51 protein-coding genes and 3 tRNA genes (1 of these 54 only partly in view) are annotated in these 56,308 nt (G+C 72.5%); 23 read left to right on the top strand and 31 right to left on the bottom strand.

The window, feature by feature from the left end:
• Positions 1–747: 747 nt before the first annotated feature.
• Positions 748–1,182, top strand: coding sequence for a DUF2267 domain-containing protein (locus tag AB0898_RS07650; RefSeq protein ID WP_366801902.1), 435 nt, complete (start codon positions 748–750; stop codon positions 1,180–1,182).
• 21 nt (positions 1,183–1,203) lie between these two features.
• Here AB0898_RS07650 and AB0898_RS07645 read toward each other — a convergent pair whose 3' ends face one another.
• Both AB0898_RS07645 and AB0898_RS07640 read right to left on the bottom strand, forming a co-directional pair.
• Complete coding sequence (locus tag AB0898_RS07645; RefSeq protein WP_407078301.1) at positions 1,204–4,323, bottom strand: DUF3427 domain-containing protein; 3,120 nt, start codon at positions 4,321–4,323, stop codon at positions 1,204–1,206.
• Between the two features lie 93 nt (positions 4,324–4,416).
• The gene (locus tag AB0898_RS07640) at positions 4,417–5,445 is read right to left on the bottom strand and encodes an SEC-C domain-containing protein (RefSeq protein ID WP_366801900.1); all 1,029 of its coding nucleotides are present in this window, start codon (positions 5,443–5,445) and stop codon (positions 4,417–4,419) included.
• A gap of 157 nt (positions 5,446–5,602) precedes the next feature.
• Here AB0898_RS07640 and AB0898_RS07635 point away from each other — a divergent pair, with 157 nt between their 5' ends.
• Complete coding sequence (locus tag AB0898_RS07635) at positions 5,603–5,902, top strand: DUF6412 domain-containing protein (RefSeq protein WP_366801899.1); 300 nt, start codon at positions 5,603–5,605, stop codon at positions 5,900–5,902.
• 182 nt (positions 5,903–6,084) lie between these two features.
• On the top strand, positions 6,085–6,786 hold the full coding sequence (yidC, locus tag AB0898_RS07630; RefSeq protein ID WP_366801897.1) for a membrane protein insertase YidC: 702 nt from the start codon (positions 6,085–6,087) through the stop codon (positions 6,784–6,786).
• A 23-nt stretch (positions 6,787–6,809) separates the two neighbouring features.
• Here the strand turns inward: yidC and AB0898_RS07625 are convergent, their stop codons facing one another.
• The 3 genes from AB0898_RS07625 to AB0898_RS07615 form a co-directional block, all read right to left on the bottom strand.
• The gene (locus AB0898_RS07625; protein WP_366801896.1) at positions 6,810–7,694 is read right to left on the bottom strand and encodes an LLM class F420-dependent oxidoreductase; all 885 of its coding nucleotides are present in this window, start codon (positions 7,692–7,694) and stop codon (positions 6,810–6,812) included.
• Positions 7,695–7,903: 209 nt separating this feature from the next.
• Positions 7,904–8,383 (bottom strand): heme-degrading domain-containing protein, encoded by a 480-nt coding sequence (locus tag AB0898_RS07620; RefSeq protein ID WP_366801895.1) that lies wholly within the window; start codon positions 8,381–8,383, stop codon positions 7,904–7,906.
• Positions 8,383–9,456, bottom strand: coding sequence for a Gfo/Idh/MocA family oxidoreductase (locus AB0898_RS07615; protein ID WP_366801894.1), 1,074 nt, complete (start codon positions 9,454–9,456; stop codon positions 8,383–8,385). Before AB0898_RS07615 ends, AB0898_RS07620 begins: the two co-directional genes overlap by 1 nt.
• Before the next feature lie 48 nt (positions 9,457–9,504).
• Here AB0898_RS07615 and AB0898_RS07610 point away from each other — a divergent pair, with 48 nt between their 5' ends.
• From AB0898_RS07610 to AB0898_RS07585, 6 genes are all read left to right on the top strand, one after another.
• On the top strand, positions 9,505–10,641 hold the full coding sequence (locus AB0898_RS07610; RefSeq protein WP_366801893.1) for an ROK family transcriptional regulator: 1,137 nt from the start codon (positions 9,505–9,507) through the stop codon (positions 10,639–10,641).
• A gap of 385 nt (positions 10,642–11,026) precedes the next feature.
• Complete coding sequence (locus AB0898_RS07605; RefSeq protein ID WP_366801892.1) at positions 11,027–12,304, top strand: hypothetical protein; 1,278 nt, start codon at positions 11,027–11,029, stop codon at positions 12,302–12,304.
• Positions 12,305–12,374: 70 nt separating this feature from the next.
• On the top strand, positions 12,375–13,154 hold the full coding sequence (locus AB0898_RS07600) for an HAD-IIA family hydrolase (RefSeq protein ID WP_366801891.1): 780 nt from the start codon (positions 12,375–12,377) through the stop codon (positions 13,152–13,154).
• Positions 13,155–13,398: 244 nt separating this feature from the next.
• Entirely contained in the window at positions 13,399–13,947 is a 549-nt protein-coding gene (locus AB0898_RS07595; protein ID WP_366801890.1) for a hypothetical protein, read from the top strand.
• Between the two features lie 16 nt (positions 13,948–13,963).
• Positions 13,964–14,641 (top strand): class F sortase, encoded by a 678-nt coding sequence (locus tag AB0898_RS07590; protein WP_366801889.1) that lies wholly within the window; start codon positions 13,964–13,966, stop codon positions 14,639–14,641.
• 107 nt (positions 14,642–14,748) lie between these two features.
• Positions 14,749–15,789: a glycoside hydrolase family 6 protein gene (locus tag AB0898_RS07585; protein WP_407078298.1), complete on the top strand. Its 1,041-nt coding sequence runs from the start codon at positions 14,749–14,751 to the stop codon at positions 15,787–15,789.
• A gap of 66 nt (positions 15,790–15,855) precedes the next feature.
• Here the strand turns inward: AB0898_RS07585 and AB0898_RS07580 are convergent, their stop codons facing one another.
• From AB0898_RS07580 to AB0898_RS07570, 3 genes are all read right to left on the bottom strand, one after another.
• Positions 15,856–17,793, bottom strand: a complete 1,938-nt coding sequence (locus AB0898_RS07580) for a kelch motif-containing protein (RefSeq protein ID WP_366801887.1) — start codon at positions 17,791–17,793, stop codon at positions 15,856–15,858.
• Entirely contained in the window at positions 17,790–19,823 is a 2,034-nt protein-coding gene (locus AB0898_RS07575) for a glycosyltransferase family 2 protein (RefSeq protein WP_366801886.1), read from the bottom strand. The genes AB0898_RS07580 and AB0898_RS07575 overlap by 4 nt, the downstream gene beginning before the upstream one ends.
• 326 nt (positions 19,824–20,149) lie before the next feature.
• Positions 20,150–20,223, bottom strand: a tRNA-Lys gene (locus tag AB0898_RS07570).
• A gap of 196 nt (positions 20,224–20,419) precedes the next feature.
• Here AB0898_RS07570 and AB0898_RS07565 point away from each other — a divergent pair.
• From AB0898_RS07565 to AB0898_RS07550, 4 genes are all read left to right on the top strand, one after another.
• Positions 20,420–21,730 (top strand): peptidoglycan-binding protein, encoded by a 1,311-nt coding sequence (locus AB0898_RS07565; protein WP_366801885.1) that lies wholly within the window; start codon positions 20,420–20,422, stop codon positions 21,728–21,730.
• Positions 21,731–21,838: 108 nt separating this feature from the next.
• Positions 21,839–23,008 (top strand): SPFH domain-containing protein, encoded by a 1,170-nt coding sequence (locus AB0898_RS07560; RefSeq protein WP_366801884.1) that lies wholly within the window; start codon positions 21,839–21,841, stop codon positions 23,006–23,008.
• Between the two features lie 125 nt (positions 23,009–23,133).
• Positions 23,134–23,733 carry a lytic polysaccharide monooxygenase gene (locus tag AB0898_RS07555; RefSeq protein ID WP_366801883.1) on the top strand — a complete coding sequence of 200 codons (600 nt, stop codon included), beginning with the start codon at positions 23,134–23,136 and terminating at the stop codon, positions 23,731–23,733.
• A 105-nt stretch (positions 23,734–23,838) separates the two neighbouring features.
• A complete protein-coding gene (locus tag AB0898_RS07550) occupies positions 23,839–24,261 on the top strand; it encodes a hypothetical protein (RefSeq protein ID WP_366801882.1) in 423 nt (140 codons plus the stop codon).
• Between the two features lie 33 nt (positions 24,262–24,294).
• Here AB0898_RS07550 and AB0898_RS07545 read toward each other — a convergent pair whose 3' ends face one another.
• On the bottom strand, positions 24,295–25,509 hold the full coding sequence (locus AB0898_RS07545) for a helix-turn-helix domain-containing protein (RefSeq protein WP_366801881.1): 1,215 nt from the start codon (positions 25,507–25,509) through the stop codon (positions 24,295–24,297).
• A gap of 46 nt (positions 25,510–25,555) precedes the next feature.
• On the opposite strand from AB0898_RS07545, the gene AB0898_RS07540 reads away from it, so the two are divergent.
• Entirely contained in the window at positions 25,556–25,735 is a 180-nt protein-coding gene (locus AB0898_RS07540) for a hypothetical protein (RefSeq protein WP_366801880.1), read from the top strand.
• Positions 25,736–25,800: 65 nt separating this feature from the next.
• Here the strand turns inward: AB0898_RS07540 and AB0898_RS07535 are convergent.
• From AB0898_RS07535 to AB0898_RS07505, 7 genes are all read right to left on the bottom strand, one after another.
• Positions 25,801–25,874: transfer RNA gene (locus tag AB0898_RS07535), tRNA-Lys, on the bottom strand.
• 87 nt (positions 25,875–25,961) lie between these two features.
• Positions 25,962–26,720 carry an IclR family transcriptional regulator C-terminal domain-containing protein gene (locus AB0898_RS07530; protein WP_366801879.1) on the bottom strand — a complete coding sequence of 253 codons (759 nt, stop codon included), beginning with the start codon at positions 26,718–26,720 and terminating at the stop codon, positions 25,962–25,964.
• 232 nt (positions 26,721–26,952) lie between these two features.
• On the bottom strand, positions 26,953–27,747 hold the full coding sequence (gene ehuA, locus AB0898_RS07525) for an ectoine/hydroxyectoine ABC transporter ATP-binding protein EhuA (RefSeq protein WP_407078297.1): 795 nt from the start codon (positions 27,745–27,747) through the stop codon (positions 26,953–26,955).
• Complete coding sequence (ehuD, locus tag AB0898_RS07520; RefSeq protein ID WP_366801878.1) at positions 27,737–28,387, bottom strand: ectoine/hydroxyectoine ABC transporter permease subunit EhuD; 651 nt, start codon at positions 28,385–28,387, stop codon at positions 27,737–27,739. The genes ehuA and ehuD overlap by 11 nt, the downstream gene beginning before the upstream one ends.
• Positions 28,384–29,112 (bottom strand): ectoine/hydroxyectoine ABC transporter permease subunit EhuC, encoded by a 729-nt coding sequence (gene ehuC, locus AB0898_RS07515; RefSeq protein WP_366801877.1) that lies wholly within the window; start codon positions 29,110–29,112, stop codon positions 28,384–28,386. Before ehuC ends, ehuD begins: the two co-directional genes overlap by 4 nt.
• Entirely contained in the window at positions 29,109–30,020 is a 912-nt protein-coding gene (gene ehuB, locus AB0898_RS07510) for an ectoine/hydroxyectoine ABC transporter substrate-binding protein EhuB (protein WP_366801876.1), read from the bottom strand. Before ehuB ends, ehuC begins: the two co-directional genes overlap by 4 nt.
• Positions 30,021–30,074: 54 nt before the next feature.
• On the bottom strand, positions 30,075–31,031 hold the full coding sequence (locus AB0898_RS07505; RefSeq protein ID WP_366801875.1) for a D-2-hydroxyacid dehydrogenase: 957 nt from the start codon (positions 31,029–31,031) through the stop codon (positions 30,075–30,077).
• A gap of 249 nt (positions 31,032–31,280) precedes the next feature.
• On the opposite strand from AB0898_RS07505, the gene AB0898_RS07500 reads away from it, so the two are divergent.
• Both AB0898_RS07500 and AB0898_RS07495 read left to right on the top strand, forming a co-directional pair.
• Positions 31,281–31,973 (top strand): decarboxylase, encoded by a 693-nt coding sequence (locus AB0898_RS07500; RefSeq protein ID WP_366801874.1) that lies wholly within the window; start codon positions 31,281–31,283, stop codon positions 31,971–31,973.
• A gap of 118 nt (positions 31,974–32,091) precedes the next feature.
• Positions 32,092–33,180 (top strand): LLM class flavin-dependent oxidoreductase, encoded by a 1,089-nt coding sequence (locus AB0898_RS07495; protein WP_366801873.1) that lies wholly within the window; start codon positions 32,092–32,094, stop codon positions 33,178–33,180.
• A gap of 6 nt (positions 33,181–33,186) precedes the next feature.
• Here AB0898_RS07495 and AB0898_RS07490 read toward each other — a convergent pair whose 3' ends face one another.
• Complete coding sequence (locus AB0898_RS07490) at positions 33,187–35,022, bottom strand: bifunctional diguanylate cyclase/phosphodiesterase (protein WP_366801872.1); 1,836 nt, start codon at positions 35,020–35,022, stop codon at positions 33,187–33,189.
• Positions 35,023–35,397: 375 nt separating this feature from the next.
• Between AB0898_RS07490 and AB0898_RS07485 the strand changes: the two genes are divergently transcribed.
• A complete protein-coding gene (locus AB0898_RS07485; protein WP_366801930.1) occupies positions 35,398–36,612 on the top strand; it encodes a M6 family metalloprotease domain-containing protein in 1,215 nt (404 codons plus the stop codon).
• A gap of 73 nt (positions 36,613–36,685) precedes the next feature.
• Here AB0898_RS07485 and AB0898_RS07480 read toward each other — a convergent pair.
• The 7 genes from AB0898_RS07480 to AB0898_RS07450 all read right to left on the bottom strand — a co-directional run bounded on the left by AB0898_RS07480 (position 36,686) and on the right by AB0898_RS07450 (position 42,926).
• Positions 36,686–36,759 (bottom strand) — tRNA-Lys (locus AB0898_RS07480).
• On the bottom strand, positions 36,750–37,322 hold the full coding sequence (locus AB0898_RS07475; RefSeq protein ID WP_366801871.1) for a bifunctional DNA primase/polymerase: 573 nt from the start codon (positions 37,320–37,322) through the stop codon (positions 36,750–36,752). Before AB0898_RS07475 ends, AB0898_RS07480 begins: the two co-directional genes overlap by 10 nt.
• 133 nt (positions 37,323–37,455) lie before the next feature.
• A complete protein-coding gene (locus AB0898_RS07470) occupies positions 37,456–37,827 on the bottom strand; it encodes a hypothetical protein (protein ID WP_362386752.1) in 372 nt (123 codons plus the stop codon).
• Between the two features lie 147 nt (positions 37,828–37,974).
• On the bottom strand, positions 37,975–39,312 hold the full coding sequence (locus AB0898_RS07465) for an AAA domain-containing protein (protein WP_366801870.1): 1,338 nt from the start codon (positions 39,310–39,312) through the stop codon (positions 37,975–37,977).
• Positions 39,309–40,901 carry a hypothetical protein gene (locus AB0898_RS07460; RefSeq protein ID WP_366801869.1) on the bottom strand — a complete coding sequence of 531 codons (1,593 nt, stop codon included), beginning with the start codon at positions 40,899–40,901 and terminating at the stop codon, positions 39,309–39,311. Before AB0898_RS07460 ends, AB0898_RS07465 begins: the two co-directional genes overlap by 4 nt.
• Positions 40,892–42,052 carry a hypothetical protein gene (locus AB0898_RS07455; protein WP_366801929.1) on the bottom strand — a complete coding sequence of 387 codons (1,161 nt, stop codon included), beginning with the start codon at positions 42,050–42,052 and terminating at the stop codon, positions 40,892–40,894. The genes AB0898_RS07460 and AB0898_RS07455 overlap by 10 nt, the downstream gene beginning before the upstream one ends.
• Positions 41,985–42,926 (bottom strand): phosphatase PAP2 family protein, encoded by a 942-nt coding sequence (locus AB0898_RS07450; protein WP_366801868.1) that lies wholly within the window; start codon positions 42,924–42,926, stop codon positions 41,985–41,987. The genes AB0898_RS07455 and AB0898_RS07450 overlap by 68 nt, the downstream gene beginning before the upstream one ends.
• Positions 42,927–43,146: 220 nt before the next feature.
• Between AB0898_RS07450 and AB0898_RS07445 the strand changes: the two genes are divergently transcribed.
• Complete coding sequence (locus AB0898_RS07445; RefSeq protein WP_366801867.1) at positions 43,147–43,743, top strand: histidine phosphatase family protein; 597 nt, start codon at positions 43,147–43,149, stop codon at positions 43,741–43,743.
• Between the two features lie 97 nt (positions 43,744–43,840).
• Here AB0898_RS07445 and AB0898_RS07440 read toward each other — a convergent pair whose 3' ends face one another.
• Positions 43,841–45,316 (bottom strand): hypothetical protein, encoded by a 1,476-nt coding sequence (locus tag AB0898_RS07440; RefSeq protein ID WP_366801866.1) that lies wholly within the window; start codon positions 45,314–45,316, stop codon positions 43,841–43,843.
• A gap of 263 nt (positions 45,317–45,579) precedes the next feature.
• Here AB0898_RS07440 and AB0898_RS07435 point away from each other — a divergent pair, with 263 nt between their 5' ends.
• Positions 45,580–45,987 (top strand): hypothetical protein, encoded by a 408-nt coding sequence (locus AB0898_RS07435; RefSeq protein WP_366801865.1) that lies wholly within the window; start codon positions 45,580–45,582, stop codon positions 45,985–45,987.
• A gap of 219 nt (positions 45,988–46,206) precedes the next feature.
• Positions 46,207–47,079: a fused MFS/spermidine synthase gene (locus AB0898_RS07430; RefSeq protein ID WP_366801864.1), complete on the top strand. Its 873-nt coding sequence runs from the start codon at positions 46,207–46,209 to the stop codon at positions 47,077–47,079.
• Positions 47,080–47,097: 18 nt separating this feature from the next.
• Here AB0898_RS07430 and AB0898_RS07425 read toward each other — a convergent pair whose 3' ends face one another.
• Together AB0898_RS07425 and AB0898_RS07420 are read right to left on the bottom strand one after the other, a co-directional pair.
• Entirely contained in the window at positions 47,098–47,307 is a 210-nt protein-coding gene (locus AB0898_RS07425) for a hypothetical protein (protein ID WP_366801863.1), read from the bottom strand.
• 202 nt (positions 47,308–47,509) lie between these two features.
• Complete coding sequence (locus AB0898_RS07420; RefSeq protein ID WP_366801862.1) at positions 47,510–48,055, bottom strand: hypothetical protein; 546 nt, start codon at positions 48,053–48,055, stop codon at positions 47,510–47,512.
• A 111-nt stretch (positions 48,056–48,166) separates the two neighbouring features.
• Between AB0898_RS07420 and AB0898_RS07415 the strand changes: the two genes are divergently transcribed.
• The 3 genes from AB0898_RS07415 to AB0898_RS07405 all read left to right on the top strand — a co-directional run bounded on the left by AB0898_RS07415 (position 48,167) and on the right by AB0898_RS07405 (position 51,857).
• Positions 48,167–48,874: a response regulator transcription factor gene (locus AB0898_RS07415; protein ID WP_366801861.1), complete on the top strand. Its 708-nt coding sequence runs from the start codon at positions 48,167–48,169 to the stop codon at positions 48,872–48,874.
• Complete coding sequence (locus AB0898_RS07410; protein ID WP_366801860.1) at positions 48,871–50,247, top strand: HAMP domain-containing sensor histidine kinase; 1,377 nt, start codon at positions 48,871–48,873, stop codon at positions 50,245–50,247. Before AB0898_RS07415 ends, AB0898_RS07410 begins: the two co-directional genes overlap by 4 nt.
• 170 nt (positions 50,248–50,417) lie before the next feature.
• On the top strand, positions 50,418–51,857 hold the full coding sequence (locus AB0898_RS07405; protein WP_366801859.1) for a cellulose binding domain-containing protein: 1,440 nt from the start codon (positions 50,418–50,420) through the stop codon (positions 51,855–51,857).
• A 190-nt stretch (positions 51,858–52,047) separates the two neighbouring features.
• Here AB0898_RS07405 and AB0898_RS07400 read toward each other — a convergent pair whose 3' ends face one another.
• From AB0898_RS07400 to AB0898_RS07385, 4 genes are all read right to left on the bottom strand, one after another.
• The gene (locus AB0898_RS07400) at positions 52,048–53,514 is read right to left on the bottom strand and encodes a GH1 family beta-glucosidase (protein ID WP_366801857.1); all 1,467 of its coding nucleotides are present in this window, start codon (positions 53,512–53,514) and stop codon (positions 52,048–52,050) included.
• A gap of 90 nt (positions 53,515–53,604) precedes the next feature.
• Positions 53,605–54,504, bottom strand: a complete 900-nt coding sequence (locus AB0898_RS07395) for a carbohydrate ABC transporter permease (RefSeq protein WP_366801856.1) — start codon at positions 54,502–54,504, stop codon at positions 53,605–53,607.
• Positions 54,501–55,523 carry a sugar ABC transporter permease gene (locus tag AB0898_RS07390; protein ID WP_366801855.1) on the bottom strand — a complete coding sequence of 341 codons (1,023 nt, stop codon included), beginning with the start codon at positions 55,521–55,523 and terminating at the stop codon, positions 54,501–54,503. The genes AB0898_RS07395 and AB0898_RS07390 overlap by 4 nt, the downstream gene beginning before the upstream one ends.
• On the bottom strand, positions 55,520–56,308 hold the 3' portion of the coding sequence (locus tag AB0898_RS07385) for an ABC transporter substrate-binding protein (RefSeq protein ID WP_366801854.1). The gene runs 531 nt beyond the window's last position; 789 of the gene's 1,320 nt are visible here — the last part of the coding sequence; the start codon falls outside the window, past its right edge; its stop codon occupies positions 55,520–55,522. Before AB0898_RS07385 ends, AB0898_RS07390 begins: the two co-directional genes overlap by 4 nt.

Here is a 56,308-nt window from a genome sequence, read left to right as displayed (position 1 = left end):
GGACGAGGGGCGGCCTCTGGCTGGGCGGTGGCAGACGGGCGTGCGGCGGAGGATCAGCCTTCCACTGGGTGGTGGCAGGCGGGGCGTCCGGTGGGGGATCGGCTCCGACTGGGTGGTGGCAGGCGGGACGGGGGACGAGGGGCGGCCTCTGGCTGGGCGGTGGCAGACGGGCGTGCGGCGGAGGATCAGCCTTCCACTGGGTGGTGGCAGGCGGGGCGTCCGGTGGGGGATCGCCTACGGCTGGGTGGTGGCAGGCAGGCGTGCGGTGGGGATCGCCTCCGACTCGGTGGTGGCAGACGGGCGCGTGGCGGGGGATCGCCTCCGGCTGGGGGGTTGCAGGCGGACGGGGGACGAGGAACGGCCTCCGACTGGGCGGTGGCAGACGGGCGCGCGGCGGAGGATCGGCCTCCCACTGGGTGGCGGCAGGTGGACGTGCGCCAGGGGATGGCCTCCGATCGCGCGGCAGCCGGCGGACGCGCGGCGGCGGACTGGCCTTGATCGGTGGCAATGGGCGGGCGTGGGACAGGGGGAGCGCCCCCGACCAGGTGGCAGCAGGCGGCAACAGGCGGACGCGCGCCGGAGGACGGCCCCCACGGGACGGCAGCGGACGCACGCGCACCGACGGACCGCCCTCAACCGGGCGTCCGCAACCGGACATTGGCCGAAACCGCTCCCCATACGACCGCAAGGACGGGGTACCGGGAGCTTCGCCACCCAAGCCACGCCCGCCACGCAGGAGGAGCCCCGATGACCGTGACGACGCAGCCCCCCAGAACCACCATCCCGGCGCCCCTGTCCCTGACCGACGCGGTACGCGAATCGGGTCAGTACGGCACCAGGACGGAGGCGGCAGCCGTCACCCACACCGTCCTCACGGCCCTGGCCGCCCACCTGTCCCCCGAGGACCGCGCCCCCCTGGCCGCCGCCCTCCCCCCGGAAACGGCCACCCTCCTCCAAGCCCAGCCCCCGGCCCCCCACCCCCTCACGGCCCGCGAGTTCGTCGACACGATCGCGACCGAGATGCACGTACCGCCGGCTACAGCCCGCTGGCACGTCACATCAGTCCTGACAGCACTGTCCCACCAGTCGGCCACCGCCACGACACGCCTTATCAAGTGCCTTCCGCCGGGGTATGCGTTGCTGTTCGGGCGGGCGGAGCTGGCCATGGCGACGGCAGGCTAGGCAGCGAGTCCTGGGGCCTTCTCAGCTCGCCATGATGGCCGAGTACGTCCACACATCGGCCGGCAGCTGATGCTCCAGGCGCCACTGGATAGCCATCGGTTTGCTGCCGGTGTGTTCCACATACGTGGCGGGACCGAGAAGCATCCACGGCTGGGACTTGCCTATGTCGGTGTTCTTGTAGCGCCGCATGAACAGAAGGACTTCGCTGCCCAGCTGCTTGTGCTGTTGATAGCGCCTGCCGGTCTCGGAATCTTCAGACGTCGCGTTCTGCGATTCCCAGTGGAAGAGCGTCGGGCTGAGCGCGTAGTCCTTGTACCTGACCGTGGGCGAGAAGTCCTTTTCGTTCTTTTCCAAAGTGATGAGAAGGGCGTCGGTCTGGAGCTCTTCCGCCCACTGCACGCCCTTCGCGAAGGTGCGCGGCATCTGGCCGCCGAAGCGAGCCACGCTGAGGGCTGCAAGGAGCTCCGAGCGGTTGTAGGAGCTGTGTACCTTCAGCGGTATCCCGCTGAGGCGGCCAGACAGTGGGATGGGGAAGTGGTCGGCCCGCTCGATGACGTATGAGAGCAACTGCGTCAGTTCGTCACGGAAGGCATTTTGTGAGCGCAGGGATTCCAGCCCTTCCTGGTAGCTGGCGAATCCACCTGCGTTGTCCCAGATGTTGAAGAACAGCATCCGCGCGTACGCCTGGTCGAGGGAGCTCAACTCGTCGTAGGAGGGGGCATCGTCCCGAAGAAGGCGAAGGTAGGCATCCGCACGCTCCGGGTCGTCCACATGAAGGAAGGCGTGGACCCGCTTCAGGAGTGCCCCTTCCTCGGTGGGTCCTGTCTTCTCCAGCAACCCGGCGCGGCGCAGGATCGCAGTCCAGGAGTTGTCGCTCTTGTACAGCTCCTTGATCTCCCGGCGGCTCTCGCGGAGGTAGTCGGCGAGCCGCGGCGTGGCATAGGTCTTCACCTCCTTCACCAGCGTCGTTACCGTCGCACCGATCTGCGTGCGGATGTTGTCGAGAACGAAATCCTTGGACTTGCCCTCAAGGATGATCTGGCAGCCCGACGGGAGCTGGGGGAAATCGTGCTCAATGTGGTCGATGAGCCGATTTCGTGACAGGTTCGTCATGGCGCGGAACTGCTCTTCGAACCGGAACTCGGCCCGGTGCTGGCCGATGAAGTCGAGCACTGTGAGGACGGGCTTCGACTCGGTGCGCCGGAGGCCCCGGCCCAACTGCTGGAGAAAGACCGTGGCGCTGTTGGTCGGGCGGAGGAGGAGCAGCGTGTCGACGTCCGGAATGTCCAGGCCCTCGTTGAAGAGGTCGACCGAGAAAATCACCTGGAGCTTGCCATCGCGCAGGTCGGTGAGGGCCTGAGCGCGCACGTCAGCCGGCGAGTCGCTGTCCAACGCAACAGCCTGAAAGCCGGCCTCGCGGAAGAAGTTCGCCATGAAGCGGGCGTGCGCCTTAGTGACGCAGAACCCCAGTGCCCGCATAGCGCCAGGGTTGGAAACCTTGTCCTGGATCTGCTTCACCACGATCCGGGCGCGCGCATGATTGCCCGTGTAGACCTTGTCGAGTTCCTGGTCGGTGTACGAACCCTTCTGCCACTGCAGGTTCGTCAGGTCCGTTCCATCCGGGACGCCGAAGTAGTGGAACGGGCAGAGGAGATCGTTCTCCAGCGCCTCCCAGAGACGCATCTCGGCCGCGATCCGACCCTCGAAGAACTCATCCTGAACATTCTGCCCATCCATCCGCTCGGGCGTGGCGGTCAGGCCCAGAAGCTCCTTGGGCGTGAAGTGGTCGATGACCCGCCGATAAGTGGACGCGGTGGCGTGGTGGAACTCGTCGATGACGATGATGTCGAAGTGGTCGGGCGCCAGCTGCTCAAGACGCTGCACGTTCAGCGACTGGACGCTGGCGAAGACGTGGTTCCATTCGCGAGGGTCCTGGCCGCCGTGCAGCAACTCACCGAAGGAAGCGTCGTCCAGCACCTCACGGTACGTGCGCAGCGACTGCTTCAGGATCTCCTTGCGATGCGCCACGAACAGGAGCTTGGGCGGCCCGTCGTTCGACTTCTTCCGCAGACTGCGGTAGTCCAGTGCCGCCATGACGGTCTTTCCCGTTCCCGTGGCGGCAACCAGCAGATTGCGGTGTCGATCGCGCAGCTCGCGCTCGACGGTGAGGCGCTCCAGCATGTCCCGCTGGTGGGGGAACGGACGTACTTCCAGTCCCGATAGGTTGATCTTCAGATCGCCGCCGCTGCTCGTACCACTCGCCTGAGCCAGCGCTTCGTCAAGGCGGTGGCCGTGCTGGTCCGGGTCGTACGTTTCGAAGGCGATGTCGTTCCAGTACGCGTCGAAGGTCGCCTCGAACTTGTCGAGCACCGCCGGGGTGGCCACGGACGAGAGCCGTACGTTCCACTCAAGTCCGTCGAGCAGTGCGGCCCTGGAGAGGTTGGAACTGCCGACATAAGCAGTGTCGAACCCCGTCTCACGCCGGAACATCCAAGCCTTCGCGTGGAGTCGAGTCGAGCGGATCTCATAGTTCACCTTGACCGTGGCGCCGAAGTCGCGCACAAGGCGGTCCAGGGCGTGCCGATCGGTGGCGCCCATGTAGGTGGTGGTGATGACGCGGATCGGTACGTTGCGTTCCTTGGCCGCGCGCAGGGCATCTTCGAGCACACGTATGCCGTACCACTTGACGAAGGCGCACAGCAGGTCGATGCGGTCTGCCGTGGCGAGTTCGGCCCGGAGTTCGGTGCCCAGACTCAGGTCCTCGGGCGAGTTCGTGAGCAGCGAGGCTTCGGACAGCGGCGTCAGCGGCCGGATCGCGAAAGCGCCGGGCGCCTCCTGCTTGGCGAGCGCGAGAAGCTGCCGCGGACCTTCGATGAGCGTGCTGACCGGTTCCGGGTCACCCTGGGCGGCAGTCTGTGCGGCCAGCGAGGCCAGGAGCTGATTGGCGAACGGCACCCGCTTCTCCGCCGGGATCTGGTTGAGCCGCTGCGCAACCAGCTCACCGATGTGCCGGGCCAGTACATGGGGCGAGGACTCCGCGCTGACCGGCGCATCAATGGCCTTCCACCCCATGGCCTCTAGCTGGCCCAACTCCTTCTCGAAGTCCTGGGTGATCAGTTTTTCGTACACCCCAGCGGGCAGCTGCCCAGACTCATGTCCCTCGGCCACCGCAAACCCCCTCAACTACCTGCCAATGTGCATCTGTTTTAACAGCAGCCACTGACAGAGGTAGCTTCAGGAACTCTCGGTGGGCGCTCCATGGCACTCCGTGTACGTAATTCCCGACCCACACCAGCACCCCGCCCCCGCCTCCGGCGGCCACTCCGTCGCCAACCCCCGTGCCGCCAAAGTCGTCGCGTACTGCGGTAGCAGCGCGGCGTCCGAAGGCGAGGCTCCCTCCGAGGCGGCGAAGGCCTCGTAGGAGGGGACTGTGCCGGTGACGATGCCGAGGTTGGGGGTGCCGGAGGTGGCGAGTTCGCGGAGGGAGGTTTCTATGAGGAGGAGGTGGTGGGTGTGGGTGGGGTATTCCGAGGTGAGGGAGGGGTACGCCGTGAGGAGTTCCGTGAGTTCGGGGGACGGCCAGTGGAGGACGGCGACCGGGAAGGGGCGGGAGAGGGCCTCGCGGGCCGCGTTCAGTTCGGCGTGCAGGCGGGCGATCTCCGCTTCCAGGTCCGCGGGGTTCTCCGAGCCGAGGGACCAGACGCGCTTGGGGTCGTGGAGTTCGTCCAGGGAGACCGGGGAGGCGTGGAGGGTGTCGGCCAGGCCGTCCCAGTCGTCGTGGGGGAGGCCCAGCATCCGGCGTACCCGGTGGCGGCCGAAGAGCAGGGCGTGCGTCGCGTACGGCGGGCGTTCCGGGGTGTCGCCGAGGAGCAGCCGCGCGCCCTCCGTGAACGTCTCGTGCGCCGGCTCCAGTTCGTCGTGCGACTCCAGCGACTCCGCCACGATCACCCACGGCGCCGGATCGCGCGGGGCCGCCCTGCGGATGCCGTCGATGATCGCCCGGGCCTCCGCCTCGTGGCCGTACTCCCACAGGTTCGACGCCTTCAGCGCGCGGACCAGCTGAGGGTTCTCCAGCGGGGCCGGGCCGGACAGCAGGCGGTCGTACAGCGCGGTCGCCGCGGGGCGGGCGCCGGACAGCTCCAGGTGGGCCGCGGCGCGCAGCAGCAGCGCCTCCGCGTCCTCCGGATACAGGCCGGCGGTCCGCTCCAGGCGTGCCGCCTCAGCGGTGTGGTCGACGTTCTCGGCAGGCGTGTCGGGGCGCATGGGTGACACCGTACTGCCGACCACCGACACAGGTGGAGGGTGCGTCCGGCATCGGCCCCCGGGGGAATTCCGGGATTCCTCTTCGAATCCGGAACCAAGCGCTGATCTCCCGCGTTCCCAGGAACAAGAGCAGAGATCAAGGGCAGGGGGGTGTTCGGTGCGGTCCGTCGTCGTTCCGCTCGTCTTCGTGCAGCTCCTGCTCCTCCAGGCCGCCCTCCTCGGCACCGGCACGCTCTCCGCCGCCGTCGCGCTCGCCGCGACCACCGCGGCCGCCTCCGCGCTCGCCGTCTGCTCGCTCGTCGCCCGCCGCGTCCCCGCCGTGCCGCGCACCCGCGTCCGTACGGCGATACGCGACCGGGACCGGCGTACGGCCTTCCTGCCGCAGCGTGATCCCGACGCGGCCGGCCGCCGTCGGCCCCGGGCCCCCGGATCCGCCCTCGCGGCGATCCACGCATAGCCCGAGAAGAAGGAAACCCTGCCCGGGTTCCGGGCTTCTCCGGTTCTTTCCGCGTGCGTCGTCATGCCGCCATGCCATCCCGGCACGCCACCGGCACGCCACATCCGGCACGCCACATCCGGCACGCCAGATTCCGGCCTGCCACACCCGGCACGACGTATCCCACTCCGGAGGGTCCACCCATGTCCGTCTTCGCCCGGCTCGTCGAGCAGCTCGCGAGTCTGCTTCAGCCGCTCTGTCACGCCTCCGCGGCCGCCGCCGCGATCGTGCTGTTCACCGCGCTCGTACGGCTGCTCGTGCATCCGCTGTCCCGGGCCGCCGCACGCGGGCGGCGCGCCCAGGCGGCGCTGCGGCCGCGGCTCGCGGAGCTGCGGACGCGGCACGCGAAGGACCCGGAGCGGCTGCGGGCGGCGGTGGCGCAGCTGCACACGGAGGAGAAGGTGTCGCCGTTCGCGGGGCTGTTGCCGAGCCTGCTCCAGCTGCCCGCGTTCTTCCTGCTCTACCACCTGTTCTCCAGCACCACGATCGGCGGCGGGAGCAACGGCCTGCTCGCGCACGACCTGTTCGGCGCCCCGCTCGGCGACCGCTGGGCCGACGCGCTCGGCGCCGGCGGGATGTTCGGGGCGGCCGGGGTCGTCTACCTCGCCCTGTTCGCCGTCGTCGCGGCCGTCGCCACCGTCAACTACCGGACCACCAAGAAGGCGGCGGCCGAGAACCCCGTCGTGCCCCAGGAGAACGCCGTTCCGGGGCTCGGCGCCGTCGGGAAGGTCGCGCCGTTCCTGTCCTTCCTCACCCTGGTGACGGTCGCGGTCGTCCCGCTCGCCGCCGCGCTGTACGTCGTCACCAGTACGGCGTGGAGCGCGGCGGAGCGGGCGCTGCTGTAGCCCCCCGCGCTCCCGGAAAACCCTCAGAACAGGATCGACGCCAGCCTGCGCCACGCCTCGCGCGGCAGGTCGTCGCGGGAGGTGTCGTCCTCCACCACCTGGAGGGCGACATGGTCCGCGCCCGCCGCGAGGAAGGACTCGACGCGGTCGCGGATGCGGCCGGGGTCGCCCCAGGCGTACAGCGCGTCGATCAGGCGGTCGCTGCCGCCGTCGGCGAGGTCGGCGTCGGTGAAGCCGAGCCGGCGCCAGGTGTTGGTGTAGTTCGGGAGCTGGAGGTACATCGCGACGTGGCCGCGGGCCAGCGCGCGGGCGCGGGCCGGGTCGGGCTCCAGGATCACGCCGAGTTCCGGGGCGAGCAGCGGCTCGGGGCCCAGGATGTCGCGGGCCTCGGCGGTGTGCTCGGGAGTGACCAGGTACGGGATCGCCCCGAGGGCCCGGCTGCCGGACAGTTCCAGGGTCTTCGGGCCGAGCGCGGCCAGCACCCGGCGCCCGGCCGGGACACCGGCCTTGTCCAGCTCGTCGAGGTACGAGACCAGCGCCGAGAACGGGCGCTTGTACTGCTCCGCCAGCTTGGCGTGGCTCACGCCGAGGCCGAGCAGGAAGCGGCCGGGGTAGGTGGAGTCCACCTCGGAGAACTGGGCCGCGCTGTCGGCCGCGTCGTACTGCCAGATGCTCTGGATGCTCGTGCCGACGACCAGACGGGAGGTCGCCCCGAGCAGGGGGAGGGCGTGGCGGGGGGCGCTGCTGCCGCCCAACCAGGCCGTGCCGTAACCGAGTTGTTCCAGTTCCGCCGCGGCTTCCGCAATCGCGTCGCGCCGGTCCGGGTCCTCGGAGCGCAGTCCCACGCTCCAGACGCCGTACCGGCCGATCGCGTCCTTGGCGATGCGTTCGCTCGTCGACTCGCTCATCGGGTGGTTCCCTCCGGCTGGGTTGGTGCCGTCGATCGTCGGTACTCGATCGTCGTGCACACCGGCTCCAACCGGAGGGAGCCGCGCGGTAATCCCGGGGCGGAAGGTGAGCGTGGGGCGGATGTGACGGGTGGGGCCGTACGCCACCGGTCAGCCCGCCCCGTCACCGGTCAGCCCGCCCGTCACCGGTGAGCCCGCCCCGTCACCGGTCAGCGCTTCAGGAACCGCTCCAGCGCCTCCACCACCAGCCGGTGGTCCTCCAGCTGCGGCAGCCCGGAGACCGTCACCGAGCCGACGACACCCACGCCGTCGACCGCGACCGGGAACGAACCGCCGTGCGCCGCGTACTGGTCGGGGTCGAGGCGGGAGGAGTCCTCGAAGGTGGTTCCCTTGGCGCGGAAGCGGGAGCCGACCAGGTACGACGCCTCGCGGTAACGCTCCACGACCCGGCGCTTGCGGGCGATCCAGGCGTCGTTGTCCGGGGTCGAGCCGGGCAGCGCGGCGTGGAAGAGCTGCTGGCCGGCGACGTGGATGTCGATGGCGATCGGCGCCTCGCGCTCGCGGCCCAGCTCGACCAGGAGCGAGCCGAGCGCCCACGCGTCGGCGTACGTGAACGTACGGAAGACCAGGCGCCGTTCCTGCTCCTCCAGGTCCGCGATGCTCGGGACGAGTTCGGGAGTGGACGTCATCAGAGGGTCACCGTCACCTTGTCGAGGGCGGAGCGGCGGGCCGCTTCCAGGATGTCGAGGGCCTCGGCGGCCTCCAGGGCGGTCACCGGGTTGGCGCCCGTGCCGCGCACGGCGGCGGCGACGGCCGCGTAGTACGCCGGGTAGTCGCCGGGCAGGGTCTCGACGGCGGTGCCGCCGCCGGTCACCGGGGACTCGCCGGCGCCGAGACGGCCGTACAGCTCCGCCTCCTCCACGCCCCAGGCGGCCTCCGTGTCCGGACGGGCGCCGTCGCGGAGCGCGGCCTCCTGTGGGTCCAGGCCGTACTTCACGAAGCCCGCGCGCGAGCCGAGCACCCGGAAGCGGGGGCCGAGCTGGGCGGTGGTCGCGGAGACGTACAGGTGGGAGCGGACGCCGCTCGCGTGGGTCAGGGCGATGAACGTGTCGTCGTCGGTCTCGGCGCCGTCGCGGCGGACGACCGCCTCGGCGTAGACCTCGGTGACCGGGCCGAACAGGACCAGCGCCTGGTCGACGACGTGGCTGCCGAGGTCGTAGAGCAGACCGCCGATCTCGGCCGGGTCGCCGGACTCGCGCCAGCCGCCCTTGAGCTCGGGGCGCCAGCGCTCGAAGCGGGACTCGAAGCGCCAGACGTCGCCGAGGGCGCCGTCCTCGATGAGCTTCCTCAGGGTGAGGAAGTCGTTGTCCCAGCGGCGGTTCTGGAAGACGGAGAGCAGGACGCCGTGCTCGTCGGCGAGGGCGGCCAGCTCGCGGGCCTCGGCGGCGGTGCCGGAGATCGGCTTGTCCACGACGACCGGCAGGCCCGCCTTCAGGGCGGTGGTGGCGAGCGGGACGTGCGTCTTGTTCGGGGACGCGATGACGATCAGGTCCAGCTCGTCGGCGCGCGCGAACAGCTCCTCGGGCGTGGCGGCGACGCATACGTCGGGGAACTCGGCGCGGGCCTGCTCCTGCCGCTCGGGGTTCGCGGTGACGACCGTGTCCAGGACGAGGTCGTCGGTGGCGGCGATCAGCGGGGCGTGGAAGACGGAGCCGGCGAGGCCGTAGCCGATCAGGCCGACGCGGAGAGGAGTAGCAGTCATGCGGTCCACTTTCGCAACGCTGTTGCCAAAGTGCAAGCGGCGGGGAGAATGGACCGTGTGAACAGGACGAAGAGCGGCCCCGGCCCGGCGGGAGCGAACCTCCTCGCGGTGCGGTCCCACAACACCGCGCTCGTACTCGATCTGCTGCGTGGCGCGGGGGCGGCGGGGATCAGCCGGCTGGAGCTCGCCGAGCGTACGGGGCTCACCCCGCAGGCCGTCAGCAAGATCACCGCGCGGCTGCGGGAGGAGGGGTTCGCGGCGGAGGCGGGGCGCCGGGCCTCCACCGGCGGCAAGCCGCGTACGGTGCTGCGGCTCGTGCCGGAGGCGGGGCACGCGGTCGGTGTGCATCTCGACCGGGACGAGCTGCGGGCGGTGCTGCTCGATCTGAACGGGACGGTGGTGGGGGAGCGGTACGGGACTGTCGGGCTCGGTGGTGGGGCGGAGGCGGTGCTCGATCTGGTCGCGGCTGAGGTGACGGCGCTGGTCGGGTCGGTGCTGGGCTGCGGTGCTCCTGCCGACGCGCCGACGCTGCTCGGGGTCGGGGTCGCGCTGCCGGGGCCGCTCGACCACGTGCGCGGGGTACTGCACCGGGTCACCGGGTTTCCCGAGTGGGCCGGGTTCCCGCTGCGCGACGCGCTCGCCGGGCGGCTGGGGGTGCCGGTCGTCGTGGACAAGGACACGAATGCCGCCGCGCTGGGGCTCGCGGCTGCGGGTGAGGGCGGGTCGTTCGCCTACCTGCACCTCGGTACGGGGCTGGGTGCGGGGCTTGTCATCGGGGGGCGGGTGCATCGGGGGGTGCGGACCGGGGCGGGGGAGTTCGGGCATCAGGTGCTGCAGCTCGACGGGCCGTTGTGTCCGTGCGGGGAGCGGGGGTGCGTGGAGGTGCTGTGTCTGGGGGCCGTGGGGCGGGGGCGTACGGCTGAGGCGGCGCGGGTGCTGGGGGTGGGGGCGGGGAATCTGGTGGGGCTGCTGGACATCGACCTCGTGCTGCTGGGCGGGCGTACGGTCGCGGGGGACCCTGAGGCGTATGTACGGGGGGTCACCGAGGTGCTGACCGGGCGGGCCCGGCGGGCTGTGGGGGTGGGGGAGGCGGTGCCCGTACGGGTTGCCTCCGGCGGGGAGCGGGGGGTGGCTGTGGGGGCGGGGCAGCTGTTGCTGGGGCCGGTGTTCGGGCGGGACGGGTAGGGCGGGGGTCGGCTTGGGGTGGTCCGCCTCGGCTTCGCCTTCGGCCGGGGACCGTTCCCACCCGCACTGTCCGTGCGGCTTTCGTCGTCGGGTGCGGGTGGCCCCCGTGGGGTGTTCTCGCCGTCGGCGGCTGCGGCTTCGCCTTTGGTGCCTTTGGTGGCTGACTGTTTCCGCCCGCACCGCCCGTGCGGCTTTCGTTGTCGGGTGCGGGTGGCCCCGGTGGGGTGTTCTCGCCGTCGGCGGCTGCGGCTGACCGCCGGTTGGGTGACCGGTGTTGTCGTTGGCGCCGGTTGGTGGAGTTCGGGTCCGCTGATCGGGCGGAGTTGGCGTGTCGTCCGGGGGTGGGGGGCGAGGGTGGGGGGTCGGGCGGGAAGTTCATATGGTCATGCGATCGCGTACGGCCCTGCCCTCCCTCTTCTGCCTCGCCTCGGCCTCCGTCCTGCTCCCGCTGAGCCCCGCCGCCGCGCACGCCGCCACGGCGGCCGGGTGTGCGCCCTCTGCCGACGGGCGGTCCTTCCCTCTGGAGACCCGTATCCACGGCGGCCCCAACTCCTATGCGGCGGGCGGCGATTACGGCATCTGGTACATCGACCTCACCAACACCGCCAAGGACACCTGCACCGGCGTCCACCCGGTCGTCGTCCTCGTCGACGAGCGGCGCGCACTGAAGCCCGCGCAGCCCAGGATGGACTTCTACGACGGCTCCAAGGCGCATCCCGTCCGGTTCGTGACCACCGATGAACAGGAACTGATCGGTGTGCTGGAGGGCGACGGGTTCGGCGGGTTCACGGTGGCACCCGGCAAGACGGTGCGCGTCAAGGTACGGCTCGCCCTGACCCCCGACGCCACCCCGGAACAGGTCACCGCGAACGCCGCCGTCATCCAGCGCAAGGGCGACGACGGGGACTGGGTGGGGGAGTCCAACGCCTATCGGTTCGGCATCACGGACGTGGAGGACGAGGAGGACGAGGAAGGCGACGGAGACGAGCTGCCGACAGAGGCTCCCACCGGCACCGCCGGCCCCCGCGAGGAGAGCCCCGGTACGAGCGAGGACAGCCCCGGCACCGGTGAGACCGCTCCCGGCAACCCGGAGTCCGCGCCCGCCACCGGCAACTCCGAGTCCGCCCCCGCCACCGGCGCCCCCCAGACCGCCCCGCCCACCGGAACCCCCCGGGCCACCCCCACCGCAACCTCCGGCAGCTCCGCCCCCGCCGACACCCGGGCCACCCCCGGCACCCCCGCCACCCCCACCCCGTCCGGCCAGTCCGGCTCCCACCCCGCCACCACCCCGGCCCCGACCCTGACCGGCGCCGAGTCCCCCGGCCCGACCTTCTATCCGGCCACCCCGAAGCCCACCCCGACCCCCGGCACCGCCGCCCCGGAGGCGCCCGCGATCCCGTCCACCTCCGACGACGTAGCGGAACCCCCCGAGGACCCGGAGGGCGACGACACGACGGACCCGGAGGACGCGGACGACCCCACCGACTCCACGGACCCCTCCGACCACACCGACCCCACCGCCCCCGCAGACCAGCTCGCCGAGACCGGCCCCGCCCCCGCCCGCCCCCTCCTCGCCGCCACCACCGCCCTCCTCGCCCTCGGCGCCGCCGCCTTCCTGATCGCCCGCAGGAGGCCCCGTATCCACCCCCGCGACCGCCACTGACGTCCCCGTTTCCGCGGCCCTCACTACGCTGGGGGCTGCACCGCACTCAATCCGGGAGACGGAGACGCACATGGCAGACCGCAAGCCCATCGAGTCGTGGCTCACCGACATGGACGGTGTGCTGATTCACGAGGGTGTTCCGATCCCCGGTGCCGATGCCTTCCTGAAGAAGTTGCGGGAGGCCGAGCGGCCGTTCCTGGTGTTGACCAACAACTCCATCTACACCGCCCGTGACCTGCACGCACGGCTGCGCAGGCTGGGCCTGGACGTGCCGGTGGAGAACATCTGGACCTCCGCGATGGCCACGGCCCAGTTCGTCAACGAGCAGCGGCCCGGCGGCAGCGCCTACGTCATCGGCGAGGCGGGCCTGACCACCGCGCTGCACGACGTCGGCTACATCCTCACCGACCACGACCCCGACTTCGTGATCCTCGGGGAGACCCGTACGTACTCCTTCGAGGCCATGACCAAGGCCGTACGGCTGATCAACGACGGCGCCCGGTTCATCGCCACCAACCCGGACAACGTCGGCCCCTCCACCGAGGGCGCGCTGCCCGCCACCGGCTCGGTCGCCGCGCTGATCACCGCCGCCACGAAGAAGAAGCCGTACTTCGTCGGCAAGCCCAACCCGCTGATGATGCGGGCCGGGCTCAACGCGATCGGCGCCCACTCGGAGACCTCCGCGATGATCGGCGACCGGATGGACACCGACGTGCTGGCGGGCCTGGAGGCCGGGATGCGCACCTTCCTCGTCCTCACCGGCGTCACCCGGCCCGACGAGGTCGACCGCTACCCCTACCGCCCCTCCAAGGTCGTGGACTCGATCGCGGACCTGGTCGACCTGGTCTGAGGCGAGGGACCGGGGTCCGGACGCCGGCGGCGAAACCCGCCCTCACCCGGGCCCCGCCCGAGTCCCACCCATTCGGAGCAAGCGCCCCCCTCCCGGGGATGCGGGGGCGCTCCGCGCGGGGGAGCCTCCAGATATCTGGAGGTTCACGATGTGCTCAGCTCGCCTCACTCTCTGTGCGTCACTCCTGGCGGGGACCGCCCTCGCTCCCGCCACGCTCACGCCCGCCCACGCGGCGGACGGCGGGGTGACCGTGTCCCCGGCCGCGCCCGCCCCCGGCTCCGACGTGTCCCTGCGGGTGCGCGGCTGCTCCGGCTCGCAGGGCAGCGCGGTGTCGTCCGCGTTCGTCTCGGCCGCCCAGCTGATCGGCAGCGGGGGCGCGCTGACCGGGGACACCCGGGTGCGTACCGCGCTGCGGGCGGGGGCGTACGACGTCACGGTCACCTGTGCCGGTTACTCGTTCACCAGCCGGATCAACGTGGCCGACCGGGCCGCCGGTGACTCCGGGCAGGCGACGGGCCCCGACGGCCCGGCGGACGGCTCCGGCGAGGAGCCGCTGACCGCCCCCTCGCCCGTCGCCCCGGTCCACGCGGGCGGCGGCGGCATGGCGCGCGGCGTCACGGCCACCGCCCACGGCCTCGCGGCGGACGGGGACGGCGACACCCTCTTCGCCACGGTCGCCCCCACCGGCTCGGGCCCCGGCGCCGCGCAGGCGCTGACCGGCCTGGCCCTCGCGGGGTGCGCGGCGGCCGGGGTGGTCCTGCTCCGGTCCCGCCGGAGACGCGGCACCGACTGAGGGCACGGACACCGCCATGCCCGACGAATCCACCGCGCCCGGCGAGGACGCGCACACCTCCGGCACCGGCCGGCTGGTCATGATCACCGCCTGGGCGGTCCTGCTCCTCGGCCTGTGGCTGTGGGGCCGCGAGGCGACCGGACTGCCCGACCCGCCGGCCGGCGACCTGGCCGGGCTCGGCAGGGCGTACGACGGCACCCCCCTGCCCGCCCCGGCGAAGCCGCTGGCCGCCTCGGTCCCGCAACGCCTCGACATCCCCCAACTCGCCGTCCAGGCACCGGTGATGTCACGCGGTCTGGACGGCAAGGGCGCGATCGTCCCGCCGCCCTTCGACCAGCCGGGCGTGGTCGGCTGGTACGGCGCCGGCACCGCGCCGGGCGCCCCCGGCACCGCGCTGCTGGTCGGGCACGTCGACACCACGACCCGGGCCGCCGTCTTCTACCGGCTCAGCACCCTCAGGCCCGGCGAGAAGGTCCGCGTCGTCCGCGCGGACCACAAGGTCGCCGAGTTCACCATCGACGACGTCCAGGTCATCCCCCTGGCCCACTTCGACGCCGACCGCGCCTACGGCACCCGCGAGCCCGGCCGCGCCGAGCTGCGCCTGATCACCTGCGGCGGCACCTTCGACCAGGCCACCCGGAGCTACACGGCCAACGTGGTCGTCTCCGCGTACCTCACCGCCGCCGGCCCCTGACCGCGACGACCGGAAAGCCTCGACTCCCTTTCCTGGACGAGCTCGTGGCGTCCGGACCGGTATGCCACGATTGGTACCCGACCGGCTGCGCTCCAGGGGGGAATCGCATGTACGACGGCAGGGGGGACCGTCCTTCGGGACGGGCACGGATGTCCGCGGTGCTGCTGGGGGCGGCGCTGCTCGCGGCGGGGTGCTCCTCGAAGGACCCCGGCGACAACGGCGCCGGAACCGGGGACACCGGGGCGCGGATCACCCAACAGCCCCGCGCGGCCGACCCGTTCTGGGTCAACCCGGACGGCAACGCGGCCCGCCAGGTCGCCGCCTACGAGAAGGCGGGCAGAAAGACCGAGGCCGCCCGGATACGCAGGATCGCCGAGCAGCCGACGGGGGAGTGGATCGGCCCGGAGAACCCCGAACAGGAGGCCCGCGGCTTCACCGAGGCGGCCGAACGCTCCAACCGTACGGCCCTGTTGGTGCTGTACGACATCCCGCACCGCGACTGCGGCCAGTACTCGCGCGGCGGCGCCGCCGACGGAGACGCCTACCGCGCCTGGATCGACGGCGTGGCCCGGGGCATCGGGAATCGCCCCGCCACCGTGATCCTCGAACCGGACGCCCTGCTCCACCTGGTCGACGGCTGCACCCCCGCCGAGTTCCACGAGGAGCGCTACGACCTGCTCTCCGGCGCGGTGGACCGCCTCAAGTCCCTGAAGAACACCAAGGTCTACCTCGACGCGGGCAACGCCGGCTGGGGCCACCCCGACCAGATCCACGAGCCCCTGCGCCGCGCCGGCATCGACCGCGCCGACGGCTTCGCCGTGAACGTCTCCAACTTCTACTCCACCAAGGACTCCCTCACCTACGGCAAACGTCTCTCGGCCAAGGTCGGTGACAAACACTTCGTGATAGACACCAGCCGCAACGGCAACGGCCCCTACACGGGGGGCAGTCCGGACGAACGCTGGTGCAATCCGCCGGGGCGGGCCCTGGGCGAACCCCCGACCACGAAGACGGCAGACCCGCTGGTGGACGCCTACTTGTGGGTCAAGCGCCCAGGTGAGTCGGACGGCACGTGCAAGGGCGGCCCGAAGGCAGGCAATTGGTGGCCAAGTTATGCGTTGAAACTTGCGGAGGCACCAACCCCCTAAGGGGCGCGGGGAACTGCGCGACAAGCCACAGCGCTCCCGCACCCGCTCACGAAGCCTGCGGGAGCACTATGGAACGCGAACCCACCGCGCGACCGACGGAGTCCCCTGGTCATCGTCCACAAACAGCATGTACCACCCCGACGGCACCAGATTCCGACTCTTCGGCACCGTCACGGTGACCCGATCCCCCGCCGTCTTGAAGTCCAGCGCGATGGACCGCTGATCCACATCCGTGACATGCGTGGACGCACTCGGCCGGATCAACCGCGCCTTACGAATGCTCTGCGCATGCCGAGAGGCGAACGTCCCCGAGGCCCCCCGCGCGATCTCGGAAGGCCCCTCACTCAACTCAGGCCGGGCGTCCCGGTAGAGATACGGCGGGCTGTAGACCTCGATCCGCTGCTCGAACACCCCCGGCTTGGTGTTCGCCTTGTCCCCGTACAGCGAGTCGGAGCCGAAGAACAGCACCCGCCCGTCCGGGAGCAGCAGCGACCCGGAGTGGTAGTTCCGCCCCACCAGCGGGTCCGCGACCCGCGTGAAGCTGTTGCCGTCCGGGTGGTACAGCCGCGCCTGGTGGATGTTGGAGTCGCCGCGCCCCCGGTAGTCCTCCGAGCCGCCGGAGACCAGGACGGTGTCGTCGGGCAGGATCGAGGACTGCGGATAGCGGGTCCCCTTCTCCAGCCGGGGCCCGTCCGTGAAGTGCGGCCGCTTGGCCTTGAGGTCGATGAGCCGCGTCTTCTTGCTGGACAGCGCGGACTCGCCCACCCCGCCGCCGCCGATCACCAGGAACCGTTCGTCCTGGGCCGGAGGCAGCAGCACGGTCCCGGAGGTCTCCAGCCGGTCCGGGTCGCTGAGCCCGGGCAGATCGGTGAACTCGTTGCTGTCCAGGTCCCAGATGCCGGGCGTGCGGCCCACGTCGTCGGGGCCGTACCCCGCGTTCGACCCGGAGTAGAAGATCTTCCCGTTCTGGAGCAGGAACAGCGCCGGGTAGGTCGGGAACTGCCGGATCTTCTTGGTGTACGTCCACTTCCTGGTCTTGGGGTCGAAGACCTCGTTCTTGCCGGGCACGAGCTGGCCGATGTCGTCGAGCCCGGAGACGCTGAGGACCTTGCCGTCGGACAGGGTCGTCAGCGTCGGGTACCAGCGGGCCTCGTGCATCGGGTCGACCTTGATGTACCGCTCGGCCACCGGGTCGAACTCGTAGGCGTCGCGGATGCCTTGGAAGTCCTTCTTGTCGAGCGCGAGCTTCTGCGCGATGCCGTACGTGTTGCGCGCGTCGGCTCCCTTGAGGCCCTGGACGCGGTAGTTGTCCTGCGTACCGGTCTCGTACGTGGCGCCGCTGCGCTGTGCTTCGACGTAAATGCGGCCCAGGCCGGGGTCGTTGCGCAGGAACTTGCCCGTCTTGCGGTCGAAGACCTTCTTCGCGCGCGGGACGAGCACCGGGTCCTTGGAGACGAACGTCCGGCCGTTGGACCGCCCGGTGAAGCGCGTGCCCGCGGGCAGGGTCACCGGCTTGTCCGGGTTCTCGTTGTGGACGATCATCAGGCCGCCGGCCTTGGTGACATCGCCCTTGAGCTTCTCGTACCGCTTGGTGCCGCCGGCGATCAGCAGGTTGCCGTTGGCGAGCTGGGTGTGGCCGGTGCAGAACAGGTCGCTGGGCGTGGGGATCTTCTTGATGGTGCCCTTGACCGGGTCGTAGAGCCGGGTGTCGAACTTCTTCCGGTCGAAGTTGTCCTGGTTGTTGCCCGACCCGGCGACCAGCAGCACCTTGCCGGTGTGCAGCAGGGCCGCGTGGATGGTGTCCTGGCGGTACTCCTTGGGGAACTCGAGGACGTCCCAGTGGCCGTTGGCGGCCTTGTACTCCGGCTCGTTGATCTTGTACTGGTGGTACTGCGCGGTGCCGAAGCGGTAGAGCCAGGGGCCGTTCATGCCCGCGAGCGCGAGCACGACGACGCTGCCCATGGCGAACCGGCGGACCCGGCGGCGCCCGGTGCGGTCTCTCATTCCGTACGCCCCCCGAGTCCGCCGAGGGCGATCGGCAGGGTGTCGTCCCGCTCACCGTCCGGCGGTGGCCCGCTCCAGGCGGCCCTGGGGTGCGGGATCTGCGGGGCGCTCCCGGCGACCACCCCGGCCCCGGCGACCATCCCCGCCCCGGCGACCACCTCGGCCCCGGCCAACACCCCGGTCCCGGCGGTAAGTTCGGCCTCGACCCCCGAGTCCGTCGCCCGCCGGGCCGCCCGCCGCTCCTGCCACAGCGCGTACCGCCACGCGAGAATCGGCGTCGCCGTGATCAGCAGCGCGAACACCGCCCACGTGATCATCGCCGGATGCGCGTGCCCGAGCGTGAAGCCCGCGGCCAGCGATCCCGCGAAGACCGCGATGAAGAACCAGTGGATGCGGAAGGTCCCGAACAGCGTGTCCGGGCTGGCCGATTCGCCCTTGGGCGTCACCACGAAGCGGCTCTTGCGGCGCAGGACGGCGTCCATCAGCGAGCGGGCGTAGACCGGTGCGGATAGCGCCGACATCACCATGCCCGCGACCCCGCCGGAGCCCTCCGGCTCGTGCGGAGAGACGTTGTGCCGCCGGTTCCAGACGTACAGGCCGATCTGGAGCGCGGAGGCGTTGCCGTAGAGCATCAGCCACACGGTCGGGTCGATGTTCACGCCCGAGGCGCCCAGGCCCAGGAACAGGGCGCAACTGAGCGCCGCAAGAATCCAGTTGAGGGCGGACATCGGGTAGAACACGATCATCATCGTGTAGTTGAAGAGCTTGCCCGGCGGCAGCGTGAACAGGCCCTTCCAGTACTGCTTGAGGATCGTCTCGTACGTCCCCCGGGACCAGCGCAGTTGCTGGGTGAAGAAGTCGGTCCAGGCGTTCGGGCCCTCGCCTACCGCGAGCACGTCCGGGGTGTAGACGGACTTCCACTTGCGGCCGGTGGCGGGATTCTTCGTGCGGTGCATCTCGAAGCCGGTGGCCATGTCCTCGGTGATCGAGTCGTACAGCCCGCCGATCTGCCGGATGGCGCCGATGCGCACCGCGTTGGAGGTGCCGACGAACATCGGGCCGCCGTACCGGTTCCCGGCGCGCTGGACGAGGGCGTGGAAGAGGAACTGCTGCGACTCGGCGGCCTTGGTGACGAAGGTGTCGTAATTGCCGTACACCTGCGGGCCGATGACGAAGCCGACGTCCGGGTCGCGGAAGTAACCGAGCATCCGCTCCAGGTAGTTGGGGAGCGGGACGTGGTCGGTGTCGACGGAGGCGAAGAAGTCGTACGCCTCGCCGTGCGCCTCCAGCCAGGCGTTGTAGTTGCCGTGCTTGGTCTTCGCGCGGTACGGCCCCTCGGGGCGGTTCCAGCGCTCGACGCCCTTGCGGCTGAAGTGGTGCACGCCGAGCCGGGCGCAGACCTCCTTGACGGCCGGGTCGTCGCCCTCGTCGAGGAGCCAGACGTGCAGCAGGCCGCGGTGGCGCAGCCGGACGGCGGCCTCCAGGGTGCGGGTGACCATGTCCAGCGGTTCCTTGCCGGGCACGAAGGTGGTCAGGAACGCCACCCGGGTGCCGGTCTCGGGCACCACCGGCACCGGGTCGCGGGCGACGAGGGTGGCGTGCGCGTTGGACAGCACGTTCACACAGCGGAAGAACTCGATGAGGCCGATCGAGACCAGCATCACCGTGTCCAGCGCCGGCAGCGCGGCGAAGGCGGGGTAGTCGCGCTCGGTCCAGTGCGCCGGCTGGAGCAGCCAGCCCAGCAGGACGAGCGAGAGCAGCGGGGCGGCGCCGAGCATCAGCGCCGCGCGTATACGGTGCGGCTCCTGCGCGAGCAGGGAGCGGTAGCGGACGGTGTAGGGCCGGCCGGGCGGCGGCTGGGTCAGCGGCCCGGCGAGGCGGCTGTAGTGCTCGTAGTCGTATCTGGGCAGGTTCCTCCTGATCCTGCGGAACTGGCCGTCCCGGTGCTGGACGGTGCGCAACCGCGTGGTCCGCGACGGATCGTCGCTCTGGTCATGGCTCTGCCGGGCGCCCTGCGGCGTCGACGTCATGAGTGATCCCCCCACACGCGCGACGGCGCGTGTTTCGTCGGTCGTCCGCCCCGCCGGTGCCCCCTCGGCCGTCGCGGGACGGTTAGCTCCGGTTGACGCGGCATCCCCCTCGGCGCCGCTCGGTCGGCGGGCTCCCCTCCCGCCGGTCGACCACCGGTATCAACCCCCCAACTGCCGTGTTTCCACGGCATGATGGACAACAGGGTTCTACGGCGTCGAGCATGATCGCAAGATGCGAAACGCGGTGTTTACCGGTCAAAAGTGCTCATGTACCGCGCAAAACGATCAGGCCCCTCGTTTTCACGAGAGGCCTGATCGTTTGTCTGTGCGCCGCCAGGGACTCGAACCCCGGACCCGCTGATTAAGAGTCAGCTGCTCTAACCAACTGAGCTAGCGGCGCCTGCTGACAGAGAAAACTCTACATGACCTGGAGGGGCCTCCCGACCATCGCCGGCCGCCCCTGATCACCCCTGCCGCCCTTCAGGGGGGTGCCGTACATCATTCGGACCGTCAACATGCGCGTCCCGGCGACAGTTGTGAGACTGATCGACGTGCACACCCGCGGACAAATCCACCCCGAATGTGAGGTAGATCGCATGATCGCTCCGGTGTTCGAGGAAATCGAGCCCGCGAGCGACTGTGACTGCCCCGGCTGTGTCCTCGGGCGGCGGGCGGCGCCCCGTCCGTCGCCCGGCGGTTTCCACGGCCGCCCGGTGGCCCGGGGCGCCGCGGTCGTGGCCGCGGCGTCCGCCGTCCTCGGGGCGGCGCCCCAGGTCCTGGCCGCGTCGTACGCCCCGGCCCGCCCCGGCGTCCCGGCGGCCGGGACGGTGGCGGCCGGCCCGGTGGCGGACGGCTCGGCGGACGGCGGTGCGGCCACGACCCCGCAGGGCGGTACGGCCCCGCTCTTCGGCACCGGCACCTCCCCGGCCCCCGCCAGCCGCTCCCCGGCCATGACCCGGACCCAGATCATCAACCGGGCCAAGCTGTGGGTGGACGCGCAGGTGCCGTACAGCACGACCCGGTACTGGTCCGACGGCTACCGGCAGGACTGCTCGGGCTATGTCTCCATGGCCTGGGGGCTGCTCTCCAACGAGTGGACGGGCAGTCTCGCCCAGTTCGGCGTCAAGATCACCAAGGATGAGCTGCAGCCCGGCGACATCCTGCTCTTCCACAACGCCGCCGCCCCGCAGAACGGCTCCCACGTCGTGATCTTCGGCGGCTGGACCGACTACACCCGCACCGCCTACACCGGCTACGAGCAGACGCCGCCGCACACCCGCCGCCAGAGCACGCCGTACCCCTACTGGAACAACACCACCAAGTACGTCCCCTACCGCTACAAGAACGTCACCAGCGGGGCGTCCGGATCGGAGCCGGGCACCGGCGGGGCGCTCACCCCGTTTCCCGGCACCTCGTACTTCGGTCCCGGCGCCAACAACAAGTACGTCACCCAGCTCGGCCAGATGCTGGTCGCGCGGGGCGGCGCCGCCTACTACGGCACGGGTCCGGGGCCGGTCTGGGGCGAGGCCGACCGGCGGGCCACCGAGGCGTTCCAGAAGGCCCAGGGCTGGACCGGCTCCGCCGCCGACGGGCTGCCGGGCCCGCGCACCTGGGAACTCCTGGTCACCGGCGCCGGCAAGGACATCCCGCCCGTGAAGACGGGCTCGGTGCCCGCCTTCCCCGGCCGGGACTACTTCCGTCCCGGCGCGAACAACGTCTACGTCACCCAGCTGGGGCAGCAGCTGGTGAAGAAAGGATTCGGCAGCTACTACGCCACCGGTCCAGGACCCCGCTGGGGCGAGGCCGACCGGCGGGCCGTCGAGGCGTTCCAGAAGGCCCAGGGCTGGCGCGGCTCGGCCGCCGACGGCTACCCGGGGCCCGACACCTGGCGCCGCCTGTTCACCTAGCCGTACCCGCACCCGGACGCGGAGCCGGACGCCCCCGGTCCCGCCCCACGAGACCCCCTTGCTCACCCCTTTGTCATGACGCATCTGGCGCGGAGGCTGGAGGCACCCATGAGCACGACCGCACCGCACACGCACGAGTTCGAGTCCGAGTCCGGAGCCGAGTCCGGGGAACCGCCCGAGGACGCCCCGGCGCCCCTGGGCGCGGCCGGCCACCGGCCGCCCCGGCTGATCCACAACGAGGTGACGACCGAGATCCCCGTCCATCTCCTCTTCCGCGACGACCCGGCCCCCGAGCCGGTCCCGCTGAAACCCGCCGTGGTGGGCCGCAGACAGGGCACCGGCGAGCAGCCGCGCCTCACGCGCCCGGCGCCGGCGGCCCGCCCCCGCCCGCTGCCCCCGGCCGGTCCGGAGCCGGCCGAGCGTCCCGCGCGGGTGCTGCCCGGCGCGGCCGGGGTGTGCGCGGGGCTCGGCGGCGTCGCCGGGTGCCTGGCCACCTCGTGGTGGGCCGGGGTGCTGCCGCCGCTCGTCCTGGAGTCGCTGCGGCTGCCGTCGTACGCGGGCGCCGGGCTCGGTCCCGCGCAGTGGGCGGCGTACGCGGGGGCCGGGATCGTCGGGCTGTCCGGCTTCGCGGGGCTGGCCCGGGGGCGGACCGGGCAGGCCTGGGTGCTCGGCCTGTTCGGCCGTTACCGGGGCACGGTCCGCCGTACCGGACTGCTCTGGGTGAACCCGCTGCTGCGGCGGCGCCGGGCGGACGTACGGCTGCGGCACTGGCGCAGCGAGGCGATCCCGGCGGCGGACGCGAGCGGGGTGGCGCTGCGGGTGTCGGTCCTGGTGGTGTGGCGGGTGCGGGACACCGCGCGGGCGCTGCTCGGGATCGAGGACCACGAGGGCTATCTGCGCGAGTGCGTGGAGGCGGCCCTCGCCCGGGTGCCGGTGGAGGCGCCGGGCGGCCCGCGCGGCGGCGCGGACGCCTCCGCGGAGGTGCTGACCCGGCTGGTGGCGGGCGACGGGGCCGCGGCCGGTCTCGAAGTGTTCTCGGTACGGCCGCTCCGCGTGGAGTACGCCCCCGAGGTGGCCGCCGCGATGCACCGGCGCCGGATCGCCGCCCTGGACGCCCAGCAGCGGGCCACGATGCTCAGCTCGGTGGTGGACTCGGTGGAGGACACGGTGACCCGGCTGACCGTGCGCGGGCTGGTCGAGCTGGACGACTACGAGCGCAAGGCGCTGGTGCGGGATCTCACCGTGGCGTTCTGCTCGGGGCGCGGGGAGCCCGCCTGAGGTCCGGCCGCGCGGGGTGCGCGCACGGTATGGACATGTTCAACTCCCGGTAATAATCTGGCACTTGGTCTAGACCTACTGCACGGCTCAGTGAACTTCCCCCACGTTCTCCCAGGAGCGGCAGCATGAAGACCAAGTTGTCCGCCGCCCTGCTCGTCGCGGTGACCGCGGGAGCCTTCGGGCTCTCCACCACCGCGGCCAGCGGGCACGGCTACACCGACTCCCCGGTCAGCCGGCAGAAGCTCTGCCAGAACGGCTCCGTGGCGAACTGCGGCGACATCCAGTGGGAGCCGCAGAGCGTCGAGGGCCCCAAGGGCTTCCCGGCCTCCGGTCCCGCCGACGGCCAGCTCTGCAACGGCGGCGTGAGCCGGTTCGCGCAGCTCGGCTCGCCGGTCACCCCGTCCGGCGCGGCCTGGCCCACCACCCGGCTCACCGGTGGCCAGTCGTACACCTTCCGCTGGCAGTTCACCGCCTCGCACGCCACCACCGACTTCAGCTACTACGTCACCAAACAGGGCTGGAACCAGAACCACGCCCTCGCCCGCTCCGACCTCAACCTCACCCCGTTCCTCAAGGTGCCGTACAACAACCAGCGGCCCCCCTCCACGCTCAGCCACAGCGGGACGCTGCCGACCGGGCTCAGCGGGCATCACGTCATCCTCGCGGTGTGGACGATCGCGGACACGGGCAACGCGTTCTACGCCTGCTCGGACGTGACGTTCTGAGCCGAGGAATGCGAGCGCGTGTAGGGTCCGCATGCGCCTGGTGGGCCGAACGGGTCCACCGGGCGCGTGAGTCACGGTTCCGACGTACGGGGGGTACGCGCGCCCATGGGTTTCTTCGACCTCTGCATGATGCTGATTCTCGTCGTCCTCGCCGCGGGCGCCGTGGCCGTCGCCCGGCGGGCGCGGCAGCGGCGGGAGGCCTGGGCGAGCGGGCTGACCGCCGAGGCCCGGGTGATCCGGGCGTGGGTCACGACACGCATGGTCAACAACGTCCTGCACCGGGTGCAGTGGCACGAGTACGTCTTCACCACCGCCGACGGCCGCGCCGTCCGCTTCAAGGAGAGCGGCGGCCCACGCGTCCGCGCCGAGGGCGACACGGTCCTGATCCACTACACCGCCCACGCCCCGGACAAGGCCACAGCCGGCGAACCCCGCCCGGGCGCGGAGGCGGCGGGCACGACCGTATGGCTGCTGCTCTTCGCGGGGGTCGCGGTGCTCGTGATCCGCGAGTGGGTGACGCTGTCCTGAGCGGCCGTATTCACCCAGGACCTTCCGAGGTTGCTATTCGACGGCTCCCAGGAACTCCGCCAACGGCCGCAGTCCCGCAGGGGGGTGGGGGAGCGACCACAGGTCGCGCACGATGGCCACCGCCAACGTGTGGTGCTGCATCCAGGTGGGGGCCACGAGGCGCAGGGACTCCAGCGCCTTCACCGCTTCGGCGGCGTTCCCGGTGTCCGTGTGCGCGCGGGCCACGTCCAGGAGGAGCCAGGTCCGCCAGGACGGCGGGGTGTCCTTGCTGAGCCGCATTCCCTTGGCGAGGGCCAGGGCGTCCTGCGGGTGCCCGTACTGCACGGCGAGGCGGACGCGTTCGATGCGGACCGACGACGGGCTGAAGACGCTCACCATGCGGTGGTCGCTGCCCGCGGGCAGCTTGGAGACGCGGGCCGCTTCCTTCTCCGCCCCCGCCATCAAATCCGCCGCACGCTCGTAGTCGCCGCTCCGCGCGGCGGACGTGGCGGCGCTCATGGTGAGGGCGCCCCACACCTTCAGCCCGTCGGCCGTGTCCGTGTGCCCGCCGCTCTCGACGGCTTCGGCCGAGCGGAGAGCGATCCCCAGGGCGTCTTCCAGGCGGCCTTGGCGCTGGTAGGTCCAGGCGACGGAGTTCACGATCACGGGGACCAGGAGCGGGTCGGCGGACTGCTCCGCCGCGTCTATGGCCCGCTCCAGGCTCGTCAGCGCGAGGTCGGTCTTGCCCATGCGTACGGCGACGTGTCCGGCGAGCTGGAGTGCCTTGCTCAGGGCCGCGAAACCGGCCCTGCGGTCGTCGTCGCTGCCGGACACCGTGGCGGAACGCGCGTCGGTGATCAGATCGGGCAGGCTCTTCATCACGGAGTCGAACTCGGCCGCGTGATATTGCGACCACCCGTCCGCGATCTGCTCGCGCAGCCACTCCAGGGAGAAGTCCGGACCGGTCGGTTCGGGCTCAGGCCCCCACAGTGCGGGCATGACAGCCCGGCGCACAGCGACGAAGCGCGGTCCGTCGCTCTCTCCGCCCGCCGTGACCGCCGGAGGGTCGCCCAGCAGCGTGGTCAGCTCCACGCCCAGGCCGCCCGCGAGCGCGTGCAGCGTGGGCAGGCGTGCCGAGTGCTTCCGCCGCTGCTCAAGCTGCCGGATCACATCGACCGACACACCGGAGCGCTCGGCCAGCTCCTCCGGCGCCAGGGAAGCCAGCCGGCGCAGACGGCGCAACGTCTCCCCGAGGTCTTCGCTCGCCACGCCGCCACCGTACGCTGCCGTACTCCGCGGGCAGCTCCCCTGGTTCGTGGACCACTGGGGTGGCCGCCCCGACTTCTCCCGCGTCATCGGGTACGACGGTGACGAGGTGGTGGGCTTCGCCTACGGGGCTCCCGCCGTCGAGGGCCGGGAGTGGTGGCGGGAGTGGTTGGAGGCGGCACCGGAGCGTACGGCGACGTTCCACTTCTCGGACCTGTCGCTGGCCTGACCGGTACCGGACCGGCACCCGGGAACGCCGAAGGCCCCCCGCTCGCGCGAGGGGCCTTCGTTCTGTGCGCCGCCAGGGACTCGAACCCCGGACCCGCTGATTAAGAGTCAGCTGCTCTAACCAACTGAGCTAGCGGCGCGTGACTCTCGCCTTCCGCTCTTCGCGGCCGGCGACAGAGAAAATACTACCTGGTCCTGGAGGGTGCTCGTGACCACCCGCCGAGCCCCTACAGCGCCAGCGAGAGGAGCACCGGCGCCGCGCTGCGGTGGAGCGTGTCCGCCGCCTGGCGGAGCCGGTGGGCGCGTTCCACCGGGAGGGAGACGGCCAGGCAGCCGACGGCGGAGCCGGCGGTGACGGGGACGGCCGCGCAGACCGTGCCGACCGCGTACTCCTGGAGGTCCAGGACCGGGGCGGTGGGCGGCTGGGCGGCCAGGCGGGAGAGCAGCAGCTTGTCGCTGGTGATCGTGTGCGAGGTGAGCCGGGCCATCCGGTGCCGGGAGAGGTGATCGCGGCGGGCGCCCGGGTCCAGCTGGGTCAGCAGGCTCTTGCCGACCGCCGTGGCGTGGGCCGAGCAGCGGAAGTCCACCCATTCGTTGACCGCCGGGGTGGCCGGGCCGGCCGCGTACTGGGTGACCCGGACCTCACCATCCACGTACCGGCTCATGTACACCGCCGCGCCCACCGAGTCGCGCAGCCGGTCCAGGACGTGCTGGATCTTCTCCCGCAGCGCCCGCTCCCGCCCGTGCGCGGAGCTGAGCCGGCGCAGCGCGTCCCCGGTGACCCAGGCGCCGTCGGTGAGCTGCTCGACGTACCCCTCGCGGCGCAGCATGCGCAGCAGGGCGGTCAGCCGCTCGGCGTCCAGGCCCGTACGCCGGGACAGGACGGCGTCGGTGACCCCGGCGGAGTGACGGGCCACCCACTCCAGCACGCGCAGCGCGTCCTGGGCCGAGTGGTACGGGGCGGTCGGCTCGTGCTTCAGCGCCACGGTTTCCCCCTGCGCTCGCTCGCTTGTGGCCGCGAGGTCCGGTCGGGACCGTTTTCCACGATAACGGCCAACGGGCCCCGGAGAGGAGGGGGTTGACAAACTCCCCGGCGCCCCTCCCGGCCCCCTCCGAGCTGCGGCGCAGGCCCTGTGGCATATGCCGGAGGCATCACCCAACGCCTGGACCTCGGCTTCCCGCGTTCACCCTCCGCGCCCAGGGCGCCGCGCCGGGGAATCACAGCACCGCGCTGAGGAACTCCCGCGTCCGCTCCTGCTCGGGATCGCTGAAGATCTTCTCCGGCGGACCCGACTCCACGATCCGCCCCTCGTCGAACATCAGCACCTGATCGGAGATGTCCCGCGCGAAGCCCATCTCGTGGGTCACGCACAGCATGGTGATGTCGGTGCCCCGCGCGATGTCCCGCAGCAGATCGAGCACGCCCGCGACCAGCTCGGGGTCGAGCGCGCTGGTCACCTCGTCCAGGAGCAGCACCCGGGGCCGCATCGCCAGCGCCCGGGCGATCGCCACCCGCTGCTGCTGGCCGCCGGAGAGCCGGGTGGGCCGGGCGTCGCACTTGTCGGAGAGCCCGACCAGCTCAAGCAGCTCCCGGGCCCGCGCCTCGGCCTCGTCCCGGTCCATGCCGAGGACCTGGACGGGCGCCTCGGTGAGGTTGCGCAGCACCGACATGTTCGGGAACAGGTTGAAGTGCTGGAACACCATGCCGATCTTCTTGCGCACCTCCCGGATCTGCTTCTCGGGCGCCGGGAACAGCGCCTCGCCGTCCACGGTGATCGTGCCCTCGTCCGGCTCGGTGAGGGTCATCAGCATCCGCAGGATCGTGGTCTTGCCCGAGCCGGAGGGGCCGATCAGGGTCACATGGCGGCCGGCGTCCACGGAGAAGTCGAGGCGGTCCAGCACGGTGTTCGTGCCGAACCTCTTGCTCACCCCGGCCAGCCGGATCAGCTCGCCGCCGGGGCCGCTCCCGGCCGGGGTGAGGTCGGCGGTCGTCGGGTCGATGTCAGCGGACAAGGCGTCGCTCCAGGGCTCGCAGGACAAGGGAGGCCAGATAGGACAGGACGATGAAGGCCACGCCGATCACGGTCAGCGGCTCGGTGAACTGGAAGTGCTGCTGGGAGAAGAGCCGGGCGCGGCCCAGCATCTCCAGCACCGTGATCACCATCAGCATCGGCGTGTCCTTCAGCATGGAGATCACGTAGTTGCCGAGCGCGGGCACCACCCGGCGTACCGCCTGCGGCAGGATCACCGCCGTCCAGGTCCGCCGCCTGGGCAGACTCAGCGCGGTCGCCGCCTCCCACTGGCCGACGGGCACCGCCTCGATACCGGCCCGGTAGGCCTGCATGGTGTACGTCGAGTAGTGCAGCCCGATCGCGACGACACCGGTGGTCAGCGCCGAGAAGGTCAGCCCCCACTCGGGCAGCACGTAGAAGAGGAAGAACAGCTGCACCAGCAGCGGGGTGTCGCGCACGAACTCGGTGACCGTGCCCACCGGCCAGCGCACCCAGCGCGAGGGCAGCCGCATCAGCAGCGCCCACACCAGGCCCAGCGAGAAGGACAGCAGCGAGCCGAGCACCAGCACCTTCAGGGTGACAAGCAGGCCCTGCCAGAAGTACGGCATGAAGTCGCCGACCGCGTTCCAGTTCCAGGTCATGCCGCACCACCCCCGCCGGCGATGACACCGGCCGTCTGCGCGCGCTTCTTCTCACGCGCCGCCGTCTCCGACCCCGCGTCCTTGCCGAGCCCGGCCTTCAGCCGCTTCTCCAGCAGGCGCATCAGCCGGGTGAGGGTGAAGGCGATCACGAAGTAGATGAGCAGCACGTACGCGTAGATCTCCGCGCTCTGCTGGAGCGCGAGCCGCACCAGGTTGGCGCTGAACGTCAGGTCGCCCATGCCCATCACCGACACCAGCGCGGTGCCCTTGAGCAGTTCGACCAGCAGATTGCAGAACGAGGGGATCATCTCCGGCACCGCCTGCGGCAGCAGGACCAGCCGCAGCCGCTGCCAGGGGGTGAACCCGAGCGCGATCCCGCCCTCGCGCTGCGCGGGGTCCACCGCGTTCAGCGCGCCGCGCACGATCTCCGCGCCGTACGCGCCGTAGGTCAGCCCGAGCGCCAGCGTGCCCGCCCACAGCGGGACCAGCTGCCAGCCGAAGGCGACCGGCAGCACGAAGAACACCCAGAAGATCATCACCAGCGCGGAGGTGCCGCGGAACACCTCGGTGTACAGGCCCGCGAGGAAGCGGACGAGCCGGCGCCGGCCGGTGCGGGCGATTCCGGCGGCGAAGGAGGCGACCGTCGCCAACGCCGCGCTGAACAGCAGCAGTTGGACCGTGGTCCAGACGCCCTTGAGGACGAGTATCCAGAGCCCTGAGGTCATCGGCCGCACAGCTCCTTCGCGGTCAGGTCCGTCATCTCGTCCCGCGTGAAGCCGAACGGCCGCAGAATCCGGAGCAGTTCGCCGCTCTTCTTCAGCTTGTGCAGTTCGGTGTTGAAGGCGTCGCGCAGCCGGGTCTCGCCGGGACGGAACGCGAACGCGCCCCCGTCGATCTGCCGTTGGCCCTTCACGACGGGCGCGAACGGCTCGACGTCCTCCGTCTTCGCGGACTTCCTCACCACCTGGCGGACGGTGACCGCCGTACCGGCGAACGCGTCCACCCGCCCGGCCTCGACCGCGTTCAGCCCGGCCACCTGGTCGGGCACGATCAGGATGTCGCTCTCCTTGTAGCCCGCGTCCACGGCGTGCTGGATCTGGGCGTACCCGGTGCCGGTCGCGAACCTCGCCTTCTTCGCCACCACGTCCTTGTAGGTGTGCAGCCCCTTCGGGTTGCCCTTGCGGACGACGAAGGAGTCGAGCATCTGGTAGTCGGGGTCGGCGAAGATGACCTGTTCACAGCGCTGGGCGTTGACGTACATCCCCGCCGCGACCACGTCGAACTGCTGGGAGTTCAGGCCCGGGATGAGCGAGCCGAACTCGGTCGGCACGGGCTGCACCGCGTCCACCCCGAGCCGTTTGAAGATCACCCGGGCCAGCTCGGGCGCCTCGCCCGTCAGCCGCCCCTGCCGGTCGATGTACCCGAAGGGCACCTCACCGGCGATCCCGAGCCGTACGACGCCCTGCGCCCGCAGCCGGTCGAGCAGTTCACCACCCCGGCTGCCCGCCGCCGGGGCCACCCGCGTGCAGCCCACCGCGCCGAGCCCGCCGAGCGCCGTCGCGCCCAGCAGCAGCGAGCGTCTGCGCACCTGTGACCGGATTCCGTCTCTGCCGTTGCCTGGGGGAGAAGCCATGGCCGCGCCGCTACCCAGCCGTCCACGGTGTATGCCCGCCGGTTTCCGCCGAGGTCAGTGCCCGGGGACGTAACCCCGCTTCTTGTCCACCACGTTGACCAGCGGCCGGCCCGCCGCCCAGCGCTCGTACAACTCCACGAACTGGGTGCCCAGTTCATCGCGCCAGCCGACCGTGTCCCCGGCCATGTGCGGGGAGACGAGCAGCCCCGGCGCGTCCCACAACGGGCTGTCGGCGGACAGGGGTTCGGCGGCGAAGACGTCCAGTGCGGCGCCCGCGATCCAGCGGCTGCGCAGGGCGCCGGCGAGCGCGTTCTCGTCGACCAGACCGCCCCGGCCGACGTTCACGAACACCGCCGAGGGCTGCATCACCCCGAACCGGCGCGTGTCGAACATGCGGTACGTCTTCTCGGTCAGCGGGGCGGCCGCGATCACCCAGTCCGCGCGGGCGATCAGCCGGTCCAGGTCGGCCGGGCCGTGCACCCCCGTCCGGGGCACCCGTCCGACCAGTGCCGGGGTCACCCCGAGCGCCTTCAGGGTGCGCGCGATCGCCCGGCCGATCGGCCCCGAGCCGACCACGCACGCGCGCGTGCCCGCGACCCGCCGTGTCTCGCGGTGCCGCCACTCGCGCCGCCGCTGGAACCCCACCGTCCCCGGCAGGTCCTTGGCGACGGCCAGCACCAGCGCGGCCACGTACTCGGCGACCGGCTGCTCGAAGATCCCGCGCGCGTTGGTCACCACCGTGTCACTCGCGGCCAGCTCCGGGCACAGCAGATGGTCGACGCCCGCGCTCGCCGTGTGCACCCACACCGGCCGGGGACCCTCGCCGGGCCACGCCTCGCGTACGGCGGTGGAGGCGAAGTCCCAGACCAGCAGGACATCGGCCTCGGGCAGCCGCTCGGCGAGCCCGGCCGCGTCGGTGCGCAGCACGCGGACCCGGCCGGTGAGCCTGCCCAGCCGGGGCGGCGGATCGGTGTCGAGGACCAGCAGGGTGGGACGGGTCGGGATGTGCATCGGCCTCCCGGGTCCGGGGGCGCGCGGAGCGTCCGGCACAGGCGGAGCGACCACCGTGGCACGCGCGCCGGACCCCGTCAACGACCGCGCACCGCTCGGCCACGCGGGGACGGTGGCGCCCTTCACCCCATGGGTTCGGCCCGGACGGGGTACGTGTGCCGTGCGGCCGCCCGGCAACCGGGGCGCCGCGCGGACGGCAGGCCCCGCACCGGGACCCCGCCCGCACCCGAACCCGACGGAAGGGCCGACATGACCGCACTCGGACTGCTCTGCACGGACCACCGGGGCGAGGACGACTACCCCCGCATCGAGCAGCTCCTCGGCAGCGACGTCCGGGTGGACCTCGTACGTCCCGACCCCGGGGCCGGGATCACGGGCGCCGCCGAGGAACTGCGGCTGGCCGGGGCCGACGCGGTGGTGCGTACGGGCGGGGGGTTCACGCACGACGCGGAGGACGAGGCCGACCGGGTCGAGGAGCTGGCCCGGCAGACCGGGATGCCCGCCTCCTCCACCGCGCTCGCCTTCGTCAACGCGGCCCGCGACCTCGGGGCGGCCCGGGTCGCGGTGGCGGCGCCGGCGGGCACGCATGAGGAGACGGCCCGGCTGCGCGGCTTCCTGCGGGCGGGCGGGCTGGAGGTGACCGGCACCCATACGGCGGAAGCCGGGTCCGAGCCCGGGTCCGGCTCCGGCTCCGGTTCCGGCGAGGACGTCCTCCTCGCGCTGGTCGCCGCCGCCGACACCCCGGACGCCGAGGCCGTCCTGCTCACCGACCCCGCGCTGGAGACCGCCGCGCACCTGCCCGCGCTGGAGAAGGCCGTCGGCAAGCCGGTGCTCACCGCGAGCCAGGTCACCGTGTGGGAGGGGCTGCGGCTGGCCGAGCGGCGGGTGCACGCGCCCGACCTGGGCGCGCTGTTCACCCGTACCCCCGCCTGGGAGCGGTGAGCCGGGACTCCGGGAACTCCGGCGACTCCGGGACCGGGTCGGGCGCGGAAATAAACGGGGACCGCCTCCTGTTAGCCCGTGGCAGGACAGCCACGCCGGACAGCAGGAGGCACCCACCGTGTCGGCAGACGAGATCCGGGGCGCCGCCCTCGGCACCGCCCCCGTTCCCCTCTCCGTACTGGACCTGGTCACCGTCGGCGCGGGCAGCACCGCCACCGACGCGCTGCGCACCAGCGCGGATCTGGCCCGGTTCACCGAGGGGCGCGGTTTCCACCGGTTCTGGGTCGCCGAGCACCACTCCATGCCGGGCGTCGCCTCCTCCTCGCCGGCCGTGATCCTCGCCCATCTCGCCGCCCACACCGACCGCATCCGGCTCGGCTCGGGCGGCGTCATGCTGCCCAACCACGCCCCGCTGGTCATCGCGGAGCAGTTCGGCACCCTGGAGGCGCTCGCGCCGGGCCGTATCGACCTGGGCCTCGGCCGTGCGCCCGGCACCGACGGGGCGACCGCCGCCGCGCTGCGCCGCAGCGACACCCTGCACGAGGGCGCCGACGACTTCCCGCAGCAACTGTCCGAGCTGACCCGCTTCCTGGACGACGACTTCCCCGACGGCCACCCCTACGCCCGTATCCACGCCGTACCCGGCCCGGTGCAGGCCACCAGCCCCGGCGGGGTGCAGTCCCCGCACCGCCCGCCCATCTGGCTGCTCGGCTCCTCCGGCTTCAGCGCCCAGCTCGCCGGCATGCTCGGCCTGCCCTTCGCCTTCGCCCACCACTTCTCGGCGCACAACACCATCCCGGCGCTCGACCTGTACCGGGAGACCTTCCGCCCCTCCGAGGTGCTGGCCGAGCCGTACGCCCTCATCGGCGTCTCCGCGCTGGCCACGGACGACGAGCGCGAGGCGGCCCGGCAGGTGCGGGCGGCCGCGCTGAACATGGTCCGGCTGCGCACCGGGCGCCCCGGGCTCTTCCCGGACCCGGAGGAGGCGGCGAAGCACGAGTTCAGCCCGATGGAGGAGGACTTCGCGCTCTCCTGGACGAAGAACATCGTGCACGGCGGCGCCGAGGAGGTCCGCGCGGGCCTGGACGACCTGCACAAGCGCACCGGCGCCGACGAGCTGATGCTCACCACCCACGCCCACCGGGGCGAGCTGCGCCTGCGCTCGTACGAACTGATCGCGGACGCCTACGGTCTGCCGTCCGCGTAACCGCCGCTACGTGCTGAGCGGCGGGGCGGCGTGCGACGTGCCCGCCGCGCAGGACCGTACGCCGAGCAGCTCGGAGATGCCCTCCGGCGGCACCGGGCGGGAGTAGAGCCAGCCCTGCCCGGTGTCGCAGCCGATCCTGCGCAGCCGGGTGGCCTGCGCCGAGGTCTCCACGCACTCGGCGGTGACGGTCAGTCCGAGCCGGTGCGCGAGCTGGATCATCGCCTCCACGATGACCTCGTCGGCCGGGTTGGCGGACGCGGCCGAGGCGTCGCGCTCGCCCTCGTACTGGAAGCCGCGCACGAAGGAGCCGTCCAGCTTGAGCACGGACACCGGCAGGCGGCTGAGGTAGGCCAGGTTCGAGTAGCCGGTGCCGAAGTCGTCGATGGCGATGCGCACGCCCATGTCGCTGAGCGCCTGGAGTGCCTGGATGGGCCGTCCGGCCGAGCCCATGACGGCCGACTCGGTCAGCTCCAGCTGGAGCAGCCCGGGTTCGAGTCCGGTCTCGGCGAGGACCGTCGCCACGTCCGTGACCAGGTCGGAGTCCCACACCTGGCGTACGGCCACGTTCACGCTGACGAAGATCGGCGGCTCGTCCGGGTGGCCGAGCTGCCACTGCCTGGCCTGGTGGCAGGCGGTGGCCAGGGCCCAGCGGCCGAGCGGCACGATCGAGCCGTCCTCCTCGGCCAGACCGATGAACCGATTCGGCGTCAGCGTGCCGAACTGCGGGTGGTGCCAGCGGATCAGCGCCTCCACCCCGCTGAGCGAGCCGTCCTCCATGCCGACCAGCGGCTGGTACTCCAGCGCGAACTCGCCGCGCTCGATGGCGGGGCGCAGCGCGGAGGTGAGGGCCTGACGGGTCATGAGGTGCGCGTTGCGCTCCGGGTCGAACAGGGTCCAGCGGGCCTTGCCGTCGGTCTTCGCCCAGTACAGCGTGGTGTCGGCCGCCTGCATCAGACCGGTCGCGGTGGTCCCGGCCGCGTGCCGTTCGACGACGCCGACGGAGGCGGTCAGATGCAGCCGGCGGCCGCCCAGGTCGAAGGGCTCCTCCAGGGCGTTCAGCGCGGACCTGGCGAGGTCGGAGAGCTGGTCGGTGCCGGTGGAGTCCTCCACGAGCAGCGCGAACTCGTCGCCGCCGAGCCGCGCCACCAGCGGCGTACCGGCGCGGCCCTGGCCGCACTCGGCGGCCACCCGGGTCAGCCGCTCGGCCACGGCCGCGAGCAGCCGGTCGCCCACCCGGTGGCCGTGGGTGTCGTTGACGGCCTTGAAGCCGTCGATGTCCAGATGGCACAGGCCGATCCGCCCGGTGCCGCCCGACTCGCCGGGCTCGGTCTCCAGGGCGGCCGACAGGCGCTCGAAGAACAGCGTGCGGTTGGGCAGCCGGGTGACCGGGTCGTGCATCCGCAGATGCCGTATCCGGGCCTGGAGTTCGCGGCGGGCGCTGATGTCGGTGAGCGACAGCAGGACACCCGGACGGCCGTCGGCCAGCGGGGCGACGGTGATGCGCGCCCACACCGCCGTGCCGTCGGGGTGTTTCAGCCGCCGGGTGCAGCGCAGCCGGGCGCGGCGGCCGCGCAGCACCTCGCGGTAGGCGTGCCAGGCGCGGGCGTCGGTGGTGAGGCCGGTCAGATCGGCGGCGGGACGGCCCGTCAGGGCCTCGGGGTCGGTGCCGAGGAGTCTGCCGAGGGCGGTGTTCGCGCTGACCACGAGCCCGTCGCCGTCCACGAGGGCCATGGCGAGCGGGGCGGCCGCGAAGACGCGCCGATAGGTCATGTAGTCACTGTCTGTGACGGCTGACCGGTCGAGGTCTGCCGCGGGCGTCGGCCCTTCGGACGTTCCGCTCACCGCTCGCTCCCGCAGTGCACTCGATCGTTGTCCGTCGTTGTCCGTGCCGGAAAGTGTGCCGATCATAGAGGCTGGTACCGGGGCCTTCCAGCCGCTCTCCAGTCTCCCCGGCGGACCCCAGGTTCCGACAGATCGTTTCTGCTCGCACCTGGACGGGTTCTTCAGGCCTCCGACCGGTTGTGACGTTGCGTGAGTGATTCGGGGTGTCGTCCGCCGGTGCACTCCGGCGCGCGAACGGGCGCATTCACCCTTCCGGTTCAGATAAACAGGGCATCTCCTGACAAACCGCCACAGGCTGGATTCGGTGTCCCCTGAACCGCGTCCGGAGGTCTGTCCGTGCCCAACCTGCGCAGTGCCGCCGCCGTGGCCACCACGATGTCGGCGCTCGCCGCGACCTCGATCCTCGGCGGCCCCTCCGTCGCCGAACCCTTCTCCCCGGCACCCTGCGCCCTGCACCGCACCGCCGCCCACCACTCCGAGGGCGCGGACACCTGGAACCCCGCCTACGCCCGCCCCCTCGGCACCCGGAACGCCGTCCTGGTCTTCCTGTCCTTCCCGGACGCCGTCCCGCACACCACGCCCGCCCAGCTGACGGCCGACCACTTCCCGGAGACCAGCGACTTCTACACCCGCGCCTCCTACGGCCGCTTCACCCTGCGCCCGCACCCGCTGAACCGCTGGCTGCGGATGCCGCGCCCTTCCACGTCGTACGCCATGAAGCGGGACTGGGCCGCCGCCGACCGGTCCGCCTATCTGCGCGACGCGTTCGCCGTCGCCGACAAGGCGGTGGACTTCTCCCGCTACGACGTCGTCTACCTCGTCGCCGACCCGGACGCGCCCGGCGTGGACTCCGACGCGACGAAGGTCGTCAACCTGGACACGCCTGTACGGCTGGACGGCAAGGACGTACGCCGGGTCGTCACCGTCTTCGAGCGGCATCCGCCGGACCGGCTGGTCCTGGCCCACGAGACCGGCCATGTCTTCGACCTGCCCGACCTCTATCACCGCCCCCTGGACGACAAGGGTGACTGGGACACCTATGTGGGCGACTGGGATCTGATGGGCAGTCAGTTCGGGCTCTCCTCCGACCTGTTCGCCTGGCACAAGTGGCGTCTCGGCTGGCTGGACCCGCGCCAGGTGACGTGCGTACGGGGTGCCGGCCCGACCCGGCTCACCCTGGAGCCGCTGGAGGCCGGGCCCGGGGTGCCGGTGCCGGGCGCGGCCGGGGCGCCGGCCTTCGGGCTCGGGCGCGGTACGAAGCTCGCGGTCGTACGCACCGGGCCGGACAGCGCGCTGGCCTTCGAGGCGCGCGCCTCCGCCGGGAACGACGCCTCGGGGTGCCGTGAGGGCGTCCTCGTCTACCGGGTCCACGCCGGAGCCGAGTCCGGCGACGGACCCATCGAGGTGATCGACACCCACCCGCACACCTCGGCCTGCTGGGAGAACTCCGTCTACCCGCCGCTCGCCGACGCGCCGCTGTCGGCGGGGGAGAGCTTCACCGTGCCGGGGGACGGGGTGCGGGTGGAGGTGGAGGAGCGGACGGCGTCGGGGGCGTGGACGGTGTCGATCACGCCGGGTGTGACGGGGTGAGGGGCGTGTCCGCGCGGAGGTGCCGGAACGCGGTCAGGCCCCCCGCTCGCGCGAGGGGCCTGACCGTTGTCTGTGCGCCGCCAGGGACTCGAACCCCGGACCCGCTGATTAAGAGTCAGCTGCTCTAACCAACTGAGCTAGCGGCGCCTGCTGACGTCGTAGACCTTAGCATCCTGGTCGGCGGGAGGAAAAATCGATATCCGCACCGCCGCGCGGGCCGCCCGGACCGCCGCCCAGAGCACCACCTCGGGTCCTGGCAGCCACGGCTGCCGGGTGTCCGGCGCCACCAGCCAGCGGGAGCCGGCCGGGCCGGAGGAGTCCTCGCCGTGCAGCGCCGGGACGGTCACCGCGTCCCCGGTGCCGTGGCACAGCAGCGGCGGTACGGCATGGGTGCGCGGGCCCCACTCCTCCCAGGCCAGCAGGGAGGGCAGCCGCTGGGCCGTACCCGGCGCGGCGAACAGCAGCGTCCGGCCCCGGTGCACCGCGACGGGCCCCGACCCCGGGCCCTCGCCCCACAGCCGGTCCAGCATCCGGCGCCCGAAGATCGCCGGGGCGCTCACCACGTCGAACACGCTCCCGCAGGGCAGTACGACCGGGGCGCCCGGCCGCTCCTCCCACAGCGCGAGCGTGCTGCGCGGATACGTTCCGGCGGAGGCGAGCCACGCGGCGCCGTCGGCGGTGGCTGCGGTGACGTTCGGTGCGCTGCTCATACCGACAGGTCTACCGGGGGTGAGCACCCGCTTCCCCTGGGTTGCGGAAAATAGGGACAGGGGGGTGCGGGAGGGGGTATCTTGCCCGCTCGGCATATGCCAGACGGGTGGACGCGTCGCGTGCCGGCGGGCGTCAGCGGGGGTCGACGGGCGTGCGCCCCTCCGTCTCGGCTCCGCGCATGAGGTCCCGCCCGAACTCCACCATTCTCTTGGCGTAGTCCTCGGTCCACTCCGCGCGCTCGGCGATGTCCGCCGAGGTCAGCCGGTCGAACCGGCGCGGGTCGGCGAGCTGGGCCGCCGCGATCGCCTGGAACTCCATCGCGCGGTCGGCCGCCGCGCGAAACGCCTGGGTCAGCTCCGTCGCCCTCGTCAGCAGCGTCCGCGGATCCTCGATCGACTCCAGATCGAAGAAGTGCTCCGGGTCGCCTGCCGCCTCGGCGGGCTCGAAGAGCAGGGGCGCGGGGCGTAGCCGCGGTTCGTTCCGACGCGGCGTGGGCTCCGCCATGTCCACATCTCCTCCTCTGCGTGTCCGGCCCCCCTCGGGGTGGGCCACCGTCCATTGTCCCGCGCGGACGCAAGGGGACGTACTGGCCCATGCCTACCCGGTGCCGCGCCCGCTCATGGCTGTCGGCTCACCCGACCCTCCACTCGCTCATGGCTTCCAGCTCACCCGGTGTTCCGCCAGGTGCGCCAGGACGGCGTGGTTCGCTTCCCAGCCATCTGGAAACTTCACCAGGGTGCCCAGCTGGACCGGTTCCGTGGAGGGGTAGTCGTCCAGGAGGGTGTCGACTCCGGCGCGGCAGACGACGACGCAGGCGTGGCGGTGGCGGGAGGCGAGGACGCAGAGGCGGCCGGTCTCCAGGTGGAAGGCGGTGGCGTCGGGGCGGCCGGAGAGGGGGTGGAGGACGACGGTGACGTCGTACTCGCGGCCCTGGAGGCGGTTGGCCGTGTCGACCGTGACCCCCACCACGCCGAGGTCGGCAAGGGCGGCGCGGATCGCCGCCGCCTGGTCGCGGTGGGCGGTGCCGACGGCCACGCGGGACGCGGTCAGGGGCGTCGGGTCCGGGGAGCGTTCCGAGAGGGCCGCGCCGCCTCGGTCCAGCAGGCGGCGTACGACCAGGGCCACCGCCCGTACCGCCTCCGGGTCGGTGCGCGGGGTGTGGCGGGGCGGGAGTTCCAGCAGGCCCCAGCCGGATTCCGCCGCCTCGTCGATCACGCGGTCCGGGCCCGAGCCGTCGGAGGGCACCGCGAAGGTCAGGCGCCGGTCGCCGTGGCCGGTGCCGCTGCGGAACGGGGTGTACGGGTAGAACGCGGCCGAGACCAGCGGGGCAGCCGAGGCCGGCAGCCGCCAGGAGACCGGCAGGCGGTGCTGCGGCAGCCGGGGGTTGTGCGCGAGCAGCGTGCTCACCGCCGAGGCCGACGGGTCGTACGACAGGCCCGCCCACTGGTCGCCGCCCACGATCGAGAACGGGTCCAGCTGACCCGGGTCGCCCACGAAAAGGGCCCGCTCGAACAGGCCCGCCACGGCCAGCAGCGAGTCCGAGCGCATCTGGTACGCCTCGTCCACGATCGCGTGCCGCCACGGCTCGTCCACCGTGACGTGCGCCCACTTCGCGGCCGTGGACAGCACCACGGGGAGCCCCGCGAGGTCGGCCGCCTTCGCGGAGGCGCGCACGTTCGCCAGGGCGTCCAGCGAGCGGTCGTAGGCGTCGGCGTCGCTGCTGTGCAGACGGCCGACCGGCAGGCCGGGGTTCTTCTCCGCGAGCCGCAGGACCAGGTCGTCCACCTGCGCGTTGGTCTGCGCCACCACCATCAACGGGCGCCCCGCGTCCGCGAGTTCGAGCGCCGCGCGGACCACGAGCGTCGACTTGCCCGCGCCGGGCGGGGAGTCCACGACCACGCCCCGCTCGGTGCCGTGCAGGGTGTCGTGGAGGATCGCGTCCGTGGCGCGCCCGGCGGCGGTTCCCGGATCGAAGTCCACCGTGGTCACAGGACGTCCTCCTCGGTCATGGCGTCGGGCGCCTCGGTCACGGCCGCGCCCGGCGGGCCGCCGTGGGTCCACGGGGTGTCCTCCTGATCGGGCAGTTTCGGCCCGCCGCGCTGCTCGTGCTCGAAGAGCGTGAACAGCACCCGGTCGCCCTTCTCCGGCACCGAACCCGCCTCGGGCTCCTTGCCCCGGCCCATCTTGTCCATGATCCGCAGCACGAGCAGGCCCTCGTCGGGGAGGCCCTCGACGAACTCCGCCGCCTGCGGCTTGCCGTTCAGCGAGCGGTACGCCTTCGCGCGCTCCGCCGGCTGCGGCCGGTCCTCCGTGCGCACGGTCACCAGCGGGCGCGGGCTCGGCCGCTTGCCCTCGCTGTACGCCATGACGACATCGACGACCTCGCCCGCGAACGCCTCCCCGGACAGCCGCCGCCCCGCCATCACCAGCGGGTCGTCCAGTGCCTCCTGCGCGTCGAGGCGGGCCTGCTCGCGCTCGCGCGTGGCCAGCTTGTTCGCCGCCGTCACCGCGTCGTCCCGGCGCGGCTGCGGGGGCTCGCCCGCCAGTACGCGGTCCCGGTGGCCGGTGAACGACCAGCGGTCCCGTGTCCACCGCTCCTCGACACGCGCCCCCTCGGGCAGCGTCCGCAGCAGGTCCAGGCCGTCCCACACCGCGTCCCAGGTGGGCCGGGCGACCTGCTCCACCAGCTCGCGGATGCGCAGCTCGGCCCCGGTGAGGGCGGCCGTGCGGTCCTCCGCCTCCACCGGGTCCTCGGCGGCCGCGAGGACTTTGCGCGCCTGGTCGTACGCATCGATGGCCGGGGCGAGCAGGTTGTTGTCGAACGCCGGGTCCGTGGCCGGGCCGGCGGGCGGGCAGGTCAGCTGGCCCTTGCCGTCGCGCTCGCGCTCCGCGCGGAAGGCCGCCTCCGCGCCCGAGGCGCCCTCGGGCGGCGCGATCCAGGACAGCAGCGCGCCCAGATGCAGGTCCTCCATGCCGCTCTGCCCGGTCGCCCAGTGCCGGGAGAGCACGTCGGTGAGCGCGAGCAGCAGCGAGGAGCCGGGCACCCGGGCCCGCTCGCCGTAGTGGGTCAGCCAGCGGCCGAGCAGCGGCACCCGGGGCGGCGCCGGATACGGGGCCTCCGGCTCCTGCTCGGCGGTACGCCGGAAGCGCGTCGAGCGGCCCAGCAGGCGGACGTACTCCAGGCCCGCCCGGCTCGGCACGATCAACTGCGGTGCGTCCGCGCACAGGTCGACCTCGACCTTGACCCGCTTGCCGGTCTCCGGGTCGGTCTCGGTGCGCTCGGCGGCCTCCACGGCCTCGGCGTGGGAGTCGATGTACGGCAGGACGACGTCGGCCAGTTCGGCGAGGAACGCGAAGCGCAGGTCCCGGTCGCGCGGCTGGGGCACGGCCAGCAGCCTCGGCGCGTCCCGGTCGGTGCCGACCAACGCGCCGAGCGGGGCGCCCGCCTCGCCGGAGGTGGTCAGCGGCACGAACACCAGCGGACGGTCCGACAGATGCCGGTGCCGGACGGTCGCGAGCGGCTGGGCCACACCCGTGCCGACGGCCTCCAGACGGGCGAGAGCCGCGATCAGGGACACAGGGCCACCTCCCGCGCGGCCGCCGCGTGCGCGAGCGCCTCCGCGCGCAGGGCGGCGGCCCGGCGCAGCGCGGCCACCGCCGGGTCGTCCGGGTCGCCGCTCTCGCCGCGCGCCGCCGCGAGGACCTCCTCCACCGTGCGCAGACCGCCCAGTTCCGCCCGCAGGGGGCGGCCGAGCCGGGTCACCGCACCGGACGCGCGCGCACGCTCCCGGCAGTGGAAGGCCAGCTCGCAGGAGGACAGACACTCCGGCGCGTACGTCGCCGGAACCGCGTCCACGGCCGCCGCCAGCTCCTCGGCCGGACGGTCCGGCGCGAAGCAGGCACCCTCCGGCAGCTCGTCGGCGATCTCCTCGATACGGGTGAGCCGGGTCAGTTGACGCGCCGTCACCGCGCGCTGGCGGCGCACGTCCACCGCGCGCGCGGTGGGCAGGTTGGAGAAGTCCTTGGGGCACACCAGCAGCACCTCGTGCCGCACCCAGGGCGCCGGGTCGAGCCGGGCCGCGACCTCTTCGAGTGCCAGCACGTACACCGCCGCCTGGCGGGCCGCCGCGCCCACCTTCGAGGGGTCCGCCGAACCGTCCAGCATCGGGAAGGACTTGATCTCCACGACCGTCCACACCCCGTCCGGGTGCACCACCACCGCGTCCGGCTCCAGGAACGCGGGCGAACCCGCCACCTCCAGGGCGAGCATCGGATGGTCGAGCAGCGTCCAGCCGCCCGCTCCGGCCGCCTCGCGCAGCGCGATCTCCGTACGCGCCGCGCGCCCGGCGGGGCCGGAGGCGGTCAGGTCGGGGACGGCCGCGCCGGCCGGGGGCTCGGCGCCGGGGTCCAGGCGGTCGTGCGCGAGGCGCAGCAGCTCGGCGCCGCGGTCCGCCTTCACCCGGGCCTCGAACGCGTTGCCCCGGATCAGGGCGAACTGCGACTGGCCGTAGTCCGAAGGAGAGCCGAGGCCGGTCGCCAGGCGGGCCTTGTCCACCCCGGCGCCGTCCAGGATCGCGCGGCGGCGGCAGCCCGGGTTGGACGCCAGCGCCGCGAGAGCGCGGGCGTCCAGGGCCTTGGCCGGAACCTCGGGACCGCGCAGCTCAGCGAGCCGGTGCCGGAGTGCCGTCGCCCGCTCCGCTGGGGGAGGCGTCCGGTCCTGCCGGGGGATCGAGCCGAGACTCGCGCTGCCGTGGAATTCGCTCACCCGCGGAAGTCTGGCATCCGCCACTGACAACGGGGGAGAGAACACCGGCCGGAGCGGCTCCGGCGAGGCTCAGCCGCGCCTTCACCGCGTCCGCCGCGCGCATCACGTACGGCGTGAGCAGCAGCCCGGCGCCCATCACCGCCGCGCCCGCCACCGCGTCCAGCAGATAGTGGTTGGCGGTGCCCATGACCACGAGCGCGGTGAACAGCGGATAGACCACCGCGCCCGCCTTGGCCAGGGGGCCGCGGCCGTAGCGCCACAGCATCACGCCGCAGAACAGCGCCCAGCCGACGTGCAGGCTGGGCATCGCCGCGTACTGGTTCGTCATGCCGCCCATGCCGCGCGGGGCGCTCGCCTGGCCGCCCCACCAGCCGTACGAGCTGTAGTACGCCATGGTGTCGGTGAAGCCGTGGCCCGGGTGGAGCAGGCGCGGCGGGCAGGTCGGCAGCAGGGTGAAGCCGATCAGACCGATGAACGTGGACGTCATCAGCCAGGTGCGCGCCGCCCGGTACCGCAGCGCGTGCGAGCGGAACAGCCAGACGAGTATCGCGGGCGTGACCAGGTAGTGCAGCGAGGCGTACCAGAAGTCGGCGGGCACGCCGAGCCAGGGCTCGCGGGTGAACAGACGGTTGAGCGGGTGCTCGGCGTCCAGGTGCAGCAGCTGCTCTATGCGCAGGATCGCCACACCGTGGTCCACGGCCGAGGAAACATCCCCGCGCGCGAGGAGCCGGCCCGCCGAGTAGCAGCCGTAGACGAGCAGGATCAGCGGGAGCTCGGTCCACCAGCGCAGCCGGGGGCGCGGTGTCACCCCGGTGCCCCGTGTCTCGGTCCGCGACATCCGATCGCCCTCCCCCTGCCGTGCCCCTGCGCGTACGGCGCCCCCGCCGGGCGCCGTGACACTTTACGGTGTCGGCCCCCGCCCCGCGCGGACGCTTCAGCCCTGGAAGACGCGGCCGTCGCCCCCCGGGTTGCCCGCCTGGCCGGTGCGCGATGATGGAGGGACCTGGGCTGTCGTCACCCGGCGGCCACCTGGCATTCCCTTCCCGGAAAGGTCTCCCATGGCACCGCGCATCCTGCTGGCCCGGCACGGACAGACGGCATGGTCGCTGTCCGGCAAGCACACCGGCAGGACGGACATCCCCCTCCTGGAGGAGGGGCGGCGCGGCGCCAAGCTCCTCGGCGAGCGGCTGCACCGCTCCCCGCTGGACGGACTCCCGGACGCGGAGGTGCTCACCAGCCCGCTCGTGCGCGCGAGCGAGACCTGCGAACTCGCCGGCTTCGGCGAACGCGCGCGTACCTGGGACACGCTCATGGAGTGGGACTACGGCGCCTACGAGGGCCTGACCCCGGCCGAGATCCACGTCGACCGGCCCGACTGGCTGATCTGGCGCGACGGGGTGCCCGGCGGGGAGAGCGTCGCGGACGTCACCGCGCGCGCGGACGAGGTCGTCGGGTGGGCCCGCTCCGCCGACCGCGACGTCCTGGTCTTCGCCCACGGCCACATCCTGCGCTCCATCGGCGCCCGCTGGCTCGGCCTGCCCCTGGACTTCGCGGCCCGCATCCGGCTCAACCCGACCTCGCTGTCGGTGCTGGGCTGGGCCTACGGCGAACCGGCGATCGAGAACTGGAACGACGTGGGGCACCTGGTGGGCTGACGGGCCTCTACGCGCGCGGGGTCGCGGAAATCGCCGTACGCGCGCGTGCCCACCGGTCCGTACGAGGGCCCACCGGGCCGTACGGGAACCCCGCCGCTCAGGCCTGCCGGGGCCGCGGCACCGACGCGTGGCGTTCCAGGAACTCCGACACGCCGGACGCGCGCCGGTGCGGCAGCAGTACGCGCGCGGTGCCCGCGAGCATCGTCTGGACGCGGGAGGACTGCACATGGGTGAGCAGGTCCAGGACCCGCAGTCCGGCGGAGGCGGCCTCGTCGGGGCGGCCGTCGCGGGCGAGGTCGTCGGCGAGTTCGGCGGTGTACAGCGCGATGTTGCGGGAGAAGTGCGGGTCCTGGAGGTCCGCCGCGCGCCGCGCGTGCCGGGCCGCCCGCCACCAGTCGCCCAGCGTCGACCAGCACTGCGCCTCCAGGCCCTCCAGCTCGGCCTGGCCGTAGAAGCTCATCCACTCGGGGTCGGCGTCCGAGGCGCCCCGCGCGAACAGCGCCTGGGCCCGCGCCATCGCCTGGCGGCAGCCCGCGCGGTCCGCGAGCCCCGCCCAGCCGCCCGCCTCGCGCAGCGCGAGGAGCGACATCAGCCGGGGCGAGCCCAGCGGCCGCGCGGCACGCTGCGCCGCCTGCGCCGCCCGCACCGCCTCCCGGGGACGGCCCGCGTCGCGCGCGAGGAACGCGGTGTTGCAGAAGGCGTGCGCCTCCAGGGCGGCGTCGCCGGTCATCCGGGCGGTGGCCAGCGCCTCCGCGTAGTGCGAGCGGGCGTCGTCGAAGCGGCCCGAGTCGTGGGCCAGCCAGCCGACGGAGATGGCCAGTTCACCGGCGCCCGAGTGCAGCCGGTCGGCGGTGGACTGCCGGGTGGCGCCCGCGTCGAGCAGCTCGTAGGCCATGCGCAGCGGCTGGGCGGCGTGCCGGTAGAGACCGTCGGCGCCGTGCTTGTCGTCGAGCAGCCGGATGCGGCGGACGGCCTCCTCGACGGCGGCGGCCTCCGTCGTGCCGGGGCGGCGCGGAATCCCGGCCGCCGAGGCGTCCGTGGCGAGCCCCAGGGGGCCCAGCGCGGCGGCGGCCACCGTGGCGCCCCCGCCGGTCATGAATGCGCGACGCAGCACGTCGCTCTCCTCGTGGTTCAGTGGGTCGTTCTCGTCCGGCTCGTCCGGGCGGTACGGGTCGTGCGGGTCGTACGGGCGCGGCCGGTCGTACGGGTGGCCCCGCGGCTGCTCCCGCGCGGCCGGCGCCGGACCGGACCGCTCCGTGGCGGAGACGGCCGGCCGTGCCGCCCGCCCGCGGACGGCCGAGCGCGGCGCGAAACCGAGGTCGGCCAGGGTGCGGCCGGGGAACATGTGCAGGAACACCCGCTCGTACGCGTAGTTGGGACAGCGGATCTCACCCGCCTCGACCCTGCCGACATAGCGCGCGTCACAGCTCACCCGCTCCCCGATCTCGCGGGCGGCGCGCCGTACCAGCGCGGCGAACTCCGCGGGGGAACGGCGGCCGCGCAACTGCCGGAAGGCGGTGTTGGGCCGGGGCGGCCGGTCGGGCTGCGCCGAGGTCTCGGTTGACGACGCCATGGCGGTCCTCTCGTACGAACCGTCGAACCGTGCCGGAGCCGGGGCGAATTCGGGCAGAGCTGCCCGGACGACACCCTGGTTCCGGCGGGCACGAACGTACCGGCTGTGTCCGGCCCGACACGCAGTGTTTGGCTACAAAACGGATATCTCATCCACGATCTGCCATGAACTGCCATCCTTTGCGGCACACTTGCGCCGTAGCCGTTGACGGCATCGCGCGTTGTACCCCATGGACCGCAACGGGGCAGCGTGTGGAGGCGGGCATGGAGACCAGCCAGAACAACGAACCTTGTACGGCGCCGACATGGTCGAGGGCGCCGGGCGACGCGGGGTGCGACCTGGTGACGGTGCCCACCCGGCAGGGGCTCGAAGCCGTGGACATCCTGCGCAGGGGCGCGGTCGCGGCGGTCGGCCCGGTCCTGCACGACGACGGCCGCGACACCCTCGGCTTCCTGGTCCCGGCGGGCACGGCGGCGGGCTGGGACGTACCGGGCAGCACCTGCGTCCGCACCGAGGGCCGCGGCCTGCGCCTGACCCCCGAACCCCCGCCGGCGGGCTCGGACTGGCTCCTGCCCCCGGACGACGCGGGCCTCGCCACGGACCCGGCGGTCCTGCGGCACGCCCTGGGCGAGGCGGCCCGCCTGATCGAGGCGGCGGACAGCTGCCGCTGAGGGGGCGCTGCCGCTGAGCCTGGCGAGAGGGCCGATGCTCGCCGTTCGCCGGGAGACCGGGGCGGGGCGGCCGGCAGCCGCCGTTCACCGGAGGGCCGAGGCGGACCGCCGACAGCCGCCGTGAGGCCGGCGGGCCTTCGCCCAAGCACCTGAGGAGCCCCCTCCGCCCGCCCCGGACCTCGTCCGGCGGGCCCCCGGGCCGCCTGCGAGAATGGGGGGATGGGCAGGTCCAGGAACAATCGGCGCGGGGCGGCCGCCGAGGCCGTCGTGGAGGCGGTCGACGGGGGGCTGGCCGAGCTGATTCCGGACCCGGACCGCTCGCGCGCCTGGACGCTGCTGGTCGACGGCGCGCCCCAGTCGCACGTGGACCTGGACGACCCGGCGCACCTCACCTTCGAGTACCAGCGCCGCATCGGGCACGTCATCGACCTGGCCGCGCCGCCCGGCGGGCCGCTGCGCGCCGTCCACCTCGGCGGCGGCGCCCTCACCCTGGCCCGCTACGTCGCCGCGACCCGGCCCCGCGCCACCCAGCAGGTCGTGGAGCGCGACGCGGCGCTCGTCCAGCTGGTCCGCCGGGAACTGCCGCTCGACCCCGGCTCCCGGATACGGGTGCGCTCGGCCGACGCCCGCGAGGGGCTGGCGAAGGTGCCGGACGGCTGGGCCGACCTGATCGTGGCGGACGTCTTCAGCGGCGCCCGCACTCCCGCCCACCTCACCTCGACCGAGTTCCTGGACGAGGTCCGCCGCGCCCTGAGCCCGTCCGGCCGCTATGTCGCCAACCTCGCCGACGGGCCGCCGCTGACCCACCTGCGCGGCCAAATAGCCACGGCCGCCGCCCGGTTCGCGGAAATCGCCCTGATCGCCGACGCGGCGGTCCTGCGCGGCAAGCGCTTCGGCAACGCGATACTGGTCGCCGCCGACACCCCGCTCCCCATCGCCGAGCTGACCCGCCGGGCCGCCTCCGACCCCCACCCCGGCCGCGTCGAACACGGCAGCGCCCTGCTGGACTTCACCGGCGGCGCGACCCCGGTGACGGACAGCGCGGCGGTGGCGTCACCGGCGCCGCCGTCGGGGGTGTTCCGCTCCAGGTGAGGCCCGCCGTCGGTACGGTCACGGGTGCTGTGGCGGCACGGTGTACCAGTCGACGCGGCCCGATCCGTCCGTGGCCTCCAGGCGGTGGAAGATCCGCACGTACGCCTCGAACCCGCTCGGCACCAGCTCGGACACCACGTGCCCGGGACCGGGCTCCGGGCGGCCGAGCCGGTCCTTGAGCCAGGCCGGCGCGGTGCCGTCGTACGTCCAGGGCCACGTCTCCGCCATGGCGCCATTCTCGTCACCCGGCCCGACGAGACGCCCCCTAGGGGGTGTCTCCCCGATCTTCGCGGGCCCGCGACGCCTGGCACGGCACCTCGCCGCACGGCCGAATCGCCCAAGTACGTCCAGTACGAGGGCGACTCGACCGCACGCCGAGGCACCGCACCAGACGCCGCGGTCTGATCCACGAAGATCGAAGAGACACCCCCTAGTACGTCTGCACATCCACGTGCGGCGGCCCGTCGTGCCAGTCGCAGAAGACCGTCACGCGGTCCGTGCTGCGGCTGAACTCCACCCGGATCCAGGTCTCCGTCTTCCACACCTGCATCGACCAGCCGGTGCCGGGGGTCGCGGAGACGAGGGTTGCGCTCACCGGGCCCACGTCGAAGACGGCGCGGCCGCCCGGGGTGTCGTAGGGCTTCACGTCGCCGGCCGGGGCGGGGGCGGAAGGCGTGGGCGACGACGAGGGCGGCGGCGTGGGGGAGGGGGCGGCCGTACGCGCCGGGGGGCGGGACGGGGTGGGGGTCGCCGGGCGGGGGGAGCCGGCGCCGGTCCGGGGGGACGGGCGGCGGGTGGCCGGCGGGGACGGCGCGGCCGAGGCGTGGGCGGCGGCCTCGGCGGCCGTGATCGGGACGGCGCGTGGGGGGTCGTAGGCCGTTCCGGCCATGACCGTGTGCACGCCCCACCAGGAGAGGGCGACCGCCGCTCCGGTGGCGAGCAGCCACGCCAGTACGTGTACGAGTCCTCTGCGCATCGGGGCCATACTGCCTCAGCCGTCACCGGCCGCGCACCGGGCCCCAGTTGTCCACAGGGAGTTGTCCACAGGCCAGGACCCGGCTCCGCCGCATGGCGTACGGTGCGGCGCATGGCAAGTGTGCTCGTGGTCGAGGACGATCAGTTCGTCCGCTCGGCGCTCATCAGGCATCTCTCCGACGCCGCCCACACCGTTCGCAGTGTGGGCACGGCGCTCGAAGCGCTGCGCGAGGTCGCCCACTTCCGGTTCGACGTGGTCATACTCGACCTCGGACTGCCGGACCTGGACGGTTCCGAGGCGCTGAAGATGCTGCGCGGCATCACCGACGTGCCGGTGATCATCGCCACCGCGCGGGACGACGAGACGGAGATCGTCCGCCTGCTCAACGCGGGGGCGGACGACTATCTGACCAAGCCCTTCTCCGTCGAGCACCTCTCCGCCCGCATCGCCGCCGTCCTGCGCCGCGCCCGCTCCGGCGGCGGGGAGGCACCGCCCCCGGCCGTCATCCGGGTCGGCGGCCTGACCGTCGACCCGCTGCGCCGCCAGGCCGAACTGGACGGCAGCAGACTCGACCTGACGCGCCGCGAGTTCGACCTGCTCGCCTTCCTCGCGGGCCGCCCCGGTGTGGTCGTCCCGCGCAAGGAGCTGCTCGCCGAGGTCTGGCAGCAGTCGTACGGCGACGACCAGACCATCGACGTCCATCTCTCCTGGCTCAGACGCAAGTTGGGCGAGACCGCCGCCCGGCCGCGCTATCTGCACACCCTGCGCGGGGTCGGCGTGAAGCTGGAGCCGCCGCTCGCGGGGGAGTCGCCGCGATGAGATGGGCCCTGGTCAAGGTGTGCCTCGCGGTCACCACGATGGTCGTGGTCGCCTTCGCCGTGCCGCTCGGTCTGGTCGTCCAGGAGATGGCCCGCGACCGCGCGTTCTCCAACGCCGAGCGCGAGGCGGCCGCCGTCGCCCCCGCGCTGTCCATCACCACCGACCGGGACAAGCTGGAGCGGGTGGTGGCCGCCGCCGGGGTCCAGTCCGGCATGGCCGTGCACCTGCCCGCCGAGGACGGCCGCGCCGCCGTCGACCTGGGCCGCGGCCGGGCCGTCGCCCGTGACATCGAGGCCGTGCGCCGGATGGGCCGCGCCTCCACCGCCGAGGTGCCCGGCGGCTCCGCGCTGCTCCAGCCCGTGGCGCTCGGCTCCGGGGCCATCGCGGTGGTCGAGGTGTGGGTGCCGGAGGCCGAGATGAGCAACGGCGTCGGCACGGCCTGGGCGGTGCTGGCCGCCGTCGGCATCGCGCTGATCGCCGGGTCCGTCGCGGTCGCCGACCGGCTCGGGGTGCGCATGGTGCGCCCCGCGCGCCGGCTCGTGGAGGGGGCGCGCGAACTGGGCGAGGGGCACCTCGGGGCACGGGTGCCCGCGGAGGGGCCGACCGAACTCCGGCTCGCCGCCGTCGCGTTCAACTCCATGGCCGACCAGGTCGTCCAGCTCCTCGCCAACGAGCGCGAGCTGGCCGCCGACCTCTCGCACCGGCTGCGCACCCCGCTCACCGTGCTCCGGCTGAACGCGGCCTCCCTCGGCGCCGGCGCCGCCGCCGACCAGACCCGCGCCGCCGTCGCCCAGCTGGAGGGCGAGGTGGACACCATCATCCGCACCGCCCGCGAGGCCAAGCCGCAGACGGCCGCCGCAGGCCCTGGCGCGGGCTGCGACGCGGCCGAAGTGGTGCGCGAACGCATGGAGTTCTGGTCCGCGCTGGCCGAGGACGAGGGCCGCAAGTGGCGGGTCGCGGGCGCCGAGCGTCCGGTACGCGTCCCCGTCGCCCGCGCCGACCTCGCCGCCGCGCTGGACGCCCTGCTCGGCAATGTTTTCCGGCACACCACGGAGGGAACGGCTTTCGCGGTGGACGTGCACAACGCCGACGACGCGGTGATCGTGCTCGTCTCCGACGCGGGCAGCGGCATAGCCGACCCGGAGACCGCCATGGCACGCGGCCAGGGCTCCGGCACCGCGGGCTCCACGGGCCTCGGCCTGGACATAGTCCGCAGGCTGGCGGAGTCCACCGGCGGCGACGTGCGGATCGGCTCCTCGGTCCTCGGCGGCACCGAGGTGCGCATCTGGCTCCAGCTCGACGGCCGCAAGCCGGACCGGCGCGGCCACCGGGGCACGGAGCGGCGCCGCAGGCGCGCACCCGCCCTGCGCTGAGCCGCGAATCCGGCGTATTGGTCTCGACCTTTAACCGCTCCCGATCTCTTCCTTAAGCGCACCCTAAGGTCTCGAACTCCCGTCCCTATCAAGTCAATTGCCCGATTGCTCATCGGTAGCGTCTGCCTCACCACCCCCCACCCCCCCCGCGACGAAAGACAGGCACGCGCATGAGCAGCACGCACCGGCGCAGGATCAGCGGCAGGAACAAGGCGATAGGCGGCATCGTCGCCGCGGCCGTCGCCGGTGGCGGCGCCTTCTTCGTGACCGGAATCGCCCACGCGGCCGGTGTCGGCGCCGTCTACACCAAGAACAGCGACTGGTCCTCCGGCTACAGCGGCCAGTACGTCATCTCCAACGACACCGGCCAGACCGAGAAGTCCTGGACCCTGGAGTTCGACCTCCCCCAGGGCGCCAAGCTCGGCTCCCTGTGGAACGCCGACTCCAGCGTCAGCGGGCAGCACGTCACCGTGAAGGCCGCCAAGTGGGACGAGGGCATCGCCCCGGGCAAGTCCCTCACCGTCGGCTTCGTGGTCAACGGCAGCGGCGACCCCACCGGCTGCCAGATCGACGGCACCTCGTGTTCCGCCGACTCCACCGCGACCCCCGAGCCGAGCGGCCGCCCCACGGACCCCCCCTCGGCCGAGCCCACCCAGCCCGAGCCCACCAAGAGCGACACCCCCGCCCCCACCCAGAGCGCGGGCAGCGGCACCACCAAGACCGCCGGCTTCGCGCCGTACGTGGACACCTCGCTCTACCCGGCGTTCGACCTCCTCGGCACCGCCGACGCCACGGGCGTGAAGAACTTCAACCTCGCCTTCGTCAACGACGGCGGCGGCTGCACCCCGAAGTTCGGCGGCGTCTCCGACCTGACCGCCGACGGCGTGGCCGCGCAGATCGGCGCCCTGCGCGCCAAGGGCGGTGACGTCCGGGTCTCCTTCGGCGGCGCCACCGGCACCGAGCTGGCCACCAGCTGCTCCTCGGCCGACGCGCTGGCGGCGGCGTACGGCAAGGCCGTGGACGCCTTCAAGCTCACCAAGGTCGACTTCGACGTCGAGGGCGCCACGCTGCCCAACACCGCGGCCAACACCCGCCGCGCCCAGGCCATCGCCAAGCTCCAGGCCGCCCACCCCGACCTGAACGTCTCCTTCACCCTCCCGGTGATGCCCCAGGGCCTGACCCAGGACGGCGTCAACCTGCTCTCCGACGCCAAGTCCAACGGCGTGCGCATCGACGCCGTCAACATCATGGCGATGGACTACGGGCCGGCCTTCAGCGGTGACATGGGCGACCTGGCCGAGCAGGCCGCCACCGCCACCCAGGCCCAGATCAAGGGCGTCCTCGGTCTCTCCGACCAGGACGCCTGGAAGACCGTCGCCGTCACCCCGATGATCGGTGTCAACGACGTCTCCTCCGAGATCTTCAAGGTGGAGGACGCCACCCAGCTGGTGAACTTCGCCAAGTCCAAGGGCCTGGGCGCGCTGTCCATGTGGTCCGGCACCCGCGACAAGCAGTGCGACGGCGGCACCAAGGCCACCGCCGACGCCACCTGCAGCTCGATCAACCAGGACAAGTTCGCCTTCTCCAAGGCGTTCGCGGCCTACAACTGACCTGCTGATCAGGGGGGACTGATCAGAGGAGCCCCGGCCGGCGCACACCGGCCGGCGGCTGACGGCGACCGATGACCCGGGGGCCCGGCGGTGACACACACCGCCGGGCCTTCGCCGTACAGGCGCGCAGCCGTACAGCCACGCAGTCATACGGTCGTACCGCAGACCGCCGTACCGGACGAGCGGGGGATCAGCCCGCCGGCTCCACCGCCGGCAGCGCACTCGTCCGCGCCACCTCCGCGTACCACCGCGCGCTCGACTTCGGCGTGCGCTCCAGCGTCGCGTAGTCCACGTACACCGCGCCGAACCGCTTCTCGTAGCCGTAGGACCACTCGAAGTTGTCCAGCAGGGACCACAGGTAGTACCCGCGCACGTCGGCGCCGTCGGCAAGGGCGCGGCGTACGGCGGAGAGGTGGCCGTGGAGGTAGGCGACGCGCTCGGGGTCGTGGACGCGGCCGTCGGCGTCGGGCTTGTCGTCGTAGGCCGCGCCGTTCTCGGTGATGTAGAGCGGCAGCCCGGGCGCCTCGCGGGTGTAGCGCATGAGCAGGTCGTACAGGCCGCTCGGGTCGACGGTCCAGCCCATCTCGGTGCGCTCGCCCGGGGTCTGGTGGAAGAGGACGTCGTCGGCGGCGGGCCAGGGGGAGTGCTCGCTCGCGCCGTGGCCGTCGGCGCGCGGGCCCTTGAGCTCGCCCTCGGCGGCGGAGACGAGGGCGGGGCTGTAGTAGTTGAGGCCGAGCGCGTCGAGCGGGGCGTTGGCGGCGCGCAGGTCGCCGTCGAGGACGAAGGACCAGTCGGTGAGCCGGGAGGTCGCCTTCAGGAGCGAGTCCGGGTAGGCGCCGCGCAGCAGCGGACCGTGGAAGACGCCGTTGGCCAGGTCGTCGATGCGTCGGGCGGCCGCCAGATCGGCCGGGCTCTGCGACAGCGGGCGTACGACGGCCGAGTTGAGACTCACCGCGACCTTGTTGCGGGCCGGCATCGCCGCGCGCAGCGCCGAAGCACCCAGCCCATGGGCGAGGTTGAGATGGTGGGCCGCCTTCAGCGAGGCCACCGGGTCGGTGCGGCCGGGGGCGTGGACACCGGAGCCGTAGCCGAGGAAGGCGCTGCACCAGGGCTCGTTGAGGGTGATCCAGTTCTCCACCCGGTCGCCCAGCGCCTCGCCCACGAGCTGCGCGTACTCCGCGAAGCGGTGGGCGGTGTCGCGCTCGGGCCAGCCGCCCGCGTCCTCCAGCTCCTGGGGGAGGTCCCAGTGGTAGAGGGTGACGGCGGGCTGGATGCCCTTCTCCAGCAGCTCGTCCACCAGACGGCGGTAGAAGTCCAGGCCGATCTGGACGGCCGGACCCCGCCCGGTCGGCTGCACACGCGGCCAGGAGACGGAGAACCGGTAGGCGCCCAGGCCCAGGTCCGCCATGAGAGCCACGTCGTCGCGGTAGCGGTGGTAGTGGTCGACGGCGGTGTCACCGGTCTCCCCGCCGGCGGTCTTGCCCGGCGTATGGCTGAAGGTGTCCCAGATCGACGGCGTACGGCCGCCCTCGCGCACCGCCCCCTCGATCTGGTACGCGGAGGTCGCGGCACCCCAGAGGAAGCCGGGCGGGAAGGTGACCGGGGAGGCGGCGGCGGAGGAGGTGACCGGAGAGGCGGTGGGGGAGGAGTCGGGCATGGAAGCGCTCCCATCGAGAATCGGGAAGACCTTGGGGGGAAGGGAAGAAGGGGCCGGGGCGACACTGACCCGGCCCCTGGACGGAACCGGTCAGCCCTTGATCGCGCCCTGCATGATGCCGCCCACGATCTGCTTGCCGAACAGCAGGAAGGCGACCAGCAGCGGCAGCGTGCCAAGCAGCGCGCCCGCCATGATCACCGCCTGGTCCGGGACATAGCCGGTGCCGAGCGAGTTCAGGGCCACCTGCACGGTGGGGTTCTGCTGGTTCAGGGCGATGATCGGCCACAGGAAGTCGTTCCAGGCGAACACGAAGGTCAGCAGGCCGAGCACCGCCATCGCGGGCCGCGCGGCCGGGAAGACCACGTGCCAGACGATCCGCAGACTGCTCGCGCCGTCCACCCGCGCCGCCTCGATCAGCTCCGAGGGCAGCGCCTGCACCAGGTACTGCCGCATGAAGAACGTGCCGAACGCGGTCACCAGGCTCGGCAGGATCACCGTCTGGAGCTGGTTCGACCAGCCGAAGTCGCTCATCCACAGATACAGCGGGACGACCGCGAGCTGCGGCGGGATCATCATCGTGCCCACGGTCAGCAGGAGCAGCAGCCCCGAGAAGCGGAACCGCAGCTTGGCGAAGGCGAACCCGGCCAGCGTCGCGAAGACCACCGTGCTCACGGTGATCGTGCTCGCCACCAGCAGCGAGTTGAGCATCGCGGTGCCGAGCCCGGCCTCGTCCCACGCCGCCTGGAGGTTCGTGAACAGATTGCCGCCGAACCACAGCGGCGGCGGGGTCTGCGCGAGCCGCCCACCGGTGCGCGAGGCCGCGACCGCCGTCCACACCAGCGGCGCCAGCGAGACCAGCGCGAACACCGTCAGCGCCACGTACGTCACCGGACCCGCGTGCAACTGCTTGCCCGCACCCGTGATCCGGCGCCGCCCGGGGGACCGCACGGGCCCCGCGACCTTCTGCACGGTCAGTTCACTGGTGGTCATTGGGACTTCCTCAGCCATCGGGTGAACAGCAGGTTGGCCGCCGCGACGATGAGCAGGATCAGGAACATCGACCAGGCGATCGCGGACGCCTTGCCGAGGTTGCCGATGATCCAGCCCTGGTCGTACATGTACAGACCGAGCGTCTGGTACTGGTGCTCCGAGCCGCCCTTGGACCCGCTGACCCCGCCGAACAGCAGGGGCTCACCGAAGAGCTGGGTGGAGCCGATGGTGGAGACCACGATGGTGAACAGCACCGTCGGGCGCAGCTGCGGAATGGTCACGTGCCGGAACTGCTGCCAGCGGTTGGCTCCGTCCAGCGCCGCCGATTCGTACAGGTCCGCCGGGATGGCCTGCATCGCGGCGAGGTAGATCAGCGCGTTGTAGCCGGTCCAGCGCCAGATGACGATCGTGGACACCGCGAACTGCGAACCCCAGTCGGACTCGCGCCAGTTGACCGGATCGACCCCGACGAAGTGGAGGATCCAGTTCACCATGCCGCCGTCCCACGAGTACAGCAGCGTGAAGACCAGCGTCGCGGCCGCCACCGAGGTCGCGTACGGCGTCAGCATCACCACGCGCCACACGGTCGAGCCGCGCAGCCGGTAGTTCAGCATGTGGGCGAGCCAGAGCGCCCCGAGCAGCTGCGGGACCGTGGAGATGACACCGATGGTGAAGGTGTTCTTCAGCGCGTTCCAGAAGAACTCCGAGGACAGCAGGTTGCGGTAGTTGGCGAGCCCGGTCCAGGTCTGCCGGTCGAGCGCGGAGAGCTGGACGTCGTGCAGCGAGTACCAGGCCGTGTAGAGCAGCGGCACCAGGGTGAAGGCCGCGAACAGCAGGAAGAAGGGGGACACGAACGCGTACGGCGACGCCTTCATGTCCCAGCGGTACAGCCGGCTGCGCCAGGAGACGGGCGCGGCCGGCGCACCGCGACCCCGAGCGCCCCGGGCCGCGCCCGGCGGGATGCCGGGCGCGGCCTCGGCGCTCGACGCGGGATGCGCGAGAGCCTCTTTGGAGGTCACTGGCCGAGCACGTCCTTGATCTCGGCGGACGCCGCCTTCCAGCCCTCGGCCGGGGACTTGCCCTTCTGCTCGACCTGGAGGATGCCGATGTCGCTGATCGCGCTGTCGATCGGCTTGTCCTTCGGACCGAGCGGCTGGGCCGGGATGGTCTTCGCGGCCTCGGAGAAGATCTGGGTGAGCGGCGCGTCGGAGAAGTACGCGGTGGTGTCGGCCGCGGGCTTCAGGCCCGCGTACGCCGCCGGGGTGGACGGGAAGCTCGCCTGCTTGGCGAAGACCTTGGCCTGCTGCGCGGGGGCGGTCAGCCACTTCGCCAGGGCGATCGCCTCCTTCTGGTGCTTGCTCGCGGTCGGCACGCCGAGGAAGGAGCCGCCCCAGTTGGACGCTGCCGGGGCCTGGGCCACGTCCCACTTGCCGTTGCCCGAGTCACCGGACTTCTGCTCGATGTAGCCGATCATCCAGGCCGGGCAGGCCAGCGAGGCGAAGGTGGCGTTGGCGAAGCCGTTGTCCCAGGTCGGGTCGAACTGCTTCAGCTTGGCGGACATGTCGCTGGTCGCCACGGTCATGGCGGCGTCCCACGCCGCCTTCACACCGGGAGACTTGTCCCAGACGACCTTGCCGTCCTTGTCGTAGTTGCGCTCGGAGGCGCCGCCCACGGCCGCGTTGTACACCGAGGCCGCCGAGTCGACGTACTTGGTGCCCTTCGGCGCCTTCTTCATGTACTTCTTGCCGAGGTCGACGTACTTCGACCAGTCGCCCTTCCACAGCTCGGCGAGCTTGGCGCGGTC

The sequence above is a fragment of the Streptomyces sp. NPDC005435 genome, from assembly GCF_040703155.1.
Lineage (GTDB): Bacteria > Actinomycetota > Actinomycetes > Streptomycetales > Streptomycetaceae > Streptomyces.
The sequence above is the reverse complement of the archived record's forward strand: the minus strand, read 5'-3'. Positions and strand labels throughout refer to the sequence as shown.

Bases quoted from the DNA above. Each gene is read 5' to 3' on its own strand.
- AB0898_RS07650 (WP_366801902.1), top strand. From the start codon at position 748: ATGACCGTGACGACGCAGCCCCCCAGAACCACCATCCCGGCGCCCCTG.
- AB0898_RS07640 (WP_366801900.1), bottom strand. From the start codon at position 5,445: ATGCGCCCCGACACGCCTGCCGAGAACGTCGACCACACCGCTGAGGCG.
- yidC (WP_366801897.1), top strand. From the start codon at position 6,085: ATGTCCGTCTTCGCCCGGCTCGTCGAGCAGCTCGCGAGTCTGCTTCAG.
- AB0898_RS07625 (WP_366801896.1), bottom strand. From the start codon at position 7,694: ATGAGCGAGTCGACGAGCGAACGCATCGCCAAGGACGCGATCGGCCGG.
- AB0898_RS07620 (WP_366801895.1), bottom strand. From the start codon at position 8,383: ATGACGTCCACTCCCGAACTCGTCCCGAGCATCGCGGACCTGGAGGAG.
- AB0898_RS07615 (WP_366801894.1), bottom strand. From the start codon at position 9,456: ATGACTGCTACTCCTCTCCGCGTCGGCCTGATCGGCTACGGCCTCGCC.
- AB0898_RS07610 (WP_366801893.1), top strand. From the start codon at position 9,505: ATGGACCGTGTGAACAGGACGAAGAGCGGCCCCGGCCCGGCGGGAGCG.
- AB0898_RS07605 (WP_366801892.1), top strand. From the start codon at position 11,027: ATGCGATCGCGTACGGCCCTGCCCTCCCTCTTCTGCCTCGCCTCGGCC.
- AB0898_RS07600 (WP_366801891.1), top strand. From the start codon at position 12,375: ATGGCAGACCGCAAGCCCATCGAGTCGTGGCTCACCGACATGGACGGT.
- AB0898_RS07590 (WP_366801889.1), top strand. From the start codon at position 13,964: ATGCCCGACGAATCCACCGCGCCCGGCGAGGACGCGCACACCTCCGGC.
- AB0898_RS07585 (WP_407078298.1), top strand. From the start codon at position 14,749: ATGTACGACGGCAGGGGGGACCGTCCTTCGGGACGGGCACGGATGTCC.
- AB0898_RS07580 (WP_366801887.1), bottom strand. From the start codon at position 17,793: ATGAGAGACCGCACCGGGCGCCGCCGGGTCCGCCGGTTCGCCATGGGC.
- AB0898_RS07575 (WP_366801886.1), bottom strand. From the start codon at position 19,823: ATGACGTCGACGCCGCAGGGCGCCCGGCAGAGCCATGACCAGAGCGAC.
- AB0898_RS07565 (WP_366801885.1), top strand. From the start codon at position 20,420: ATGATCGCTCCGGTGTTCGAGGAAATCGAGCCCGCGAGCGACTGTGAC.
- AB0898_RS07560 (WP_366801884.1), top strand. From the start codon at position 21,839: ATGAGCACGACCGCACCGCACACGCACGAGTTCGAGTCCGAGTCCGGA.
- AB0898_RS07555 (WP_366801883.1), top strand. From the start codon at position 23,134: ATGAAGACCAAGTTGTCCGCCGCCCTGCTCGTCGCGGTGACCGCGGGA.
- AB0898_RS07550 (WP_366801882.1), top strand. From the start codon at position 23,839: ATGGGTTTCTTCGACCTCTGCATGATGCTGATTCTCGTCGTCCTCGCC.
- ehuD (WP_366801878.1), bottom strand. From the start codon at position 28,387: ATGACCTGGAACTGGAACGCGGTCGGCGACTTCATGCCGTACTTCTGG.
- ehuC (WP_366801877.1), bottom strand. From the start codon at position 29,112: ATGACCTCAGGGCTCTGGATACTCGTCCTCAAGGGCGTCTGGACCACG.
- ehuB (WP_366801876.1), bottom strand. From the start codon at position 30,020: ATGGCTTCTCCCCCAGGCAACGGCAGAGACGGAATCCGGTCACAGGTG.
- AB0898_RS07505 (WP_366801875.1), bottom strand. From the start codon at position 31,031: ATGCACATCCCGACCCGTCCCACCCTGCTGGTCCTCGACACCGATCCG.
- AB0898_RS07500 (WP_366801874.1), top strand. From the start codon at position 31,281: ATGACCGCACTCGGACTGCTCTGCACGGACCACCGGGGCGAGGACGAC.
- AB0898_RS07485 (WP_366801930.1), top strand. From the start codon at position 35,398: ATGTCGGCGCTCGCCGCGACCTCGATCCTCGGCGGCCCCTCCGTCGCC.
- AB0898_RS07475 (WP_366801871.1), bottom strand. From the start codon at position 37,322: ATGAGCAGCGCACCGAACGTCACCGCAGCCACCGCCGACGGCGCCGCG.
- AB0898_RS07470 (WP_362386752.1), bottom strand. From the start codon at position 37,827: ATGGCGGAGCCCACGCCGCGTCGGAACGAACCGCGGCTACGCCCCGCG.
- AB0898_RS07450 (WP_366801868.1), bottom strand. From the start codon at position 42,926: ATGTCGCGGACCGAGACACGGGGCACCGGGGTGACACCGCGCCCCCGG.
- AB0898_RS07445 (WP_366801867.1), top strand. From the start codon at position 43,147: ATGGCACCGCGCATCCTGCTGGCCCGGCACGGACAGACGGCATGGTCG.
- AB0898_RS07440 (WP_366801866.1), bottom strand. From the start codon at position 45,316: ATGGCGTCGTCAACCGAGACCTCGGCGCAGCCCGACCGGCCGCCCCGG.
- AB0898_RS07435 (WP_366801865.1), top strand. From the start codon at position 45,580: ATGGAGACCAGCCAGAACAACGAACCTTGTACGGCGCCGACATGGTCG.
- AB0898_RS07430 (WP_366801864.1), top strand. From the start codon at position 46,207: ATGGGCAGGTCCAGGAACAATCGGCGCGGGGCGGCCGCCGAGGCCGTC.
- AB0898_RS07425 (WP_366801863.1), bottom strand. From the start codon at position 47,307: ATGGCGGAGACGTGGCCCTGGACGTACGACGGCACCGCGCCGGCCTGG.
- AB0898_RS07420 (WP_366801862.1), bottom strand. From the start codon at position 48,055: ATGCGCAGAGGACTCGTACACGTACTGGCGTGGCTGCTCGCCACCGGA.
- AB0898_RS07415 (WP_366801861.1), top strand. From the start codon at position 48,167: ATGGCAAGTGTGCTCGTGGTCGAGGACGATCAGTTCGTCCGCTCGGCG.
- AB0898_RS07410 (WP_366801860.1), top strand. From the start codon at position 48,871: ATGAGATGGGCCCTGGTCAAGGTGTGCCTCGCGGTCACCACGATGGTC.
- AB0898_RS07405 (WP_366801859.1), top strand. From the start codon at position 50,418: ATGAGCAGCACGCACCGGCGCAGGATCAGCGGCAGGAACAAGGCGATA.
- AB0898_RS07400 (WP_366801857.1), bottom strand. From the start codon at position 53,514: ATGCCCGACTCCTCCCCCACCGCCTCTCCGGTCACCTCCTCCGCCGCC.
- AB0898_RS07395 (WP_366801856.1), bottom strand. From the start codon at position 54,504: ATGACCACCAGTGAACTGACCGTGCAGAAGGTCGCGGGGCCCGTGCGG.